Annotated in this window: 56 protein-coding genes (1 of these 56 cut by a window edge); 34 read left to right on the forward strand and 22 right to left on the reverse strand. The window is 70.3% G+C overall.

Annotated elements, in window-relative coordinates; genetic code table 11:
- Positions 1–32: 32 nt before the first annotated feature.
- From ABD366_RS01685 to ABD366_RS01695, 3 genes are all read right to left on the reverse strand, one after another.
- On the reverse strand, positions 33–254 hold the full coding sequence (locus ABD366_RS01685; RefSeq protein ID WP_324770478.1) for a hypothetical protein: 222 nt from the start codon (positions 252–254) through the stop codon (positions 33–35).
- Between the two features lie 16 nt (positions 255–270).
- Positions 271–1545 carry an inorganic phosphate transporter gene (locus ABD366_RS01690; RefSeq protein WP_324770479.1) on the reverse strand — a complete coding sequence of 425 codons (1275 nt, stop codon included), beginning with the start codon at positions 1543–1545 and terminating at the stop codon, positions 271–273.
- 198 nt (positions 1546–1743) lie between these two features.
- On the reverse strand, positions 1744–2490 hold the full coding sequence (locus ABD366_RS01695; RefSeq protein ID WP_324770480.1) for a lysozyme: 747 nt from the start codon (positions 2488–2490) through the stop codon (positions 1744–1746).
- 146 nt (positions 2491–2636) lie between these two features.
- Here ABD366_RS01695 and ABD366_RS01700 point away from each other — a divergent pair, with 146 nt between their 5' ends.
- The 7 genes from ABD366_RS01700 to ABD366_RS01730 all read left to right on the forward strand — a co-directional run bounded on the left by ABD366_RS01700 (position 2637) and on the right by ABD366_RS01730 (position 10195).
- Complete coding sequence (locus tag ABD366_RS01700) at positions 2637–3290, forward strand: class II aldolase/adducin family protein (RefSeq protein ID WP_324770482.1); 654 nt, start codon at positions 2637–2639, stop codon at positions 3288–3290.
- A 121-nt stretch (positions 3291–3411) separates the two neighbouring features.
- Positions 3412–4539 carry an alpha/beta hydrolase gene (locus ABD366_RS01705; RefSeq protein ID WP_344440921.1) on the forward strand — a complete coding sequence of 376 codons (1128 nt, stop codon included), beginning with the start codon at positions 3412–3414 and terminating at the stop codon, positions 4537–4539.
- Between the two features lie 113 nt (positions 4540–4652).
- Positions 4653–6059 (forward strand): hypothetical protein, encoded by a 1407-nt coding sequence (locus tag ABD366_RS01710; RefSeq protein ID WP_344440923.1) that lies wholly within the window; start codon positions 4653–4655, stop codon positions 6057–6059.
- A 104-nt stretch (positions 6060–6163) separates the two neighbouring features.
- Entirely contained in the window at positions 6164–6976 is an 813-nt protein-coding gene (locus ABD366_RS01715; protein ID WP_324772332.1) for a hypothetical protein, read from the forward strand.
- A 96-nt stretch (positions 6977–7072) separates the two neighbouring features.
- Entirely contained in the window at positions 7073–8671 is a 1599-nt protein-coding gene (locus tag ABD366_RS01720; protein WP_324772333.1) for an ABC-F family ATP-binding cassette domain-containing protein, read from the forward strand.
- Between the two features lie 363 nt (positions 8672–9034).
- A complete protein-coding gene (locus ABD366_RS01725; RefSeq protein ID WP_324772334.1) occupies positions 9035–9256 on the forward strand; it encodes a helix-turn-helix domain-containing protein in 222 nt (73 codons plus the stop codon).
- 147 nt (positions 9257–9403) lie between these two features.
- The gene (locus ABD366_RS01730) at positions 9404–10195 is read left to right on the forward strand and encodes an enoyl-CoA hydratase/isomerase family protein (protein ID WP_324772335.1); all 792 of its coding nucleotides are present in this window, start codon (positions 9404–9406) and stop codon (positions 10193–10195) included.
- Between the two features lie 60 nt (positions 10196–10255).
- Here ABD366_RS01730 and ABD366_RS01735 read toward each other — a convergent pair whose 3' ends face one another.
- Positions 10256–11014, reverse strand: coding sequence for a nucleopolyhedrovirus P10 family protein (locus tag ABD366_RS01735; protein WP_324772336.1), 759 nt, complete (start codon positions 11012–11014; stop codon positions 10256–10258).
- Positions 11015–11119: 105 nt separating this feature from the next.
- On the opposite strand from ABD366_RS01735, the gene ABD366_RS01740 reads away from it, so the two are divergent.
- From ABD366_RS01740 to amaP, 5 genes are read left to right on the forward strand one after another with little or no spacing between them, the layout of a single operon-like run.
- Complete coding sequence (locus ABD366_RS01740; RefSeq protein ID WP_324772337.1) at positions 11120–11590, forward strand: Asp23/Gls24 family envelope stress response protein; 471 nt, start codon at positions 11120–11122, stop codon at positions 11588–11590.
- A gap of 40 nt (positions 11591–11630) precedes the next feature.
- Positions 11631–11816: a hypothetical protein gene (locus tag ABD366_RS01745; RefSeq protein WP_324772339.1), complete on the forward strand. Its 186-nt coding sequence runs from the start codon at positions 11631–11633 to the stop codon at positions 11814–11816.
- A 3-nt stretch (positions 11817–11819) separates the two neighbouring features.
- On the forward strand, positions 11820–12164 hold the full coding sequence (locus ABD366_RS01750; protein WP_324772340.1) for an Asp23/Gls24 family envelope stress response protein: 345 nt from the start codon (positions 11820–11822) through the stop codon (positions 12162–12164).
- Entirely contained in the window at positions 12161–12808 is a 648-nt protein-coding gene (locus tag ABD366_RS01755) for a DUF6286 domain-containing protein (protein WP_324772341.1), read from the forward strand. The genes ABD366_RS01750 and ABD366_RS01755 overlap by 4 nt, the downstream gene beginning before the upstream one ends.
- On the forward strand, positions 12805–13392 hold the full coding sequence (amaP, locus tag ABD366_RS01760) for an alkaline shock response membrane anchor protein AmaP (protein WP_324772342.1): 588 nt from the start codon (positions 12805–12807) through the stop codon (positions 13390–13392). Before ABD366_RS01755 ends, amaP begins: the two co-directional genes overlap by 4 nt.
- Before the next feature lie 44 nt (positions 13393–13436).
- Here amaP and ABD366_RS01765 read toward each other — a convergent pair whose 3' ends face one another.
- From ABD366_RS01765 to ABD366_RS01790, 6 genes are all read right to left on the reverse strand, one after another.
- The gene (locus ABD366_RS01765) at positions 13437–14192 is read right to left on the reverse strand and encodes an SDR family oxidoreductase (RefSeq protein WP_324772343.1); all 756 of its coding nucleotides are present in this window, start codon (positions 14190–14192) and stop codon (positions 13437–13439) included.
- Between the two features lie 5 nt (positions 14193–14197).
- A complete protein-coding gene (locus ABD366_RS01770; RefSeq protein ID WP_324772344.1) occupies positions 14198–15988 on the reverse strand; it encodes a glycoside hydrolase family 15 protein in 1791 nt (596 codons plus the stop codon).
- Between the two features lie 84 nt (positions 15989–16072).
- Positions 16073–16870 (reverse strand): SURF1 family cytochrome oxidase biogenesis protein, encoded by a 798-nt coding sequence (locus ABD366_RS01775; protein WP_324772386.1) that lies wholly within the window; start codon positions 16868–16870, stop codon positions 16073–16075.
- Between the two features lie 77 nt (positions 16871–16947).
- Entirely contained in the window at positions 16948–17181 is a 234-nt protein-coding gene (locus ABD366_RS01780; protein WP_324772345.1) for a hypothetical protein, read from the reverse strand.
- 63 nt (positions 17182–17244) lie between these two features.
- The gene (locus tag ABD366_RS01785) at positions 17245–18228 is read right to left on the reverse strand and encodes a DEDDh family exonuclease (protein ID WP_324772346.1); all 984 of its coding nucleotides are present in this window, start codon (positions 18226–18228) and stop codon (positions 17245–17247) included.
- 67 nt (positions 18229–18295) lie between these two features.
- Entirely contained in the window at positions 18296–18925 is a 630-nt protein-coding gene (locus ABD366_RS01790) for a TetR/AcrR family transcriptional regulator (RefSeq protein WP_324772347.1), read from the reverse strand.
- A gap of 138 nt (positions 18926–19063) precedes the next feature.
- Between ABD366_RS01790 and ABD366_RS01795 the strand changes: the two genes are divergently transcribed.
- From ABD366_RS01795 to ABD366_RS01825, 7 genes are all read left to right on the forward strand, one after another.
- Entirely contained in the window at positions 19064–19861 is a 798-nt protein-coding gene (locus ABD366_RS01795; protein ID WP_324772348.1) for an acetoacetate decarboxylase family protein, read from the forward strand.
- On the forward strand, positions 19861–20745 hold the full coding sequence (locus tag ABD366_RS01800; protein ID WP_324772349.1) for an SDR family NAD(P)-dependent oxidoreductase: 885 nt from the start codon (positions 19861–19863) through the stop codon (positions 20743–20745). Before ABD366_RS01795 ends, ABD366_RS01800 begins: the two co-directional genes overlap by 1 nt.
- A gap of 28 nt (positions 20746–20773) precedes the next feature.
- Positions 20774–22066, forward strand: a complete 1293-nt coding sequence (locus ABD366_RS01805; protein ID WP_324772350.1) for an amidohydrolase family protein — start codon at positions 20774–20776, stop codon at positions 22064–22066.
- Positions 22063–23298 (forward strand): amidohydrolase family protein, encoded by a 1236-nt coding sequence (locus tag ABD366_RS01810; protein ID WP_324772351.1) that lies wholly within the window; start codon positions 22063–22065, stop codon positions 23296–23298. Before ABD366_RS01805 ends, ABD366_RS01810 begins: the two co-directional genes overlap by 4 nt.
- A gap of 148 nt (positions 23299–23446) precedes the next feature.
- The gene (locus ABD366_RS01815) at positions 23447–24331 is read left to right on the forward strand and encodes a sterol desaturase family protein (protein WP_324772352.1); all 885 of its coding nucleotides are present in this window, start codon (positions 23447–23449) and stop codon (positions 24329–24331) included.
- The gene (locus ABD366_RS01820; protein ID WP_324772353.1) at positions 24328–25002 is read left to right on the forward strand and encodes a lysoplasmalogenase; all 675 of its coding nucleotides are present in this window, start codon (positions 24328–24330) and stop codon (positions 25000–25002) included. The genes ABD366_RS01815 and ABD366_RS01820 overlap by 4 nt, the downstream gene beginning before the upstream one ends.
- A gap of 21 nt (positions 25003–25023) precedes the next feature.
- Positions 25024–26067 carry a zinc-dependent alcohol dehydrogenase family protein gene (locus ABD366_RS01825; protein WP_324772354.1) on the forward strand — a complete coding sequence of 348 codons (1044 nt, stop codon included), beginning with the start codon at positions 25024–25026 and terminating at the stop codon, positions 26065–26067.
- A 20-nt stretch (positions 26068–26087) separates the two neighbouring features.
- Here the strand turns inward: ABD366_RS01825 and ABD366_RS01830 are convergent, their stop codons facing one another.
- From ABD366_RS01830 to ABD366_RS01845, 4 genes are all read right to left on the reverse strand, one after another.
- Positions 26088–27107 carry a CopD family protein gene (locus ABD366_RS01830; protein WP_324772355.1) on the reverse strand — a complete coding sequence of 340 codons (1020 nt, stop codon included), beginning with the start codon at positions 27105–27107 and terminating at the stop codon, positions 26088–26090.
- Between the two features lie 82 nt (positions 27108–27189).
- Positions 27190–28599 carry a CoA transferase gene (locus ABD366_RS01835; protein WP_324772356.1) on the reverse strand — a complete coding sequence of 470 codons (1410 nt, stop codon included), beginning with the start codon at positions 28597–28599 and terminating at the stop codon, positions 27190–27192.
- Between the two features lie 81 nt (positions 28600–28680).
- Positions 28681–30186, reverse strand: coding sequence for a S8 family serine peptidase (locus ABD366_RS01840; protein ID WP_324772357.1), 1506 nt, complete (start codon positions 30184–30186; stop codon positions 28681–28683).
- A gap of 11 nt (positions 30187–30197) precedes the next feature.
- Positions 30198–31730 carry a S8 family serine peptidase gene (locus ABD366_RS01845; RefSeq protein ID WP_324772358.1) on the reverse strand — a complete coding sequence of 511 codons (1533 nt, stop codon included), beginning with the start codon at positions 31728–31730 and terminating at the stop codon, positions 30198–30200.
- 317 nt (positions 31731–32047) lie between these two features.
- Here ABD366_RS01845 and ABD366_RS01850 point away from each other — a divergent pair, with 317 nt between their 5' ends.
- The 3 genes from ABD366_RS01850 to moaA all read left to right on the forward strand — a co-directional run bounded on the left by ABD366_RS01850 (position 32048) and on the right by moaA (position 35180).
- Positions 32048–32404: a DUF485 domain-containing protein gene (locus ABD366_RS01850; RefSeq protein WP_324772359.1), complete on the forward strand. Its 357-nt coding sequence runs from the start codon at positions 32048–32050 to the stop codon at positions 32402–32404.
- Positions 32401–34026, forward strand: coding sequence for a solute symporter family protein (locus ABD366_RS01855; protein ID WP_324772360.1), 1626 nt, complete (start codon positions 32401–32403; stop codon positions 34024–34026). The genes ABD366_RS01850 and ABD366_RS01855 overlap by 4 nt, the downstream gene beginning before the upstream one ends.
- A gap of 155 nt (positions 34027–34181) precedes the next feature.
- Positions 34182–35180 carry a GTP 3',8-cyclase MoaA gene (gene moaA, locus ABD366_RS01860; protein ID WP_324772361.1) on the forward strand — a complete coding sequence of 333 codons (999 nt, stop codon included), beginning with the start codon at positions 34182–34184 and terminating at the stop codon, positions 35178–35180.
- Between the two features lie 33 nt (positions 35181–35213).
- Here the strand turns inward: moaA and ABD366_RS01865 are convergent, their stop codons facing one another.
- A complete protein-coding gene (locus tag ABD366_RS01865) occupies positions 35214–35462 on the reverse strand; it encodes a hypothetical protein (RefSeq protein WP_324772362.1) in 249 nt (82 codons plus the stop codon).
- A gap of 243 nt (positions 35463–35705) precedes the next feature.
- Positions 35706–36056, reverse strand: coding sequence for a DUF3099 domain-containing protein (locus ABD366_RS01870; RefSeq protein ID WP_411293813.1), 351 nt, complete (start codon positions 36054–36056; stop codon positions 35706–35708).
- A gap of 225 nt (positions 36057–36281) precedes the next feature.
- Between ABD366_RS01870 and ABD366_RS01875 the strand changes: the two genes are divergently transcribed.
- Positions 36282–36557 (forward strand): GlsB/YeaQ/YmgE family stress response membrane protein, encoded by a 276-nt coding sequence (locus ABD366_RS01875; protein WP_324772364.1) that lies wholly within the window; start codon positions 36282–36284, stop codon positions 36555–36557.
- Positions 36558–36644: 87 nt separating this feature from the next.
- Here the strand turns inward: ABD366_RS01875 and tyrS are convergent, their stop codons facing one another.
- From tyrS to ABD366_RS01890, 3 genes are all read right to left on the reverse strand, one after another.
- Positions 36645–37916: a tyrosine--tRNA ligase gene (tyrS, locus tag ABD366_RS01880; protein WP_324772365.1), complete on the reverse strand. Its 1272-nt coding sequence runs from the start codon at positions 37914–37916 to the stop codon at positions 36645–36647.
- A 65-nt stretch (positions 37917–37981) separates the two neighbouring features.
- Positions 37982–39388: a metallopeptidase TldD-related protein gene (locus ABD366_RS01885; RefSeq protein WP_324772366.1), complete on the reverse strand. Its 1407-nt coding sequence runs from the start codon at positions 39386–39388 to the stop codon at positions 37982–37984.
- Positions 39385–40908, reverse strand: coding sequence for a TldD/PmbA family protein (locus ABD366_RS01890; RefSeq protein WP_324772367.1), 1524 nt, complete (start codon positions 40906–40908; stop codon positions 39385–39387). The genes ABD366_RS01885 and ABD366_RS01890 overlap by 4 nt, the downstream gene beginning before the upstream one ends.
- A 222-nt stretch (positions 40909–41130) precedes the next feature.
- On the opposite strand from ABD366_RS01890, the gene ABD366_RS01895 reads away from it, so the two are divergent.
- Genes ABD366_RS01895 through ABD366_RS01905 form a run of 3 tightly spaced genes read left to right on the forward strand, consistent with a single transcriptional unit; the run spans position 41131 to position 47932 of the window.
- On the forward strand, positions 41131–44820 hold the full coding sequence (locus ABD366_RS01895) for a type I restriction endonuclease subunit R (protein WP_324772368.1): 3690 nt from the start codon (positions 41131–41133) through the stop codon (positions 44818–44820).
- Positions 44817–46343 (forward strand): restriction endonuclease subunit S, encoded by a 1527-nt coding sequence (locus ABD366_RS01900; RefSeq protein WP_324772369.1) that lies wholly within the window; start codon positions 44817–44819, stop codon positions 46341–46343. The genes ABD366_RS01895 and ABD366_RS01900 overlap by 4 nt, the downstream gene beginning before the upstream one ends.
- Positions 46340–47932 (forward strand): type I restriction-modification system subunit M, encoded by a 1593-nt coding sequence (locus tag ABD366_RS01905; protein ID WP_344440935.1) that lies wholly within the window; start codon positions 46340–46342, stop codon positions 47930–47932. Before ABD366_RS01900 ends, ABD366_RS01905 begins: the two co-directional genes overlap by 4 nt.
- Before the next feature lie 65 nt (positions 47933–47997).
- Here the strand turns inward: ABD366_RS01905 and ABD366_RS01910 are convergent, their stop codons facing one another.
- The gene (locus ABD366_RS01910; RefSeq protein WP_324772371.1) at positions 47998–48219 is read right to left on the reverse strand and encodes a DUF397 domain-containing protein; all 222 of its coding nucleotides are present in this window, start codon (positions 48217–48219) and stop codon (positions 47998–48000) included.
- The gene (locus ABD366_RS01915) at positions 48216–49085 is read right to left on the reverse strand and encodes a helix-turn-helix domain-containing protein (RefSeq protein ID WP_324772372.1); all 870 of its coding nucleotides are present in this window, start codon (positions 49083–49085) and stop codon (positions 48216–48218) included. Before ABD366_RS01915 ends, ABD366_RS01910 begins: the two co-directional genes overlap by 4 nt.
- Before the next feature lie 158 nt (positions 49086–49243).
- Here ABD366_RS01915 and ABD366_RS01920 point away from each other — a divergent pair, with 158 nt between their 5' ends.
- The 8 genes from ABD366_RS01920 to ABD366_RS01955 all read left to right on the forward strand — a co-directional run bounded on the left by ABD366_RS01920 (position 49244) and on the right by ABD366_RS01955 (position 56477).
- The gene (locus tag ABD366_RS01920; RefSeq protein ID WP_324772373.1) at positions 49244–49699 is read left to right on the forward strand and encodes an ATP-binding protein; all 456 of its coding nucleotides are present in this window, start codon (positions 49244–49246) and stop codon (positions 49697–49699) included.
- 170 nt (positions 49700–49869) lie between these two features.
- A complete protein-coding gene (locus tag ABD366_RS01925; protein WP_324772374.1) occupies positions 49870–51375 on the forward strand; it encodes an HsdM family class I SAM-dependent methyltransferase in 1506 nt (501 codons plus the stop codon).
- A gap of 79 nt (positions 51376–51454) precedes the next feature.
- Positions 51455–53611 (forward strand): AIPR family protein, encoded by a 2157-nt coding sequence (locus ABD366_RS01930; protein ID WP_324772375.1) that lies wholly within the window; start codon positions 51455–51457, stop codon positions 53609–53611.
- A 78-nt stretch (positions 53612–53689) separates the two neighbouring features.
- Entirely contained in the window at positions 53690–53974 is a 285-nt protein-coding gene (locus ABD366_RS01935) for a type II toxin-antitoxin system Phd/YefM family antitoxin (RefSeq protein ID WP_324772376.1), read from the forward strand.
- A gap of 5 nt (positions 53975–53979) precedes the next feature.
- On the forward strand, positions 53980–54369 hold the full coding sequence (locus tag ABD366_RS01940; protein ID WP_324772387.1) for a PIN domain-containing protein: 390 nt from the start codon (positions 53980–53982) through the stop codon (positions 54367–54369).
- A 154-nt stretch (positions 54370–54523) separates the two neighbouring features.
- The gene (gene fabG / locus ABD366_RS01945; RefSeq protein WP_324772377.1) at positions 54524–55240 is read left to right on the forward strand and encodes a 3-oxoacyl-[acyl-carrier-protein] reductase; all 717 of its coding nucleotides are present in this window, start codon (positions 54524–54526) and stop codon (positions 55238–55240) included.
- Between the two features lie 5 nt (positions 55241–55245).
- Entirely contained in the window at positions 55246–56031 is a 786-nt protein-coding gene (gene fabI, locus ABD366_RS01950; RefSeq protein ID WP_324772378.1) for an enoyl-ACP reductase FabI, read from the forward strand.
- Positions 56032–56186: 155 nt separating this feature from the next.
- Positions 56187–56477 (forward strand): hypothetical protein, encoded by a 291-nt coding sequence (locus ABD366_RS01955; RefSeq protein WP_411293814.1) that lies wholly within the window; start codon positions 56187–56189, stop codon positions 56475–56477.
- Here ABD366_RS01955 and ABD366_RS01960 read toward each other — a convergent pair.
- Positions 56455–56545: the 3' portion of a FadR/GntR family transcriptional regulator gene (locus ABD366_RS01960; RefSeq protein ID WP_324772380.1), read on the reverse strand. 602 nt of this gene lie beyond the right edge of the window; 91 of the gene's 693 nt are visible here — the last part of the coding sequence; its start codon lies beyond the right edge, outside the window — the gene reads right to left on this strand; its stop codon occupies positions 56455–56457. The genes ABD366_RS01955 and ABD366_RS01960 overlap by 23 nt on opposite strands.

A 56545-nucleotide genomic window follows, 5' to 3' on the forward strand; every position in this document is an offset into this window, starting at 1 on the left:
CCCGCCCCCGCTCTGTCGGTCAGGCCGGTCGGTCAGGCCACGATCAGAAAGATCCCGTACGCCACGGCTGCCGCGCACAGCGCGAAGCAGAGGTACGCGCCGGAGGTGACGGCCGTCGCCGAGTTGCCCTGCTGCGCCGCGGACTCCCGCTTGGAGAGGCCGACGACGCCGAGGGTGAAGAGTCCCACCAGGGCCACGGTGGCCACGAGGCTGACCCCGAAGACGGAGCCGAGAGCCGCCCAGTCGATCTTCATAGCTGGTCCTGCTTCCTTACAGCGTGGCGCCGGCGGGGCGCGGGGGGTCGGCCACGGCCTGGGCCGGAGCGGGGATCGTGGACTTCATCTCGACGGCGGCCCCGGACTCCACGGCAGCGGCGACCGGCGGCGGGCTGACCGCGGCGATGGCGGTCGTGATGACGCCGGCCGGCTCCTCGGCGGAGCCCGGCGCGTCGGCGGTGACGTTCGTGTGGTCGACGGAGTCGCGCCGGGACAGCTTCCAGATGATTCCGGAGCCGGCGAGCAGCAGGAAGGCCGTCAGGCCGACGCCCCACGGGCCCTGCTTGGTGAGGAACTCGGCGCCCGCGCCGACCAGACCGGCGGCGGGGAGGGTCAGACCCCACGCGACGAACATCCGGGTGGCGGTCGACCAGCGGACGACACCGCCCTTGCGGCCGAGGCCCGCACCCATCACGGCGCCGGAGCAGACCTGGGTGGTGGAGAGGGAGAAGCCGATGTGCGACGAGGCGAGGATCGCGGTCGCGGCGCTGGTCTGCGCCGTGAAGCCCTGCTGCGGCGCGAGGTCGGTGAGGCCCTTGCCCATGGTGCGGATGATCCGCCAGCCGCCCAGGTAGGTGCCGAGGGCGATGGCCAGACCGGCCGAGACGATGACCCACAGCGGCGGGTTGGCGCCGGGCGCGAGGACACCGCCGGTGATCAGGGCGAGGGTGATGATGCCCATCGTCTTCTGCGCGTCGTTCGTGCCGTGCGCGAGGGAGACGAGGCCGGCGGAGGCGATCTGCCCGGCGCGGTAGCCCTTGGCGGTCGCCTTCTGGTCGGTCTTCCTGCTGATGCGGTAGGTGAGCCGCGTGGCCAGCATCGCGGCGACACCCGCCACGAGGGGCGCGGCGACCGCGGGCAGCAGCACCTTGGTGACGACGGTGCCGCCGTTCACCGACGACCAGCCCATCGACATGACCGCGGCGCCGATGAGCCCGCCGAACAGCGCGTGCGACGAACTGGACGGCAGCCCGACCAGCCAGGTCAGCAGATTCCAGAGGATGGCGCCGACGAGCGCCGCGAAGATGACCTCTGTCTTGAGACCGTCCTCGTTGATGATGCCGCCGGAGATGGTCTTGGCGACCTCGACGGAGAGAAACGCTCCGACCAGGTTGAGCACGGCGGACATGGCCACCGCCGTCTTCGGCTTGAGGGCGCCTGTCGAGATGGTCGTCGCCATCGCGTTGGCGGTGTCGTGGAAACCGTTGGTGAAATCAAAGACCAGCGCGGTAACGATCACGATCGCTAGGAGCAGCGTGATGTGTTCCATTTACCCAGGCTTCGGTTGGACGTCAGTGGCTCGTCGAACGTAAGTAAGCCGGATGAACGGAAGATGAACTGGGCCGGACCATGCGGTGACTCGAAGCGGAGGACCGCCTCTTTCCTCGGCGCGGGGCGGCGGCGCGGGTTCCGGATCGGCCCCGCGGTCCCCCGGAATGTGGGGTTCCGCGAGGCTCGGTGCGGGTGGCTAGCCGCGGGCGAACTCCCTCAGCTGGTTCATCGAACCGTTGAAGAGATTCTGGTCACCCGGCAGACCGCCGCCGCCGTTGTCGTACTGCCAGAACGTCCAGAAGGACCACCCGGCGGGCAGAGCGCCCGCGCTCACGTTGTACCGGGCGAGCCACAGGGCGTGATTGGTGGCGAAGGCCCGGCTGTTGCCGGTGCACGTCTTCCACCAGTGGTAGTTCGTGTAGATCACCGGGTGCCGCCCGGTCCTGCGCTTGACCTCGCCGCTGAAGGACTTGATCCACGAGACCATCCGGCCTTTGCTCAGGCCGTAGCACTTCTTCTTGCTGTACGGGTTGTACTCGATGTCGAGCGCGGGCGGCAGCGTCCACCCGTCCGGCGACCAGCCCCCGCCGTTGCGCACGAAGTACGAGGCCTGCGCCCTGCCCGAGGACTTGTTGGGCAGAGCGAAGTGGTACGCGCCCCGGATCATGCCGACACGACGGGAGCCGTTGTACTGCTGCGTGAAATAGGGGTTCTTGTAGGTCGTCGACTCGGTGGCCTTCACGTAGACGAACCGGGCCCCTTTGCTCTTTGCCTTCTTCCAGTTGACGTTCTTCTGGTGTGACGAGACGTCGTGCCCCTTCGGCCTGGCCACGGCCTGTGCGGGCAGCTCCGCGAGTACGGTCCCCCCCAGTGTCAGAGCGGCCACGGAAGTCGCCGCGACAAGGCGGGCGCGGCGACGGGACGGTTTGTTATCACGAGCCATATTTCCCCCCGGATGGCGACGTGCATGACAAATCTCCCAGAGGCTACTGGAAGATCCCGTCTTGCCCGTCGAAGCCAAGCCAGTCGTCGTGGGTGGGCGAAATGTGCCCCTTTGTGCCCCTTACGATGCCTGACAAGATGCCCGGTATGACGGAACTCGAGCTGGCGTGGCAAAAATTGGTGGCTACTGCACGCAGGACCGTGAGCGACGGGCTGGTCGTCGGCACGTCGGGCAATGTCTCCGTACGCGTGCGGGACACCGTCCTCGTCACCCCGAGCGGCGTCCCCTACGACCGGCTCGGCCCGCACGACCTCGTCGCCGTCGATCTCGACGGCGAGCAGCACACCGGCGCGCTCGCGCCCACCAGTGAACTCCCGATGCACCTCGCCATCTACCGGCACACCGACGCCCTTGCGGTCGTGCACACCCACGCGGTGCACGCCACCGCCGTCTCGACGCTCGTCACCGAACTCCCAGCCGTCCACTACATGACGGCGGCCCTGGGAGGTCTGGTGCGTGTCGCCCCTTATGCGACGTACGGCACGGAGGGGTTGGCCGAGAACATGCTCGCCGCCCTGGCGGGACGCACCGGATGCCTGCTGCAGAACCACGGGACCATCACGTACGGAGCGACTCTCGACGCCGCCTACGACCTGACCGCGCAGCTGGAGTGGATGTGCCACCTCTGGCTCACCGCCCACTCCGTCCCCGGCCGCACCCCTTCCCTGCTCACCGGGGAGCAACTGCGCGAGGTGGGGGAGCGCCTGAGCGGGTACGGACAGCAGCCGGGCCGGGGGTAGACGGCGGGCGACCCCGGCCCGCCGCCCAAAATCTCGTCCCACCCGGCACGGAAGCGGCCGGGCGTCACCCCCACCCGCCGCCCCACTGGCCCGGGCGGGCCGGTCCGTCGACACTGGACGGGTGCGTACCGCCAAAGCGACGGCAGCTGCCGTCACCGCCGTGCTCGGAGCTTCCGCCGCCGCGATCGCCGTCGGCCGTCTGGCCAGTGACGCCGCGCTCAAGGCGCCCGCGGGGCGCCCCCTGCCCACCGAGCCCAGACTCACCGTCCACACCACCGCCGCGGGTCAGATCACCCTGACCCGCGATCTGTCCTCGCTGCGCCCGGGCACGTACGGGCTGGCTGGCGACGGCTGGCACGCGGTCGTCGGACCGGTGATCGAGTCGGCGCCGCATGCCGCCGACACCGTCGTGCGCCGCCTCGAGCGGGTCACCCACGGCGTCCTCGAACCCGGCGCGCGGGCCTGGCTCACGCCGCAGGTGCACATCGGGGACCCCAAGTCGGCGCTCGGCCTCGACCACGCCGACATCGACGTGCCGGGTGAACTCGGAGCGCTGCCCGCCTGGTTCGTGCCCAACGTGCGCGACACCTGGGTCATCACGGTGCACGGCCTCGGCACCACCCGCGAACACCCCATGAACCTCATGGGATTCCTGCACCACCACGCGTTCCCGGTGCTCGACCTCGCCTACCGCGGAGACCTCGGCGCACCCCGCTCCCCGGACGGCCTCGGCCACCTCGGGGCGACGGAGTGGCGCGACCTGGACGCCGCGATCCGCTACGCCGTTCGGTACGGCGCCCGGCAGGTCGTCCTGCACGGCTGGTCGACCGGGGCCGCGATGGCCCTGCACGCCGCCGCGCACTCGGCGCTGCGCGACCGCATCAGCGGCCTGGTCCTCGACTCCCCGGTGCTCAGCTGGGAGGCGACCCTGCGCGCCCTGGCCGGGGCCCGGCGCACGCCGTCCGCGCTGCTCCCGCTGGCGGTCCGGGCCGCGCAGGGGCGTACGGGCCTCAGCGGAGCCCGGTTCGCCGAAGCGGCCGACCCGGGCGCCCTGCGGGTCCCCACGCTCGTCGTGCACGGACCCGACGACGAGGTCGCGCCCTGGGCCCCGTCCCGCCGGCTGGCGGCCCGGCGCCCGGACCTGGTCACCCTCCACACGGTCGACGACGCCCCGCACAACGCGATGTGGAACGCGGACCCGAAGGGCTACGAGGAGACGCTGCGGCGCTTTCTGACCCCGCTGATGTGAGCCCCCTGCGACCCTGAGGCGTGCCGTCTCCCGGCGCCCGGCGAACCACGGCGCGAACCCCGAACTGGCACTCCCGTTTGGGAATTAGCGGGGTCACCCTGGAGACTGCTCCAGTGACGTCCCGTACCCCGCGCGACTCCAGGCTCCGACTCGTCAGCCCGCGCCGCCAGCCCCTGGCCGCCGCCGCTCCGCGCGCAGCGGTCCGGCGGCCCGCGCCGCGCCCACCGGAGGGCACCCCGCCACCCGCGGAGCTGGCCCGTGCCGCCCGGCAGGGCCTGGCCGCCGCGGTCCGCGTGGCGCGCTGGGCGGACACCACGCTGAGCCCGGGCAACGGCAACGGCAAGGGCCACGGCACCGGCGCGCGCGACGGTCAGGGCACCCTCTCGGACGCCACCGCGCACCGCGCCGCCGCCGATCTGGACCTGTCCGTCGGCCAGGTCCGCGCCGACTGGGACACCGCCCGGCTCGCGGGCCTCGTCGAGGTGCACGGCGACATCGCGCGGCCCGGCTGGCGGCTGCGGGTCTGGGACCGCGACGACACCGCCGTGCTGCGCGGCTGGGTCGCCCTGTTCGACGCCTGGTCGCTCGTCCACCCGGCGCCGGAGTCCCTGGAGCCCGCCGCGGTGGCCGAAGTCGTCGAGGCCGTACCGCAGTTGCTCTCGTTCTGCCAGCTGATGGCGGGCCCGGTGCCGGCCGCCCAGCTCCTGGACCTCCTCGACCAGCGCGTCGCCGAACTACGCGCGGAGCACTGCGAGATCCCCTACGGGCCGCAGCCCGAGCCGGTGCCGCCGCAGGACACCCCGCTCCTCCCGCTGCTCGACTGGGCCCTCGCGGGCCTCGCCGCGGTCGGCGCGCTGACATACGCCGACGAGCACGCCACGCTGACTCCGCTGGGCAGTTGGGCGGTCTGGGTCAAGCTGGAGCAGATCTGTGTCGCCGCCCAGTCCCCGGCCGGGAACATCGAGGTGGCCGCCGAGGACATGCTGCGCGGCTGTGCCCGCCTGCGTCCGAACGCGGCCCGCGCCGAGTACCGCGCCTGGCTCGCCGCCCGTGACGTCGGCAACGCCGTCACCGAACTCCTCGACGCCGCCCGCGGTGAGGACGCCCTCTTGCGCGGCCTCGCCTTCGAGGCGCTGCGCGTCGTCGGGGCGCCCGCCGAGCCCGAGGTGCGCCGCGCCGCGGGCGACCCGCACCTGCGGGCCTACGCCCTGCTGTGGCTGGCCGAGTACGAGGGCGCCGACCCCGAGGACGTACACACCGTGCTGACCCGTGAGGAGGCCACCTGGCTGTGGGTCGACACGGCCGCGGCCGTCGCCGACCACGGTGAAGCGCCCCTGCTCGTACGGCACTTGGAGTCCGCGGTGCAGCCGACCGTGCCGGCGCTGATCGAGGAGGTCCGCGCCGTCGGTCACCCCCGCACCGTCCAGGTCCTGGTCGCCCTGGCCGCCGCGCACCCCGACCCGGCCCTCGCGAAGGCGGTGCGCCGCGCGGCGTTCCAGGTCCACACGGGCGGGGCATAGCCGCTCCCGCTCCACCCGCCGTGTCACCCGAACCCGCCACCCCGCTCCGCCGCTACACTCTGCGCCTGGTTGCTGACGGACGGTGAGAGCGGCGGGGGCGTGGGATGGCGGTCGAACCGCTCGATGCGGCGACGGAGGCGGGCCCGGCGCAGCGAACCGCCCGGCCACCGCTGCCGCCCCCGGGGCACGCGCCCGGCCGCCCTCGCAGGACCCTCCGCCTGGCGCTCGCCGCCGCGCTCCTCGCCGTCCCCCTGCTGATCGCCGCCCATCACGCCCGTCCCGCCCCCTACGGGGACCACCTCACCCGCTACGCGCGCGTGGCCGCGGATTCCGGCGAGGGCGCCGTCCGGCTCCGTACGAGAGGCGCGGCGGTCGAGGCGTACGACACCTCTGTGCGCTGGCGGCACACCCGGGAGGGGAGCCGTCCGCTCGCCGTGCTGGCCGTGTCCGGTCAGGCGTTCGCGCTGTGGAGCGACGGCATGGTCACCGACACCGAGGGCGCCGAAGGGCGCGCCGTGCGCTGGCACCGGGCGATCCCGGACGCCGCGGCCTGGCTGCGCACGCCGGGCGCGCGCGACGGTGCCGGGGTCCTGCAGCCGCTCGACGACTCCGGGACCCGGATGCTCGCCGTGGTCACCCCGCGCCGTATCGCGGCGTACCGCACGGTGGACGGTGATCTGCGCTGGGTGCTGCCCGCGCGCGCGGGCTGTGCTTTCGTACCGGCCGCCTACCTGCGGCGGGGGTCCGCCCTGCTGATCGCTCAGCCCTGTACGGACGCCACCGTGGCCTGGAGCGAGCGGATCGTGGCGGTCGACGGTCTCGGCAGGATCGTTCCCCGCCGCGCGCCGCTGGGCAATGAGCTGTCCGGCAGGGTGCGCCCGGACGCCGTGGGAAAGTCGTTTGCATCCCACCGTTAAACTGGCTCGTATGACGTTTCTTCTCTGGGTGGATTAGCGGCGCCGACCGGCCCTCGCCTTGTCAACCAGCCGTGAACCCTGTCCTGGAGCCCTCCCTTGATCACCGCATCCGGTATCGAACTGCGCGCCGGCGCCCGCATCCTCATCGAGAACGCCTCTTTCCGTGTCGCCAAGGGCGACCGCATCGGCCTGGTCGGCCGTAACGGAGCGGGCAAGACCACCCTGACCAAGTGCCTCGCCGGTGAGGGCATCCCGGCCGGCGGCACCATCTCCCGCTCGGGTGAGGTCGGCTATCTGCCGCAGGACCCGCGCACCGGTGATCTCGAGGTGCTGGCCAGCGACCGCATCCTGTCCGCCCGTGGCCTGGACACGCTGATGCGCAAGATGCGCGAGAACGAGCAGCGCATCGCCAACGGCTCGGGCGCCACGCAGGCCAAGGCGCTCAAGCAGTACGAGCGCCAGGAGACGGAGTTCCTCACCAAGGGCGGGTACGCCGCCGAGGCCGAGGCCGCCACCATCGCCGCCGCGCTGAACCTGCCCGACCGGGTCCTCGGCCAGCCGCTGCACACGCTCTCCGGTGGTCAGCGGCGTCGAGTCGAGCTGGCCCGCATCCTCTTCTCGGACGCGGACACCCTGCTCCTCGACGAGCCGACCAACCACCTCGACGCCGACTCGATCGTCTGGCTGCGCGACTACCTGAAGACGTACAGCGGCGGTTTCATCGTGATCTCCCACGATGTCGAGCTGGTCGAGACGGTCGTCAACAAGGTCTTCTATCTGGACGCCAACCGCTCCCAGATCGACGTCTACAACATGGGCTGGAAGCTCTACCAGCAGCAGCGCGAGGCCGACGAGAAGCGCCGCAAGCGCGAGCGCCAGAACGCCGAGAAGAAGGCCGCCACGCTGAACGCGCAGGCCGACAAGATGCGCGCCAAGGCCACCAAGACGGTGGCCGCGCAGAACATGGCCAAGCGCGCCGACAAGCTCCTCGCCGGTCTGGAGGAGGTGCGCCAGTCCGACAAGGTCGCCAAGCTGCGCTTCCCCGACCCCTCGCCGTGCGGCAAGACGCCGCTGATGGCCGAGGGCCTGTCGAAGTCGTACGGCTCGCTGGAGATCTTCACCGACGTCGACCTGGCCATCGACAAGGGGTCCAGGGTCGTCATCCTCGGCCTCAACGGTGCGGGCAAGACGACCCTGCTCAAGCTCCTCGGCGGCGCCGAGAAGCCCGACACGGGTCAGGTCATCGAGGGGCACGGCCTCAAGCTCGGCTACTACGCGCAGGAGCACGAGACCCTCGACCCGGAGCGCACGGTCCTGGAGAACATGCGCTCCGCAGCTCCCGACCTCGACCTGATCCAGGTGCGCAAGACGCTCGGCTCGTTCCTGTTCTCGGGTGACGACGTCGACAAGCCGGCCGGGGTCCTCTCCGGCGGTGAGAAGACCCGCCTTGCCCTGGCGACCCTGGTGGTCTCGTCGGCGAACGTGCTGCTCCTGGATGAGCCCACGAACAACCTCGACCCCGCCAGCCGCGAGGAGATCCTCGGCGCGCTGCGCACCTACAAGGGCGCGGTCGTCCTCGTCACGCACGACGAGGGCGCCGTGGACGCGCTCCAGCCGGAGCGCATCATCCTGCTGCCGGACGGTGTCGAGGACCTGTGGGGCCAGGGTTACGCGGATCTCGTCGCGCTCGCCTGACGCGCTTCGCAGGCGTCAGCACAGCTTGATCGAATAGCTGATCCACTGCGTATGGATCATTCGGCCGATCCGTGATCCTTCATCTGAGTGAGATCGCCTCGTACCGAGGTGTGTCCTACACGGATTTTGCCGCCGCCGGGGCCGCCCGGCCCTTGCGCCGCCTGGGCGGCGCTGACCTGCCGGTTTATCGGTACGAGTGGTTCCGGACGTCGTAAAAGGCGTCCGGAATTTCTTGTTCCACTCGTGGGGAGAGCCTTCCCGTCGGGAATTGAGCGCCTACCGACCTTGCCGAATGGGTGGCCAGGAACGCCGCAAGGGGTGATCATGGGAATTCCAGAGCGCACTTCCCATGAGGAGGCACGGGTGGCCGAGACTCTGAAGAAGGGCAGCCGGGTAACCGGCGCCGCGCGCGACAAGCTCGCGGCAGACCTGAAGAAGAAGTACGACTCCGGTGCGAGCATTCGGGCACTGGCCGAGGAGACCGGCCGCTCGTATGGCTTCGTGCACCGGATGCTGAGCGAATCCGGGGTCACGCTGCGAGGTCGCGGCGGAGCCACGCGAGGCAAGAAGGCCGCGGCGAACTGACGCGACCGGCCTGCTCTCCGCAGGTCAGCAAGGTCGTAGACGTTGGTCGGGGCTCATCGGTACCTTCGGTGACCACCCGGTCGGTCGGCTGACCGGCCGGGTGGTTACTGTGCAGTCACTTAAGACCGCGCAGACTCGGAGGCTCTCATGTCCCTGCCCGCACCGCTGCTCGACAAGGATGGCGTCCGGCTCACCGTCGACGACGCGATCGCCACGGTGACCCTGAGCAACCCGGAGAAGCGCAACGCCCAAAGTCCCGCTCTGTGGCGGGCGTTGGCCGAAGCCGGGAGCTCGCTGCCGGGATCCGTGCGGGTCGTCGTGGTGCGCGGCGAGGGCAAGTCCTTCTCCGCGGGCCTGGACCGTCAGGCGTTCACGCCCGAGGGTTTCGACGGGGAGCCGTCCTTCATCGACCTGGCACGCGGCGACGAGGAGTCTCTCGACTCCACGATCGCCGAGTACCAGTCCGCTTTCACCTGGCTGCGGCGCAGCGACCTGCTGTCGGTCGCCGCGGTCCAGGGCCATGCGATCGGTGCCGGCTTCCAGCTGGCCCTCTCCTGTGACCTGCGCGTCGTCGCCGACGACGTGCAGTTCTCCATGCGCGAGACCAGCCTCGGGCTCGTCCCGGATCTCACCGGCACGCACCCGCTCGTCTCGCTGGTCGGGTACGCGCGGGCGCTGGAGATCTGTGTCACCGGGCGCTATGTGCACGCCGACGAGGCCGTGGCCAGTGGCCTGGCCAATGTCGCCGTGCCCGCCGACCAGATCACCGCCGCGACGCAGGACCTGGTCGCCGCGCTGCTCGCCGCTCCGCGGGACGCCGTCATCGAGACCAAGGCGCTGCTGCAGGGCGTGGGCGGCCGCACGCTCGACGAACAGCGCGCGGCCGAACGAGCCGCGCAGGGCCGCCGCCTGCGCGACCTCGCGGGCCTCGGCGACTGACGCCGCCCCGCACCACGTGAACTGGACACCGCCCCGAACCACGTGAACCGATGGGCAGGGTCAGCCGTTCGGCGCGGTCCGCGCCGCTTCGGCGGTGGCCCCCGTGACCAGTACCGCCACGCTCGGACCGTCCGGCAGCGCCGTGCTCACCGCCTGCCGTACGGCCCGCGCCGTGTCGAGGGCACGGGCCCCGGCGGACACCGCCAGCTCCACCCGCACATGACGCCGCGGCAGCGACGCCTCGCCCGGCCGCTCCTCGATGTGGACCGCGCGGCCGAGTCCGGCCGGCTTGCCCGTCAGCCGGGCCACACCGGGCACGGCAAGCGCCGCCTGCGCCGCGCGCGCCTCGTCACCGGAGAGGGACGGGGCCTCTGCCGGTTCCTCCGGAGCCGCGTCCCGGTCCGGCCCCGCCTCCCCGGGCGGACCGTCCAGCAGCGCCGTGACCTGGAGATCCACCTCCGTCACCACCAGGCCGAGACCCTCGTCCGCCGCCCGCGAAAGCGCCGCGCGCAGCCGCGCGGTGGCCGCCGGCAGCGGCTCGTCGACCGTCGCCTCGCACTCCGCGACGATCCGCAACGGACCGGGCGGCAGAGCACTCGGCGGGGCGGGCACCCCCGCCTCGTACACCCCGTCGGGATCGGCCTGCGACAGCCGTACCGAACCGAGACGCACGCCGCGCACCTCCGTCACCGACCGTCGCAGCACCTCCCGCGCCGCGGCCTCCGAGATCCACGCCCCGTCACCCGGCCCACCCAACGGCAGCAGCCTGCCGATGCCGAGCTGTTGCCGTACCGCCTGTGCCCATCGGTCTACCGTCATTGCCCCAGGCTGCCCCATCCCGGGCGCGGGACGGCGTAACCGCACTTAATGTGGTCAAAAGAAAGCACACCCCACCGAGATCACGCCCATAGAGGGGACGGTCCGATGAGCGACATCGCGCAGAAGCCCGGCGACACGCAGGCGGCCTCCGCCGGAAAGACCAACGTCACCAAGCGAGGTGGAGGCGACCCGGCGAGCCGGGGGCGGACCACCATCGCCGACGGCGTCGTCGAGAAGATCGCCGGTCTCGCGGCGCGCGACGTGGACGGCGTCCACGCGATGGGCAGCGGCCTGTCCCGGACCTTCGGGGCCGTGCGCGACCGGGTGCCCGGCGGCGGCAAGTCCGTGACGCGCGGCGTGAAGGCCGAGGTCGGAGAGGTCCAGACGGCGCTCGACCTGGAGATCGTCGTCGAGTACGGCGTGTCGATCGCCGACACCGCGCGCGCCGTCAGGGAGAACGTCATCGTGGCGGTCGAGCGCATGACCGGACTCGAGGTCGTCGAGGTGAACATCGCCGTCAGCGACGTGAAGCTGCCGGACGAGGAGGACGACGAGCCGGAGTCGAAGCTCCAGTGAGATCCGGACCCGCCCGCAGCCCACGTAGGAGGAACGCACGATGAACCTGGCCGTGATCGGCATGATCGCCGGCATGGCCCTCGGATTCGCCGGATACTTCGGCGGATTCGGGGCCTTCCTGCTGGTGGCGGCGCTCGGCGCCATCGGCTTCGTCGCCGGCCGGTTCCTCGAAGGGGACCTGCAGCCCGGCGAGTTCTTCCGCACGCGCGGCGACCGGCGGCGGTGACCTGTGGCGACACAGGTCGCGCCCGCCGAACGAGGCGCGACCCGGATCGCCGACCGGGTCGTCGCCAAGATCGCCGCCTACGCGGCACGTGAGGCACTGGACGCCGTCCCGGCCGACGGCGCGCCGCCGCACGCCACGGTCACCGTGCACCACGACACCGCCCGCGTCCGGATCAGCCTGGAGCTGGACTATCCCGCGGACATCGGCGCCCAGTGCGGTGCCGTACGCCGTCAAGTGGCATCGCGTGTAACGGAGTTGGCGGGCATGGAGGTACCGGAAGTGGCCGTCCAGGTGGAGCGGCTGCACCCGGCCCATACGCGCGGAACGGACCGGGGGAGGATCCGGTGAGCGAACCCACCCAGCGGCTGCCCGTCGCCGAGCGTGGCGAAGAGGACCCCGGCCGCGAGCCGGCGCCCGACGCCTCGCACGCCACTCAGGGGAGCGGAGCGAAGTCCGGCCGCTTCTGGTCGGCCCGCCGCATCCCCGCGGCGCTGTGCGCACTGGTGCTCCTCGGCGGCGTGGGCATCCTGCTCTACGACATCGCGGCCGTACGGTCGGGCCGCCCTGCCATGCAGTGGCGGCGCAGCCTCGGCCAAGAGCTCGCCGAGCGGCCCCTGGACGACACCGCCGTCCTGATCGGCGCCGGCGTCGCCGCCGCGATCGGCCTCTGGCTGCTCCTGCTCGCGCTGACCCCCGGGCTGCGCCCGCTCCTGCCGATGCGCCGCGCCCACCCCGAGGTGCGGGCCGGACTGCACCGGGACGCCGCCGCGATGGTGCTGCGCGACCGCGCCATGGAGGTGGCGGGCGTGCAGTCCGTACGCGTCCGGGTCAAGCGCTCCAGGGCGAAGGTGCGGGCGGTCTCGCACTTCCGTGAACTCGACGACGTACGCGCCGAGTTGGACACCACGCTGGGCGACGGCATCAAGGGGCTCGGGCTCAGCAGGAACCCCAGGCTCTCCGTGCGCGTGGCGCGCCCCGGCAAGAAGGGATGAGTGGCGTGCTGAGAACCGTGAACCGGATCGTGCTCGGACTGCTCGGCCTCGTCCTGCTGCTCGGCGGCGGCTCGGTGCTCGCCGTCGGCCTTGGTGCGAAGCCCCCGTCCTGGTGGATCCACGACGGCCGCAAAGACGTCCTGCTCAGCGTCGCCGACCGGCAGCGCTGGCGTGACGAGGGCTGGTGGTGGCCGGTGGTGATCGCCGTGCTCGGCGTCGTCGTGCTGCTCGCGCTGTGGTGGCTGGTGGCCCAGTTCCGGCGCCGCCGCCTCGCCGAGGTGCTCGTCGACACCGGGGACGGCGAGGGCGCGCGGCTGCGCGGCCGGGCCCTGGAGAGCGTGCTGGTGAGCGGGGCCGAGGCGGTGGACGGCGTCGAGCACGCCGGCCTCGTCCTGACCGGCCGCCGCTCGTCGCCCACGGCCCGCGGAAAGCTCAGCCTGGCACCGCACGCGGTACCCGGCGAGGCCCTGTGGGAGTTCGGCGAGGAAGCACTGGCCCAGGCGAGGAACTCGGCGGGGCTTGCGTCCCTGCCGGCGGAGGTCCGGCTGCGGGCGGTCAAGCACCGCGCGGAGCGGGTGAGTTGAGCGACGCCCCTCGGCCCGCGTGGCCGAGGGGCCGTCCGAGGCGGTCAGAAGCCGTGCCGGTTCCCGCCGTCGACGGGCAGCATGACACCGGTCAGGTACGAGGCGGCCGGCGACAGGAAGAACGCGGCGGTCCGGCCGAACTCGGCCGGCGTCCCGTAGCGCCGCAGCGGGATCCGCGACTCGTTGGCCACCCGGGTCGCCTGCGGATCGGCCGACAGCTCGTCCAGCTCGCGGACGCGGTCCGTGTCGATACGGGCCGGCAGCAGCCCGATGACGCGGATCCCGCGCGGCCCCAGCTCGTCGGCGAGGGACTTGGCGAACCCGGCGAGACCCGGCCGCAGCCCGTTGGAGATGGTCAGACCCGGGATCGGCTCGTGCACGGAACCGGAGAGCACGAACCCGATGACACCGCCCTCGCCGAGCTCGGCCGCCGCGGCCCGCGCGAGCCGTACCGCGCCGAGGAACACCGACTCGAACGCCGACTGCCACTGCTCGTCCGTGTTGTCCGCGACGAAGCCGGCGGCGGGCCCGCCCACGCTGACGAGAATGCCGTCGAAGCGGCCGAACTGCTCCCGCGCGACGGCGATCACCCGCTCCGCGACCTGCGGATCGGCGTTGTCGACGGCGATGCCGAGGGCGTTCGGACCGAGCTCGGCCGCCGCGTCCTTGGCCCGCTGCTCGTCGCGCCCGGTGATGACGACCTTCGCGCCGTCGGCGACGAGCTCGCGCGCGGTGGCGTTGCCGAGGCCGCGGGTGGCGCCGGTGACTACGTAGACACGGTCCTTCAGTCCAAGATCCATGGTCCCTATCCTGCCTCTCCGGAGTCGCAGGTGCCGAACAGGGTCAGCGCCGTGGTCACCAGGCCGATGTGGCTGAACGCCTGCGGGAAGTTGCCGAGCTGGTGCCCCGCCCGCGGGTCGAACTCCTCGGCGAGCAGCCCCACGTCGTTGCGGAGCGTCACGAGGTGCTCGAACAGCTCGCGTGCCTCCTTCGTACGCCCCGTCATGTGCAGCGCGTCCGCCAGCCAGAACGAGCAGACGAGGAAGGCCCCCTCGTCGCCCGGCAGGCCGTCGACGGTGAGGTCCGTGCTGTAGCGGCGCACGAGACCGTCCCGCGCCAGCTCCTCGCGCACCGCGTCGACCGTGCCGATCACCCGCGGGTCGTCCGGCGGCAGGAAGCCCACGCGCGGGATGAGTAGCGTCGCCGCGTCGAGTTCCCTGGAGCCGTAGTGCTGCGTGAACGTGCCCCGCTCGGTGTCGTAGCCGCGCTCGCACACGTCCTGGTGGATGGTGTCGCGCAGCTTGCGCAGCCGGTCGAGGTCGCCGGGCAGGGACGGGTCCTCCTCCATGGCGCGTACGGTGCGGTCGGCGGCGACCCAGGTCATGACCTTGGAGTGCACGAAGTGGCGGCGCGGCCCGCGCACCTCCCACAGCCCCTCGTCGGGCTCGCGCCACGCCTCGTGCAGGAAGTCCAGAAGCGCCAGCTGCAACTGCCAGACGTGCGGCTTGTCGTGCAGGCCCGCGCGCCTGGCCAGCGCGAGCGAGTCGACGACCTCGCCGTACACATCGAGCTGCAACTGGTGCACGGCGTCGTTCCCGCTGCGTACGGGACGGGAGCCACGGAAGCCCTCCAGCCAGGTCAGCTCCTGCTCGGGCAGCCGCCGCTCGCCCGCCAGGCCGTACATGATCTGCAGCTTCGCGGGGTCACCGGCGGCGGCGCGCACCAGCCAGTCGCGCCAGGCCTCGGCCTCGTCCAGGTAACCGGCCGAGACGAGCGCGTTCAGGGTGAGCGTGGAGTCCCGCAGCCAGCAGTAGCGGTAGTCCCAGTTCCGTACGCCGCCGATCTCCTCCGGCAGTGAGGTGGTGGGCGCCGCGACCATGCCGCCGGTCGGCGCGTAGGTGAGCGCCTTCAGGGTGAGCAGCGAGCGGAGTACGGCGTCCCGGTGCGGGCCGTCGTAGCGGCACCGGTCCGCCCAGGCCTGCCAGTCCGCCACGCTGTGTTGCAGCGACTCGTGCGGGTCGATGAGCTCGGGGCGCGGGTGGTGCGAGGGGTGCCAGGTCAGCACGAAGGCGACGCTCTCGCCCGCCTCGACGGTGAACTCGGAGTGCGTGCCGAAGGACTCGCCCCACGTGTGCACCTCGGGCTCGCTGCGCAGCCAGGCCGCGTCCGGGCCGGCGACCGCCACCCGGTGGCCGTCGCTGCGCCGCACCCACGGCACGACGTTGCCGTAGTCGAACCGCAGTCGCAGGGTGCCGCGCACGGTGACGCGGCCGCTGATCCCCTCGACGATCCGGACGACGTCGGGCGCCTTGTCGCGCTGCGGCATGAAGTCCGTGACCCTGATGTGCCCCTCGTCGGTCTCCCACTCCGTGTCCAGGACCAGGGTGCCGGGGCGGTAGGCGCGGCGTGTACAGGTGCCGGCGCCCTTGGGCGCGAGACGCCAGTGGCCGTTCTCCTCGTCGCCGAGCAGCGCGGCGAAGCATGCGGGGGAGTCGAAGCGGGGCAGACAGAGCCAGTCGACGGAGCCGTCCCTGCTGACCAGGGCCGCGGTCTGTTCGTCGCCGATGAGGGCGTAGTCCTCGATATGTGGGTGCACGCGGTGCGAGTTCCCGGCGCGGCGCCACGGCAATCCAGGTCGCGACCGGCCGGGTGAGCCGGAAGTGGTCCTGGCGGGCGGGAGCTACACCGCGGCCGGCGTGGTGTCCTCGACCGACTGCTCGGACTCCGCCTTCCTGCGGCGCTCACGCAGTTCGCGCCGGAGCAGGACGACCCAGCCGACCGGCACGGCCGCGGCGAACAGCCACCACTGGTACGCGTACGCGAAGTTCAGGGCGGAGTCCTCCTTACCGGGCTTGCCGAGCAGCTCGGGGGTGTCACCCTTCGGCGTGGGGTCGGTCTGCGCGACGTAGCCGCCGAGGACCTCGGCGTCGAGGCGCTTGGCCTGCTGCGCGCTGTTGACCAGCATGATCTGCCTCTCGGGCAGCCCTTCGAGGTTCTTGATGCCGCTCGCCTCGGTCGTCTCGTCGGGCATCAGGCGCCCGGTGACGGTGATCTCGCCGCGGGGCGGTGCGGGGATCTTGGGGAAGACGGTCTGGCTCGGCCCGTCCGCGGGGATCCAGCCGCGGTTGACGAGCATCACCTTGCCGTCGGCCAGGACGAACGGGGTCAGGACGTGGTAGCCGACCTCGTCGTCGGAGTTGACCCGGCGGCGTACGACGACCTCGTGCTCGGTGTCGAAGCGGCCCTTCGCCCGCACCGCGTGGTACCGCTCGCGGCTGGTGACGGTGTGCCCGGGCGAGGTCAGCTCCTCCACGGGTACGGGCTTCGCGGAGAGCGCGTCCGTGACCAGCTGGTTGCGCGCGGCACGCTCGTCGTAGCGGTGCATCTGCCAGATGCCCAGCCGGATCATCGTGGGGATGAGGACGAGGGCGACCAGGGTGAGGATCACCCACTGCCGGGTCAACAGGAAGCGGTACACCCCATGACCGTACAGCTCGGGCATGGGGTGTTTTCAGGGGGGTGCGCCCGATTGGGACGGGCGCACCGGCCGGCGGGTCAGACGTTGTCGACGATGCCCACCATCCCCTCCGCGCGGGAGCAGTGCGCCCCGCAGAACCAGTGGCCCTCGACCTCGACGCCCTGCCCGATGATGCGGCACCGGCAGTGCTCGCAGATCGGCGCCATGCGGTGGATGGCGCAGGAGAAGCAGTCGAAGACGTGCACCGCTCCCTGGGCGTGGACCTCGAAGGACATGCCGTAGTCGTTTCCGCAGACTTCGCAACGTGCCATGCGCCACAGGGTGGGTGCCCCGGCGGCGCCGGGCGAGCGGGCGCGGGGCGAGTCGCCCCGTAATCACCCGTCTGTCGCGTCCACCACATCCTGGAGCAGCTGTCCGAACGCCGCCTCGTCCATGACCGGCGTCCCGAACTGCTTGGCCTTCACGACCTTCGAGGTGTACGAGTCCGGGTCATTGGTCACCAGCAGGCTCGTCAGCCGGGACAGGCTCGTCGCCACGTGCAGCCCCGCGTCGACCGCCCGGTCCTCGAGCAGCTCCCGGTCGACCGAGGTGTCCCCGGAGAACGCGACACGCATGCCCTGCTTGAGCGGTTTGCCCGGTTCGTAACGGCCCGGGTTCGGGTACGGGCACGCCGGCCGCTTCCGGGAGGGACGCCAACTGCCCGCGCCGCCGCCCCGGTACGAGGAGGCCGGCTGACGCGGCACCGAGGACTCCGACCACTCGGTGAGCGGGCGGCACTCCAGAAGCGGCAGCCGCACGTTCCCCGCGGCGGCCGCCCGCAGGCTCGGCAGAAACGCCTCGGCCAGCACACGCGCGTCGTCGAGCGCGTGGTGCGCGCGCTCCTGGATGACTCCGAAGTGCGCGGCGAGCGACTCCAGCTTGTGGTTGGGCAGCGGCAGGCCCAGCTCCTTGGAGAGCGCGATCGTGCACAGCCGCTGGCGGACCGGAGCGGTGAGCCGGGCGCGCGCGTACTCGCGGGCGATCATCGACCAGTCGAACACCGCGTTGTGCGCGACCAGGACACGGCCGTCGAGACGCGCGGCGAACTCCTCGGCGATGTCCGGGAAGAGCGGCGCGCCGGCCAGGACGTCGGTCGTCAGACCGTGGATCCACACCGGGCCCGGATCACGCTCCGGGTTGACCAGCGTGTACCAGTGGTCCTCGACGGCGCCCTGCGCGTCGAGCCGGTAGACGGCGGCCGAGATTATCCGGTCGTCCCTGGAGAGACCGGTGGTCTCCACGTCGACGACCGCGTATCCCTTTGGGTACGCGGTCGGCCAGGGGGCTGCGGACGCAACGGTCGGGCGGTCTTCGAGCATGGTCCCTGAGGATACGGGCCGTCACTGACACTCCGGTCGCCGCCCGTCCGGAAAAACCGGCCCCGGTTCAAGTGCCGGATGCAAGGAGCGAGTTCACCAGCGCCCGGACCGACGTGGTGAACAGCCGCTCCGGATCCACCGGCGCGGCGAGCGCCCGGGCGAGGGCCCGGTCGTCCTCCGCGGCCGTGTCCGGCGCGCCCCACAGGTCCTCCTCGCCGGGCCGCTGCACGGGGGCCCGCTCCCGGTTCCGCTCGACCAGGACGTGCCCGACGACCTGGAACTGCACCGCCCGTACGGCCTCGGCGGCGCGGGTGCCGCGCAGCCCCGCCGCGTGCACCTCGTGCACCAGGGCCTGTTGCGCGGGCAGGAACATACGCTCGGTCAGACCGCGTTCGTGGACCATCGCGACCAGGTGCGGACGGTCGCGCAGCTGCCGGCGCAGCGTCCGCGCGACGGAGACGACGCGCTCCTGCGGGGTGGCGCCGCGGGGCCGGATCTCGCCGAGGTCGGCGACCGTGCGCTCCACGAGGGCGTCGAGCAGCGACTCGCGGTTGCCGACGTGCCAGTAGATGGACGTGACGGCCGTGCCCAGTTCGGCCGCGAGCCCGCGCATGGTCAGCGCCTGCGGACCGTGCTCCTTGACGAGGGCAGCCGCGGCGGCGAGCACCTCGTCGCGGGTGAGCGGTGGGCGTGCCATCGGACCGCCCCCTTCGCGTGCGTCCGTGCACCGGCCGGCCGGTGCACGTGTCTTTACCCTTCATCACCGCCGGTGTAACTGTGTTACAGGCGCCACGCGAACGACCCCCGACACGTCACGGACGAAGGGCGGTACGAGATGGCACGCGTACGGTACGGAGCGCGCACCGAGGCGGAGATCGCCGCCGCGCGCACCGCGAGCAGCAAGCTTCCCGACATCTGGTCCACCGGCGTCGTCGCCGTGTGGGAGTCCGATCCGGACACGGTGGCGGCGGTGCTGCCGCCGCCGCTGAAGCCGGCCGCGCGGCCTCTGGTGCGGGTCAACATCAGCAAGGTCGAGCTGCCGGGTTATCCGCTGGGCGCGGGTTCCGTCGCGGTCGCCGCCGAGCACGGCGGCGTCCGGGGCTGGTATCCGCTGGTCATGCCGATGACGCACGAGCGGGCCCTGATCGGCGGCCGTGAGGTGTTCGGCGAGCCGAAGAAGCTCGGCGACGTCACGGTGGAGCGCGACGGGCTCGTGGTGCGGGCGGCGCTCGGCCGGCACGGCATCGAGTTCGTGGAGGTGCGGGGCGCCGTCAGTGGCAGCCTGCCCGTGCCGGAGCCGACGCGGAAGACGGACTTCTACTTCAAGTTCCTGCCCGCCGTGGACGGTTCGGGGTTCGACGCGGACCCCGTCCTCGTGCACTGCGTACGCAACGAGAGGGTCAGGAAGCTGGAGCGGATCACCGGCGACGTGGTGCTGCGGGAGTCCATGTACGACCCGGTCGCCGACCTGCCCGTGCGCACCCTGGTGGAGATCACCATCGGGGAGAAGACCACCGACCAGCGGGGCAGGGTCGTCGAGCGCGTCAGCGGCCAGGCCCTCCTGCCGTACATCCACCAGCGCTACGACGACCCGCAGCAGATCCTCGACGGCCCGCCCGAGGGAAGCACCTGATGCGCCTGGAAGCGGGGCAGGTCGCCGTCGTCACGGGCGCGGCGAGCGGCATCGGTCTGGCGATGGCGCGGCGGTTCGCGGCCGACGGCCTGAAGGTCGTGCTCGCCGACGTGGAGAAGGGCGCCCTGGAGAGCGCGGCCGAGGGGCTGCGGGCGGACGGGGCGACGGTGCACGCGCGCGTGGTCGACGTCGGGGAGCGCGAGCAGGTCATGGCGCTGGCCGAGTCCACGTACGAGACGTTCGGCGGCTGCCATGTGCTGTGCAACAACGCGGGGGTCGGCTCCGGCGCCGAAGGCCGCATGTGGCAACACGAACCCAACGACTGGAAATGGGCTTTCGCCGTCAACGTGTGGGGTGTCTTCCACGGCATCCAGGCGTTCGTGCCGCGCATGATCGCGAGCGGTGAGCCCGGGCACATCGTCAACACGTCCTCGGGGGACGGCGGCATCGCACCGCTGCCGACGGCGTCCGTGTACGCGGTCACGAAGGCGGCCGTCGTGACGATGACGGAGTCGCTGTACGCGCATCTGCGGGCGGAGCACGCGCGCGTGGGCGCCTCGGTTCTCTTCCCCGGCCCCCACATGCTCCGTACCGGCCTGTGGGAGTCGCACCGCAACCGGCCCGACCGGTACGCCAAGGAGCGGCCCCGCAAGACGCCGTACCGCAGCCTCGGCCAGTGGGAGGCCGCCATGAAGGAGGCCGGTCACGAGGTGGCGTTCACACCGGTGGAGGAGGTGGCGGACCTTGTCGTGGAGGGCGTCGCGGCGGACCGGTTCTGGCTGCTTCCCGAGAGCGAGCACAGCGACCGGCAGATCCGGGCCAGGTCGCAGTCGATGCTGGACCGGGCCAACCCGGCGTACCTGGAGAGCTTCATCCTCGACTGAGGGACGGAAGGAAAAGGGGCGACAACCGATGACCGCTCAGCGGAACGACGACCCGTACCTGATCATCTCCTCCGACTGCCACGCCGGACTGCCCACCGAGGAGTACCGGCCCTACCTGGACAGCCGTTTCCACCGTGCCTTCGACGACTTCCTCGGCGAGCGGGACGCCCGCCGCGAGGAGGCCACCCGGCTCGGCATCCGCAACGACGCCTTCGCGGCGAAGTGGTTCACCGACAACGAGGAGGGCCTGCGCGGCGGCTGGGACGCGGCGCAGCGCCTGAAAGAGCTCGACGGTGACGGGGTGGCCGCCGAGGTGGTCTTCCCCGACGCGGACGCCGTGGACAGCCGGACGGCGGCTCCCTTCGGCGTCGGGCTCGGGCTCTCCGGCGACCAGGACCCCGAACTCGGCATGGCCGGCGCGCAGGCGCACAACCGCTGGCTCGCCGAGTTCGTCGGACAGCACCCCGAGCGGCACTGCGGCGTCGCCCTGCTGCCCATCACGGCCGAACCGGACAAGGTCGTCGCCGAGGTGCACCGCGCCAAGGAGTCGGGGCTCGGCGCCCTGATGATCCCCTCCATGTGGGTCGACAAGGACCCCTACCACGCGCGCCGTTACGACCCCGTGTGGGCGGCGGCGGCCGAATGCGCCATGCCCGTCGTGACCCACTCGGGGGCGGCGCCGCGCCACGAGTACGGGGACCACCTCGGCATCTACGTGAGCGAGGTGACCTGGTGGCCCGCGCGCCCGCTCTGGTTCCTGCTCTGGTCGGGCGTCTTCGAGCGGCACCCGGGGCTGAAGTTCGGGGTCGCCGAGTCGGGCTGCTGGTGGCTGCCCAACCTGCTGTGGTTCATGGACCGCCTCTACCTGGGCGCCCACGGAGGCAAGAAACTCTCCCCGTTCGCCGAGCTGAAGCGCCCGCCGCACGAGTACCTGGACCGGCAGGTCTTCATCTGCGCCACCAACACCAAACGCCGCGAACTGGCGCAGCGCTACGAGATCGGCGTCGACAACATCCTGTGGGGCAGCGACTTCCCGCACCCCGAGGGGACCTGGCCCGACACGCGCGCGTGGCTGCGGAGAACCTTCCACGACATCCCGGTCACGGAGACACGGCGCATGCTCGGCCTCGCCGCCGCCGAGGTGTTCGGCTTCGACACCGGCACGCTGGCTCCGCTGGCGGCCCGCATCGGCCCGACCCCGGCCGACCTCGGGCAGGACGCCGACCAGAGCGCCGTCGAGGCGTCCTGGGCCCGCTCGCGCGACGTGGGCCGGCACTGGCTGACCGACCACGACTTCCCGGCCCTGGGGGTGACCTCGTGAACCGAACACCGGACAGGTACACGGTGATCTCGGCGGACTGCCACGCGGGCGCCGATCTCCTCGACTACAGGCCGTACTTGGAGGCCTCACACCACGACGCCTTCGACGCGTGGGCCGCCACCTATGTGAACCCCTACGCGGACCTGCTCGCCGACACCGCCGACCGGAACTGGAACTCCGAGCGCCGGATCGAGGAGCTGGAACGCGACGGCATCGTCGCCGAGGTCGTCTTCCCCAACACCATCCCGCCGTTCTTCCCGTCCGCGTCGCTCATGGCGCCCGCGCCCACGCGCGCGGAGTTCGAGCAGCGCTGGGCGGGACTGCGCGCCCACAACCGGTGGCTCGCGGACTTCTGCGCCGCCGCCCCGGGCCGCAGGGCGGGCGTCTTCCAGATCCTCCTCAACGACGTGGACGAGGCGGTACGGGAAATCCGCTGGGCCGCCGAAGCAGGCCTCAAAGGCGGCCTGATGCTGCCCGGCACACCCCCCGGCTCGGGCCTCCCCGAGCTGTACTCGGCGACGTACGACCCGATCTGGCGGACCTGCGCCGAACTCGGTGTGCCGGTCAACCACCATGCGGGCTCGGCGTCCCCGCCGCTCGGCGAGGAGCCGGCCGCGCGCGCCGTCTTCATGGTGGAGACGACCTGGTTCTCGCACCGCGCCCTGTGGCACCTGGTCTTCGGCGGCGCGTTCCGCAAGCACCCCGACCTGAGACTCGTCCTCACCGAGCAGGGCTCCGGATGGATCCCCGGTGTGCTCGACATGCTGGACTACTACCACGGGCGGCTCGTCGCGGCGGCCTCCAGGGCGAGCACGGCGGAGTCCAAGTTCGGTGCCGGGCTCGCCGGTTCGATGGGCAAGGGCCCCTCTACTGTGTGGCGGGAGAACTGCTACGTGGGCGCCAGTTTCATGCGCCCCCACGAAGTGCCGCTACGGGACCGCATCGGCCTCGACAAGATCATGTGGGGCAGCGACTACCCGCACGACGAGGGCACGTACCCGTACACCCGCGAAGGTCTGCGCATCGCCTACGCGGGCCTGCCCCGCGAGGAGATCGCCGCGATGGTCGGCGGCAACACCGCCCGCGTCTACGGCTTCGACCTCGCCCTCCTGGACCCCATCGCCGCGCGCGTGGGCCCCACGGTCGCCGAGATCGACGAGCCCCTCAAGGAGCCGCCGGCCGACGCGACGAGCCCGGTGTTCGCGAAGGGAGGATCGGTCCGGGTGTGGTGAGCGGTACCGAGCCCCGGCGGACTCCGGGTCCGCGTACCGGCGCAGTCCTGTACCGCGTACCGGCGGAGTCCGGCACCGCGTACCGGCGGTAATACTTGTCGGTAACAACCCCTAGCCGGGGCCCGTCACCTGCCCTTACGGTGCACGCATGTCGTCGCCGAACCTGCCCGATGTCGTGCTGTGGTCGATACCCGCCTTCGTGCTGCTCACGATCGTCGAGATCGTGAGCGTGCGCATCCATCCCGATGAGGACGCCGCCGGGTACGAGACCAAGGACGCGGCGACCAGCATCACCATGGGCCTGGGCAGCCTCGTCTTCGACTTCCTGTGGAAGATCCCCATCGTCGCCCTCTACACGGCGGTCTACGAACTGACGCCGCTGCGCGTGCCCGTCCTCTGGTGGACGATCCCGCTGATGCTGCTCGCGCAGGACTTCTTCTACTACTGGTCGCACCGCGGGCACCACGTCATCCGCATCCTGTGGGCGTGCCACGTGGTGCACCACTCCAGCCGCAAGTTCAACCTGTCGACGGCGCTGCGCCAGCCCTGGACGAGCGTCACCTCGTGGCCGTTCTACCTGCCGCTCATCGCGTGCGGGGTGCACCCGGCGGCGCTCGCGTTCTGCTCCTCGGCCAACCTCGTCTACCAGTTCTGGATCCACACCGAACGCATCGACAAGATGTGGCGCCCCTTCGAGTACGTCTTCAACACGCCCTCCCACCACCGCGTCCACCACGCCTCGCAAGGCGGCTACCTGGACCGGAACTTCGGCGGCATCCTCATCGTCTGGGACCGGCTCTTCGGCTCGTGGGTCGGGGAGGGCGAGCGTCCGGTGTTCGGGCTCACCAAGAACATCAGCACCTTCAACCCGCTGCGCGTCGCCACCCACGAGTACGCGGCGATCGCCAGGGACCTGAAGGCGGCGACCAGTTGGCGCGAGCGGGCCGGACGGGTCTTCGGGGGCCCCGGATGGCAGCCCGCTCCCGCCGCCGCGCCGAACGCCCCGCAGAAGGTCACCGAGGGCGCCGCGTGACCCTGCCCCGGGCCCTGCGCACCGGCTTTCTCGTCGTGTGCGCCGTCGACCTCGGCGCGCTCCTCGCCGGATGGGACGCGGCGCACACCGTCGCCAAACCGCTCCTCATGCCCCTCCTCGCGGCCTACGTCGTCGCGTGCCACGGGCCCCGACTGCTCTGCGCCGCCCTGCTGTCGGGCTGGGGCGGCGACGTCCTGCTGCTGTTCGACCGGGACGCCGCGTTCCTCGCCGGGATGGGCTGCTTCGCCGCCGGGCACGTCTGCTATCTCGTGCTCTTCAAGCGGTACGGGAGACCACGCGCGCGGGGCGGCCTGCTCGGCGCCGGGTACGCCGTCGCGCTCGTCGCCATGATCGCCGCCCTGTGGCCGGACCTGCCCGCAGGCATGCGCGGGCCCGTCGCCGCGTACAGCGTGCTGCTCACCGCCATGGCGTACGGCGCCTCCCGGCTCGGCCCGGTGGCCGGCGTCGGCGGCGCGCTGTTCCTGCTGTCCGACTCGCTCATCGCCCTGGGGGTCGCCGACTGGCCGCGTCTGCCGCCCGCCGACTTCTGGATCATGCTGACGTACGTGGCGGCGCAGTACCTGCTGGCGCGGGGGGTGCTCGGTGAGCGCGCCGAGCCTGCGGCGGCGTACCGTGAAAAGCGTGCCGAGACCCGGCGCACCCCGCACTGACCTGCACAAAGGAAACACCTCATGCGCGCCACCACCATCCACGCCCCGTTCGACATGCGCGTGGAGGACGTCCCCGATCCTGTCGTGACGCTGCCCACCGACGCCGTCGTGCGCGTGCTGCGCGCCTGCATCTGCGGCAGCGACCTGTGGGCCTACCGGGGTGAGGCCGCACGGCAGCCGGGCCAGCGCATCGGGCACGAGTTCCTCGGCATCGTCGAGGAGACCGGTACCGAGGTGTCCACGATCGGCCGCGGCGACCTGGTGGTCGCGCCCTTCATGTGGTCGGACGGCACGTGCGACTACTGCCGCGAGGGCCTGACCACGTCCTGCGAGCACGGCGGCTTCTGGGGCGCGGTCGGCTACGACGGCGGACAGGGCGAGGCCGTGCGCGTTCCGTACGCCGACGGCACCCTCGTCCGGCTGCCCGCCGACGCGGCCTCCGACGACCACCTGCTCTCCGCCCTCCTCACGCTCTCCGACGTGATGGGAACCGGCCACCACGCGGCCCTCGGCGCGGGCGTCCGCGAGGGCGCCACGGTCGCCGTCGTCGGGGACGGCGCGGTGGGTCTGTGCGGTGTTCTCGCGGCCAAGCGGCTCGGCGCCGAGCGGATCATCGCGCTCGGCCGCCACGCGGTGCGTACGGACATCGCGCGCCGCTTCGGCGCCACCGACGTCGTCGCCGAGCGCGGTGACGCGGCCGTCGCGGCCGTCCTCGAACTGACCGGCGGTCAGGGCGCGCACTCCGTGATCGAGGCCGTCGGCACCGAGCAGTCCATGCAGACCGCCGTGCACATCACCCGCGCGGGCGGCGCCGTCGGCTTCGTCGGCGTCCCGCACGGCAGCGGCACCGGCCTCGACCTCGGCGTCATGTTCAACCGGAACATCGCGCTGCGCGGCGGCGTCGCCCCCGTGCGCACCTACATCCCGGAACTGCTCCCCGACGTCCTCGACGGCACGATCGACCCGTCGCCCGTCTTCGACATGACGGTCGGCGTCGAAGCCGTGCCCGACGGCTACAAGGCGATGGACGAGCGCACCGCCCTGAAGGTCATGGTCACGAACTAGAGCAACGGGTCTTCAGGCGGTCACCAGCGGATCGGGAGCGGCAGCGCCGTCAGCACTGCCGACACCGCCACGACGACGGCCAGCACCACGACCTCCGCGCGCGCGGGAACGTACGCGCTCGTACGGTCCCGCGCCCGCCGCAGCCGTAGCCGCGCGACCAGGGCCAGCGCCGCGACGACGGCCACGAGCAGCACCTTCGCCAGCAGGGTGCGCCCGTAGGCCGTCGTCGTCAGCTGGTCGAGGACCGTGCCCGGCGGCATCCGGCGCAGCGTGCTGCACAGCCCCGTGGCCGTGAGCGCGGCGAGCAGCAGCGCGGCCACGCGCGCGTAGCGGCCGAGCAGCGCCGTGCCGGGCCCCGGGGCGGTCGTCCGCCAGGCGCGCAGCGTGCGCAGTACGTACAGCAGGCCGCCCGCCCACAGAGCGCCGCACGTCAGATGGACGAGGGTGAGGCCCGATCCGACGAGCGGGGTGTCCTCGGTGCCCGGGTGGGCGCGCAGCGCCTCCGCGACGACCACCGCGGCCAGCGGCAGGAGCGCGTACGCGGGGCGGCGGGAGCGTGCGCACAACGCCGCCACCAGGAAGGCGTTGACCTCCACCAGGGCGAGCGTGCCGTCCCGCGTCCCGTACAGGCCGCCGATGTCCAGGTCGGCGAGGCTGTGCGGGACCAGGTTCCCGGAGGCCACCACGGAGGCGAGGCCGAGCGCGGCCACGAACCCCGCCCACGCCGCGGGCACCGACCACGTACGAGGCGCCTCCTGCGAGGGAGCCACCTTGCGCGCGAGGCGGCCCGCGAAGACCTCGCCCGCCTGTATGCACAGCGCGGCGAACAGCACCGCCCGCAGCAGCGCGATGCCGCCGACGCCGGGCGCCGCCGCCTCGCCCGTGCCGTCGAGCGCCGCCCGCGGCCCGAACATCGGGATCAGCGCGGCGGCGGCGACGAGCACGAGCACGGCGGCGGCCCGCCCGCCGCCGGGTCTGCGGGCGGGCACGTCGGTCCCCGCGGCGGCGGGTATCCCGGAGGTCGGCGGTGGGGAAGTCACGTGCGGATCCTCACCAGTCGGCACAGACCGGGGCAAGTGCGCAGGGAGAAGTGGGGCGGAGGGATCCGGACACGCGTGACTCTCAGCCACGCGGGAGCCACACCGGTGCGTCCGTGCCCCACCGGCCCGGCGGCCGGGCCCAGTCGGCGGGCCCGCCGGCGAACGACACCGGGGGCAGCGCGTACCGGAGGCGGCCCAGCGCGCTGTCGGTCTCGGCCAGCCAGGGAGCGGGGCTCGCCGAGGCCGCGTCCTCAGAAGCCCGCTTTTCGGGGCTCACCGAGGCCGCGTCTTCAGAAGCCTGCCCTCCGGGGCCCGGTTCGTTGACCAACCACCCGGCCGTCCGCGCCAGCGAGTACCGCAGGATGTGCGAACCGCCGTCCCGGGCCCGGTCGGTGAGCGCCCGCAGGACGCCCGCCGCGAGGAGATAGCCCGTGCCGTGGTCGAGTGCCTGCGCGGGCAGCGCGCCCGGCTGCTCCGTCGAGCCCTGGGTCGCCGCGATGCCGGTCGCCACCTGGACGAGGCTGTCGAAGCCGCGCCGTCCGCCCCAGGGCCCGTACGCGCCCCAGGCCGACACCGACGCGACGACAAGCCCTGGGTGCCGCTCGGCGAGCGCCTCCGGAGCCAGCCCGAACCGGTCGAGCGCGCCCGGCCGGTACCCCGTGACGATGACGTCGGCGGTGGTCAGCAGCTCCTCGAAGGTCCGCCGGTCCGTGCCGTCCGTCAGGTCGAGCCGCGTGGAGCGCTTCCCGAAACCGGTGTCGGCGTGCGTGTCCGGGTCCTCGGGCAACTGCGGCGCGTCCACCCGCAGCACATCCGCGCCGAGCAGGGCCAGGGTGCGGGTGGCGACCGGGCCCGCGAGGACCCGGGTGAGGTCGAGGACCCGCGGCGCGCCACCCCGCACGGCACGCGGCGCGGCGGCGTCGAGGCGTTCCCGGATCACCAGCGGGTGGGCGGCCACCGCGGCGCCCTGCGGATGCGCCGCCCACTCTTCGGGCGTGCGCAGCGCGACGGCCAGGCCACCGGCCGCGTAGACCGTCTCCTCGACCTCGTAGGCGGACCGCCCGGCGAGCAGGCCCGCGACCTCGTCCACGGACGCGTCCGCGCCGACGCCGAGGGCCGCGCACAGTCGCGCCCGGTGGTGCGGGTAGTTGGCGTGGGTTCGCAGCCAGCCGTCCTGGGTGCGCCAGAAACGCGACAGGGGGGCGAAGTTGACCGGTGCGCGTCCGTCGATGAGCAGGTGCCGCTCGCTGGTGAAGGCGGTCGCGAGCGCGCCGTCGTCGACCTGTACGTCGGCCACGGGCCGCCCCGCGCGCGTGGCGGCGAATTCCGCGCCCGCGAGGGAGCACGCGCCCACACAGGCACGGGCCAGTTCGATCACGGGCAGGCGCGCGGGCAGCGAACCCGCGCGCGTGCGGTACGAGATGCGGGACAGCAGGGCGGGGTCTCCGCCGAGCGCTTCCCAGACAGCTGCGATGCCGGGTGTGTGCGTCATGCAGGCACTATGCCGGAAAGCCGTCACGAGAGAGCGGGGAGGGGCCGCCGGCCCCTCCCCGCAATGCCGAGCCTCAGCCCGCTACTTGGTCACGGCGTCCAGTGCGTCCGCCGCCCCCGCTCCGTAGAAGCTGTTCTTGTTCTTGCCGCCCACGCACACCGCGTCGACCGTGCCGTCACCGTCGATGTCGTACGGGTCGGTGCACGGCGTCGCGTCGGCCCCCTTGTAGAGGAGCGCTTTCACCTGCGCTGCCGAGGCCTTCGGATGCGTCGACTTGATCAGCGCGGCGACACCCGCGACGTGCGGCGACGCCATCGACGTACCCGCCTTGTAGCCGTACTTGCCGCCCGGCAGCGTCGACAGGATCAGGCCGCTGGTCGCCGGGGGAGCGGGCGTCTGGTAGGCGGTGCTGTCGCCACCGGGCGCCGCGATGTCGACGACGTTCTTGCCCCAGTTCGAGTACGACGCCTTGATGCCCTTGGCGCCCGTCGCCGAGACGGTGACCACGCCGGGCAGCTGCGACGGGATGTCGAGGCAGTCCTTCGTCTTCACCGTGCGCGGCACCGGAGTCGTGTCGTCCGGCGAGGAGTCGTCGACGATCTCGTCCTGCGCGAGGTCGGTCGAGGCGTTGCCGGCCGCCGCGACGTTCACGGCGCCCTTGCGCTCCGCGTACTGGGAGGCCCGGGTGACCGCGGTGACGAGCGCCTTCTGGTCGGCGTCCGTCTTGCAGTTGAACAGCCACGGGTCCGTGTAGTAGCTGGAGTTGGTGACGTCGACGCCGTGATCGGCCGCCCACACGAAGCCGCAGACCACGGCCTCCGTGTAGTACATGCCGGTGGCCGGCTCGGCCACCTTCAGGCTCGCCACCTTCACGCCGGGCGCGACACCGGTGACGCCGACGCCGTTCTTCGCGGCGGCGATGGTGCCCGCCACGTGCATGCCGTGGTCGGACTCACCGGCCACGGGACGCCACGCGTCGTCCTTCTGCACGGGCACGCCGCCCAGGCAGCTGGCCGACGCCTTCCGGTCGAAGTTCGGCGCGATGTCCGGGTGGGTGTCGTCCACGCCCGAGTCGAGCACGCCGACCGTCACCCGGGAGCTGCCCAGCGACTTCTCGTGGGCCCGGTCCGCCTTCATGGCGGGCAGGTCCCACTGCAACGGCTCCAGTGGGTCCTGGGCCGAGGTCGCCTGCCCGGCCGCCTTCTTCGCCTCGGCGGCGGTCAGCACCTTCTCGGTCGCGATGTCGTCACTGGACTGCGCGGCCAGCGGCGCGGTGCGCGTGGCCCCGGCCGACTCGACGCCGCGCACCGAGCGGACCGCCTCGGCGAAGTCCGGGTTCTGCGAGTGGACGACGAGGACGCCGATCCTGTCGTACGCGATGACGACGCTGCCGCCGGCCTTGCCGATCGCCCGCTCCACCCGGTCCGAAGTGCCGTGCCCCGGGCGGACGTTGACGACGTAGCTGAGCAGGGGCCCGTCCGTGGCGACGGGCGCGTCGGAGGCCACCGCGTTCGGCACGACGGCGAGCGCGGACGCCACGGCGAGTCCCGCGGGCGCGGCCAGGGTGCGGATGAGACGCGTTCTCATGTGTGCCGCCCTCACTTCTTGACGGCCTTGAGGGCGTCGACGATGCCGTAGCCGTAGAAGCCGTTGCGCTGCTTGCCGCCCTCGCAGGTCGCGTCGACGACGCCGTCGCCGTCACCGTCGTACGAGGCGGGGCAGACCTCCTCGTCGGCCTGGGCCTTCATCAGCGCCTGCAACATCGCCGGGGACGCCTTCGGGTGCGTCGACTTCAGGAGCGCGGCGACACCGGCCGCGTGCGGCGACGCCATCGACGTGCCCTGGAGCCAGCCGTACTCGCCGCCCGGCATCGTGGAGAGGATGCGGCCGTTCTGCGACGGGGTGTCCGGGATCTGGTACTTGTCGCCGCCGGGCGCCGCGATGTCGATGACGCCGTTGCCGTAACTGGAGTAGTACGACTTCGCCTTGTTCACGCCCGTCGCGCTGACCGTGACGACCCCCGGCAGCTGCGTCGGGATGTCGAAGCAGGTGTGCGGGTCGATCGTGCGGTTCACCGGCGTCGAGTCGTCCGGGCTGGTGTCGTCGACGATCGCGTCGGCGTCGAGGTCGTGGTTGGAGTTGCCCGCCGACGCGAGGTTCAGGGTGCCCTTCTTCTGGGCGTACAGCTGGGCCCGGTTCACCGCGTCGACGATCGCCCGCTGGTCGGGGTCGTCCATGCAGTTGTACAGCCACGGGTCCACGTAGTAGCTGTTGTTGGTGACCTCGATGCCGTGGTCGGCGGCGAACACGAAGGCGCACACGACGCTCTCCGGGTAGAACAGCTCGCTGACCGGGTCGGCCACCTTGATGCCCGCGACCTTCACGCCGGGCGCGACGCCCGCGACGCCGATCCCGTTGCGCGCGGCGGCGATCTCACCGGCGACGTGTGTGCCGTGGTAGTGGTCCGGGGTCGCGGGCCGCCAGGCGCCCGGCGAGGTGTCCGCCTTGCCGCCGACGCAGCTCGCCGACTGGGAGGCGGAGAAGTTCGGGGCGAGATCGGGGTGGGTGTCGTCGACGCCGGTGTCGATGACACCGACGGTGACCTTCCGGCTGCCCGGGTTGATCTTCGCGGCCTTGTCCGCGCCCATCGCCCGCAGGTCCCACTGGTCGGCCTCGAGCGGCTCCTGGGCGGTGCCGGCCTTGGCGGCGGCGGCCTTGGCGTCGGCTTTCGAAAGCTTCTGTACGGCGCCCTCGTCGGTGGTGCCGGCGAGGCTGAGCGGGGCGGTGCGGGTCGCGCCCGCCGAGGCCACGCCCCGCGCCTTGCGTATCTGCTTGCCGAAGTCCGGGTTCGACGACTGGACGACGAAGACGCCGATCTTCCCGTACGTCTCGACTATGGAACCGCCGGCCGCGGATATCGCCTTGCCGACGGAGGCGAGGGTACGGCCGTCGGTGCTGCGCGTATTCACCACATACGCGAGCGAAGCCGCCGAATCCGCTGAACCGGCCGTCGCCGCCGGGGAATCCGCGGGCACGGCGGCCGCGGACGGCATGAAGCCGAAGGAGGCCGTCAGTGCCATGCCGATCGGCAGAGCGAGGGCCAAGCGGCGTCTGGCAGGCAGATGAGCCATGGGATCTCCACATCATCCGGCGTATTCGCTGAATACGGAAAAGCCCGAACACAAGTGGTGCCCGGGCAGGTACATGACGCGTGGTGCGGTGTGAACGTATCTCTGGTCGGCGCAGGTCAGCAACGACTTCCGAAAGAAATCAGGGGAGTTGAACCACGGCGCGCGCGCCTCCGTGTCGTTGTGCAGAGGGCACTGGCTGAAACCAGCCCTCTGTTGGATCACGCCGCAGAGCCCTACGATCGCGACCCGGCTGACGTGATCCACGTCACTGCGCAACACCCCCGTCCCCGACAGCACCCGCCGCACAAGGAGACTCCGTGGCCACCGACGCACCACCACCCCAGAAGGGCAGCCCGGCCCTGCCCTCCACCGAGGAGTTCGTCGCGGCGCAAGAGAGTGCGGAGTTCGCCGAACTGCGCAAGGCGCACCGTTCGTTCGCGTTCCCGCTCACCATCGCCTTCATCGCCTGGTACCTGCTCTACGTCCTGCTCTCCAGCTACGCGGGCGACTTCATGGGCACCAAGCTCTTCGGCAACATCAACGTCGCCCTGGTGCTCGGCCTCGCCCAGTTCCTCACCACGTTCCTCATCGCCTGGTGGTACTCGCGGTACTCCGCCGCGAAGCTCGACCCCAAGGCCGAAGCCATCAAGTCCCGTATGGAGGGCGGCGCATGAGCCCCGCAGTGCACGTACTCGCCGCCGCAGAGGCCAGCGAGCACCGGCCCCTGATCATCAGCCTGTTCGCGGTGTTCGTCGCCGCGACCCTCGTGATCACCGTCTGGGCGGGCCGCCAGACCAAGAGCGCCTCCGACTTCTACGCGGGCGGCCGCCAGTTCACCGCCTTCCAGAACGGCCTCGCGGTCTCCGGCGACTACATGTCCGCCGCGTCGTTCCTCGGCATCGCCGGCGCCATCGCCCTCTTCGGCTACGACGGCTTCCTCTACTCCATCGGCTTCCTGGTCGCCTGGCTGGTCGCGCTCCTCCTGGTCGCCGAACCGCTGCGCAACTCCGGCCGCTACACGATGGGCGACGTCCTCGCCTACCGCATGCGCCAGCGCCCCGTCCGCACGGCCGCGGGCACCTCCACGATCGTCGTCTCGATCTTCTACCTGCTCGCGCAGATGGCGGGCGCGGGCGTCCTCGTCTCGCTGCTGCTCGGCATCACCTCGGACGCGGGCAAGATCGGCATCGTCGCCCTTGTCGGCGTCCTGATGATCGTGTACGTCACCATCGGCGGTATGAAGGGCACCACCTGGGTGCAGATGGTCAAGGCCGTGCTCCTCATCGCGGGCACGATCCTGCTGACCTTCCTGGTGCTGCTGAAGTTCGACTTCAACATCTCGGACCTGCTGGGCACCGCCGCCGAGAACAGCGGCAAGGGCTCACCGTTCCTGGAGCCGGGCCTCAAGTACGGCGTCACGGCCACCTCGAAGATCGACTTCATCTCGCTCGGCATCGCCCTCGTGCTCGGCACCGCGGGACTGCCGCACATCCTGATCCGCTTCTACACGGTGCCGACCGCCAAGGCCGCCCGTAAGTCCGTCAACTGGGCCATCGGCATCATCGGCGCCTTCTACCTGATGACGATCGCGCTCGGCTTCGGCGCCGCCGCCCTCATCAAGCCCGCCGAGATCATCGCCTCGAACCCGGCCGGAAACACGGCGGCCCCTCTGCTCGCACTCCATCTGGGCGGCGTCGACTCCAACTGGGGCGCGATCCTGCTGGCGTCCATCTCCGCCGTCGCCTTCGCCACGATCCTCGCGGTCGTCGCGGGCCTCACCCTCGCCTCGTCCTCCTCGTTCGCGCACGACATCTACGCGAACGTCATCAAGAAGGGCAAGGCGAGCGAGAAGCAGGAGATGCGGGCCGCCCGCTGGGCCACCGTCTTCATCGGCATCGTCTCGATCGCCCTGGGCGCCCTCGCCCGCGACCTCAACGTGGCGGGCCTCGTCGCCCTCGCGTTCGCCGTCGCCGCGTCCGCGAACCTGCCGACCATCCTCTACAGCCTCTTCTGGAAGCGGTTCAACACCAACGGGGCGCTCTGGTCGATCTACGGCGGCCTCTTCACGGCGGTCTTCCTGGTCCTCTTCTCGCCCGTCGTCTCGGGCAACCCGAAGACGTCCATGTTCAAGGGCGTCGACTTCCACTGGTTCCCGCTGGAGAACCCGGGCATCATCTCGATCCCGGTCGGCTTCCTGCTCGGCGTCATCGGCACCTACATGGCCAAGGAGAAGGCCGACAAGGGCAAGTACGCCGAACTCGAGGTCCGCTCCCTCACCGGCACCGGAGCCCACTGATCCGCACTGTCTCCCCGTGCCCCCGTCGTGGACCGCTAGTAGCTCTCTACGACGGGGGCGCGGCATGCTCGTGGGATCACCGGCCTGTCTCTGTCGGACCTGTCACGTAGGCTCGGGTGGTACAAGGCAGGACACGTCACCGGGAGGGGGCCCACGTGCTCATCGACACCTATGGCCGAGTCGCGACCGACCTGCGGGTCTCACTGACCGACCGGTGCAATCTGCGGTGCACGTACTGCATGCCCGAAGAGGGCCTCCAGTGGCTGGCCAAGCCGGACCTGCTCACGGACGACGAGATCGTCCGCCTCGTCCGCATCGCCGTCACGCACCTCGGCATCACCGAGGTCCGCTTCACCGGCGGCGAGCCCCTGCTGCGCCCGGGCCTGGTGGGCATCGTCGAGCGGGTCGCCGCCCTGACCCCCCGCCCCAAGATGTCCCTGACGACGAACGGGATCGGCCTCAAGCGCACCGCGGCCGCCCTCAGGCAGGCGGGCCTGGACCGGGTCAATGTCTCCCTGGACACGCTGCGCCCCGACGTCTTCAAGACCCTGACCCGCCGCGACCGCCACAAGGACGTCATCGAGGGCCTGGCCGCCGCCCATGACGCGGGCCTGACCCCCGTGAAGATCAACTCGGTCCTGATGCCGGGGCTGAACGAGGACGAGGCGCCCGAGCTCCTCGCCTGGGCGGTCGAGCACAGTTACGAGCTGCGCTTCATCGAGCAGATGCCGCTGGACGCCCAGCACGGCTGGAAGCGCGACGGCATGATCACGGCGGGCGACATCCTCGCCTCGCTGCGTACGCGCTTCGAGCTCACCGAGGAGGGCTCCGAGGAGCGCGGCTCCGCCCCGGCCGAGCGCTGGGTCGTGGACGGCGGCCCGCACCGCGTCGGCGTCATCGCCTCGGTGACCCGACCGTTCTGCTCGGCCTGCGACCGCACCCGGCTCACCGCCGACGGCCAGGTCCGCACCTGCCTGTTCGCCTCCGAGGAGACGGACCTGCGCGCGGCGCTCAGGGCAGAGGGCCCGGAGAACAGTGACGAGAACATCGCCCGCATATGGAAGCTCGCGATGTGGGGCAAGAAGGCGGGCTCAGGTCTCGACGACCCGTCGTTCCTCCAGCCCGACCGCCCGATGTCGGCGATCGGCGGCTGACCCGGGCGGCCGGATCCCGCCGGTCGCTTCGCCTCACTCCACGCGGGAGTCCCACTCCTCCAGCGTCACGACGTCCTTCAGGAAGCCGCGTACGCCGAGGAACTGGGCGAGATGCTCCCGGTGCTCCTCGCACGCGAGCCACGTCTTGCGCCGCTCCGGCGTGTGCAGTTTCGGGTTGTTCCACGCGAGCACCCACACGGCGTCCGCACGGCAGCCCTTGGCTGAGCACTGGGGATTCGTGGGGTCCGGTGAGGACGCTCCGGAGAGGTTCGCGAGGTTCACGCGGACCACCTTAGAGCCTGTCTTCGAACCCCTGTATGCGCCCCGGAAATGGCGACGCCGAGCAGCCACGGGGGGAGCTGCCCGGCGTCGGTCCGTCGCTCCGACGGGGGATGCGGAGCGCGTACGCAGTATGTCACGCGCGACCCGCCACCCGGCACCTGAACTACATGATTGATCTGAGCTTTTCTTGAGCTTTGAGTACAGGCCGCCCGGACCTGCCGAGAGCGCCGGCCGCGGCAGCGGTCAGCCGCGGTCCTCCGGGCCGAATTCCGCCACCCCACCGGCCGCGGTGGGCGCGATCATGGGCCGTGTCGGGGCGGGCACGAAGGTCGACGGCAGCGACGGCGCGTTCTCCCGGCCCGCGTTGGCGAAGACCACGGCGACATAGGGGAGCAGGGCTCCGAGCACCAGCGTCACGATGGCGACGGGCCGCTGTACGTCCCACAGAACCGCGGTGAGAATCACCGAGAGCGTGCGGATCGACATCGAGATGACGTACTTGCGCTGCCGGCCGCGCACATCGTCCGCGAGCCCCTGCCGGGCCCCGGTGATCCGGAAAACCTGTGCTCCGCCGTTGCTGCTGCGCTTCCGCATCACATTCCACCACCCGACCATTCGCCGGACTCTCCCCGGACCGGACTGCCTCCACGGTACGCCCGGGGTGCGTCGGCTACGAGACCGGGGGCGGCCCGGGCCGGGCGTGTGGCCTGCGCCGTACCGCGTATGGAGCCGCCCGACATGCGCCGTACGGAGTACGGACAGAAACTGATCGCACGGTGCGCGTGCGCGCACCCTCACGCCGCATGAGGAGGCGACGGCATGAGCTGGTTGTGGGCAATCATCGTGGGACTCGTGCTCGGTCTGATCGCGAAGGCGATCCTGCCGGGCAAGCAGCAGATCCCGCTGTGGCTGACGGCGGTCTTCGGAATCCTCGGCAGCGTCCTGGGCAACTGGGCGGCCACGGGCCTCGGAGTCAACGACACCAAGGGCATCGACTGGATCCGGCATCTGCTGCAGCTGATCGGCGCGGTGGTGGTGGTCGGCGTCGGCGACATGGCCTGGGCGGCCCTGCGCGGCAACAAGCGAAGGGCGTAGCCGACGCGAGAGGGGCCGGTTGCCCGGTGACGCNNNCGGTGACGCCGTCACGGCGTCACCGGGCAACCGGCCCCTCCGAGCTGCGGGTCAGGCCTTGACCTCGACCGCGGCCAGGTTCTTCTTGCCGCGGCGCAGCACCAGCCACCGCCCGTGCAGCAGCTGGTCGGCGCCCGGGACGAAGTCCTCGGCGGGGACCTTCACGTTGTTCACGTACGCGCCGCCCTCCTTCACGGTCCGGCGCGCGGCCGACTTGCTCGCGACCAGGCCGACCTCGGCGAACAGATCGACGACCGGGCCCACCTCGGCGACCTCGACCTTCGGCAGCTCGGAGAGCGCGGCGGCCAGCGTCGCCTCGTCCAGGTCCGCCAGGTTCCCGTCGCCCTGCCCGAACAGCGCCTTCGACGCGGAGATCACCGCGGCCGTCTGGTCGGCGCCGTGCACCAGCGTCGTCAGCTCCTCGGCGAGCGCCCGCTGCGCGGCCCGCGCCTGCGGCCGCTCCTGCGTCTGCCGCTCGAGCTCCGCCAGCTCCTCCTGCGACCTGAACGACAGGATGCGCAGGTACGTCGAGACGTCCCGGTCGTCCACGTTCAGCCAGAACTGGTAGAACGCGTACGGCGTCGTCATCTGCGGGTCCAGCCAGATGGCGCCGCCCTCGGTCTTGCCGAACTTGGTGCCGTCCGCCTTCACCATCAGCGGCGTCGCGATGCAGTGCGCCGACGCCTCCGGCTCCAGGCGGTGGATCAGGTCCAGGCCCGCCGTGAGGTTGCCCCACTGGTCGGAGCCGCCGAGCTGCAGCGTGCAGTCGTGGCGCCGGTACAGCTCCAGGAAGTCCATGCCCTGGAGCAGCTGGTAACTGAACTCCGTGTAGCTGATGCCCTCCTGCGACTCCAGACGCCGGGCGACCGAGTCCTTCGTGAGCATCTTGTTGACCCGGAAGTGCTTGCCGATGTCGCGCAGGAACTCGATGGCCGACATACCGGCCGTCCAGTCCAGGTTGTTCACCATGACCGCCGCGTTCTCGCCCTCGAAGGACAGGAACGGCTCGATCTGTGAGCGCAGCCGGGACACCCAGTTCGCGATCGTCTCCGGATCGTTCAGCGTGCGCTCCGCCGTCGGGCGAGGGTCACCGATCTGACCCGTGGCGCCGCCGACCAGCGCCAGCGGGCGCAGGCCCGCCTGCTGGAGGCGGCGCATGGTCAGCACCTGCACCAGGTGCCCGACGTGCAGCGAGGCCGCCGTCGGGTCGAACCCGATATAGAACGTGACGGGACCGTCCGCGAGAGCCTTGCGCAAAGCGTCCTCATCGGTGGACTGGGCGAACAGCCCGCGCCACTTCAGCTCGTCGACGATGTCCGTCACGGTTCTGTGTCTCCTTGAACAGTTCTGCTGGGTCCCGCCCAGTCTATGGGCGAAAAACGTACGGCTCAGACGCCCTGGCTGACGGAGCTCATATTGAAGTCCGGCACCCGCAGCGCGGGCATCGCAGCCCTAGTGAACCAGTCGCCCCACTCCCTGGGCAGCGTCTTTTCCGTGCGCCCTGCCTCCGTGGCGCGGCTCAGCAGGTCGACCGGCGACTCGTTGAACCGGAAGTTGTTCACCTCGCCCACGACCTCGCCGTTCTCCACGAGATACACGCCGTCGCGGGTCAGCCCGGTCAGCAGCAGCGTCGCCGGATCGACCTCCCGGATGTACCAGAGACAGGTCAGCAGCAGCCCGCGCTCCGTGGCCGCGACCATCTCCTCCAGCGACTTCCCGGAGCCGCCGTCCAGGATGAGATTGTCGATGGCCGGCGCGACCGGCAGCCCGGTGAGTCCGGCGCTGTGCCGGGTCGTCGACAGATGCTTCAGCTCGCCCCGCGCCATCCACTCCGTGGCGGACAGCGGCAGCCCGTTGTCGAACACGGACGCGTCGTCGCCGGAGGAGTGCGCCAGCACGAACGGCGCGGACTCCAGACCGGGCTCGTGCGGGTCGCTGCGCAGCGTCAGCGGCAGCTCGCTCAGCCGCTCGCCCACCCGCGTGCCGCCCCCGGGCCTGGAGAACACGGTCCTGCCCTCGGCCGCGTCCCGCGCCCCCGCCGACCACAGCAGATAGATCAGCAGGTCCGCGACGGCCGTCGGCGGCAGCAGCGTCTCGTAGCGGCCCGCGGGCAGGTCGAGGCGGCGCTCGGCCCAGCCGAGCCGCGTCGCGAGCTCCGCGTCGAGCGCCGCCGGGTCGACGTCCTTGAAGTCCCGCGTCGCGCGGCCCGCCCAGGCCGAACGCCTGCGGTCCGGCGATTTGGCGTTCAGCTCGAGCGTCCCGTTCGGCTGGTCGTGACGCAGCCGCACACCCGTCGACGTACCGAGATAGCTGGACGTCAGCTCGTGGTTGGCGAAGCCGTACAGCTCGCGGCCACCGGACCGGGCCCGCGCGAAGGCCTCGCCGAGCGCCGGCGCGAACCGCGCGAACACGTCCGACGAGGTCTCGGCGGGCGCGTCCGTGAAGCCGGGGGAGTGCGGTACGCCGTCGACGAGCGGCTGCGCGTCCTCGGCGGGGCCTGCCTTCGCGGCGGCCTCCTCGGCGGCCCGCACCAGCGGTTCGAGGTCGGCGGCGGTCACGGCGGACCGGGACACGACCCCGGACGCCGTGCCCTCCTTGCCGTCGACGGTCGCGATGACGGTCAGGGTGCGCCCGCGCGTGACGCCGTTCGTCGTCAGCGCGTTCCCCGCCCAGCGCAGATTGGCGGTCGACGTCTCGTCGGCGACGACGACACAGCCGTCGGCCCGCGACAGCTCCAGGGCGCGCTCGACGATCTCGTGCGGCTTGTTCGTACGGGGGTTGGTCCGAGGGCTCATCGACCCGCCTCCTGCGTCGTGTTCAGAATGCTGACGCCCTTGAAGAGGGCCGCGGGGCAGCCGTGGGAGACGGCCGCGACCTGGCCCGGCTGGGCCTTGCCGCAGTTGAAGGCGCCGCCGAGGACATAGGTCTGCGGCCCGCCGACCGCGGCCATGGAGCCCCAGAAGTCGGTCGTCGTCGCCTGGTAGGCGAAGTCCCGCACCTGCCCGGCGAGCCGCCCGCCCCGGATCTCGTACGCCCGCTGCGCCGTGAACTGGAAGTTGTACCGCTGCATGTCGATGGACCACGACCGGTCGCCCACGAGGTACAGACCGTGGTCGACCCCCGCGATCAGATCGTCCGTCGAGAGCCCGCCCGGATCGGGTTGCAGCGAGACGTTGGCCATCCGCTGCACGGGCACGTGCCCGGGGGAGTCGGCGTACGCGCACCCGTTGGACCGCTCGAACCCGGTCAACTTCGCGATGCGGCGGTCGAGTTGATAGCCGACCAGCGTCCCGTCCCGCACCAGGTCCCAGGACTGCCCGGCCACGCCCTCGTCGTCGTACCCGATGGTGGCGAGCCCGTGCTCGGCGGTGCGGTCGCCCGTCACGTTCATGATCTCGGAGCCGTACTTGAGCTTGCCGAGCTGGTCGAACGTGGCGAAGGACGTGCCCGCGTACGCAGCCTCGTAGCCGAGCGCACGGTCCAGCTCGGTGGCGTGCCCGATGGACTCGTGAATGGTCAGCCAGAGGTTCGACGGGTCGACGACCAGATCGTACGAGCCCGCCCGGACGCTCGGCGCCCGCATCTTCTCGGCCAGCAGCCCCGGAATCTCGGCCAGCTCCCGGTCCCAGTCCCACCCCGTGCCCGTCAGGTACTCCCAGCCGCGGCCGGCCGGCGGCGCGATCGTGCGCATCGAGTCGAACTCGCCGCTCGAATCGTCCACGGCGACGGCCGTGAGCTGCGGATGCAGCCGCACCCGCTGCTGCGTCGTCGCCGTCCCCGCCGTGTCCGCGTAGAACTTGTTCTCATGGACGCACAGCAGCGAGGCGTCCACATGCGAGACCCCGTCGGCCGCGAGCAGCCGCGCGCTCCAGTCGGCGAGCAGCCCGGCCCGCTCCTCCTCGGGGACCGTGAAGGGATCGATCTCGTAGGAGGAGACCCAGGTCCGGTCGGCGTGCACCGGCTCGTCCGCCAGCTCGACGCGCTCGTCGGACCCGGCGGCCTTGATCACCTGGGCGCTGAGCTTGGCCATCGCCACGGCCTGCGACGCCACCTTCGCCGCCGCGTCCATCGTCAGATCGACGCCGGACGCGAACCCCCACGTCCCGCCGTGCACCACACGCACCGCATAGCCGAGATCCGTGGTGTCCGACGACCCGGCGGGCCTGGCGTCCCGCAGCCGCACCGCCCCATTGCGTACGCGTTCCAGGCGGAAGTCCGCATGGTCCGCGCCGAGCGCCCGCGCGCGGGCGAGCGCCGCGTCGGCGAGGGCCCGCAAAGGCAGTGCGGTGAATGACGGATCGATGTCATGGGCCATGGGCGGCCTCCCCTTCTGTCACGGCGTAATGCGAGTGAGTGAACCATGACGCGGAGGGGTGCGATGCGGCCACCGGATTGTGATGGCGGCCATGCCTGAGGTGAACGCAGCTGCAGTGCCGGAAGACCGGCGCAAAAGGCGGGGACCCGGATAGGCTCGATGGGCGATCACACCCCATGCACAGCGTCGGCCCCTAAACTCCCTGAGAGGCGGTACCACCCCATGAGCAGCGCAGGCGGAGCGTCCCGGACACCGGACCCGCGACTCGTACGCCTCGCCCGGCAGTCTCGCAACTTCGGGTTTCTGCTGCCGCACCTGCCGTTGCTCGTGGCATACGGATCGTCGGCCGAGAGCCACGTCTTCACCGACCCGAACACTTCGCTGATCAAGTCCCGCCAGTTCGGTGAAGCCCTTGCCGCGGATCTGGTGAGCCGGGGCCGTGTCCGGACAGAGGGCAGTACGCAGTTCGACCGGCTGCGTGCCCTGGACCGGGAGGGCTACCTCCACGGCGATGTGAGCACCGCCTTTCATGACGTACGCACACTCGGCAACGACGCGAACCACTCGGGCCTCGACAGCGCCGACGACGCCTTCCGTGCCCTGCGCACCTGCTTCCGCCTCGGCGTCTGGTACCACCGCCTCCTCACCGGATCGCGTGAGCAGCTGGCCTTCGTACCTCCCAGCCCGGACAGCACTCCCGCTGCCGAGAGCGAGCGACTGCTCCAGGACGTCGAGCGGGCCCGCAAGGAGCTCGAAGAAGCGCGCCTCAGTTACCGCGACCAGGCTTCCCAGGCAGAGGCCGAGCAGGCCGCCCGTGCCGCCGCTGAACGTGAGTTGGCCCGGGCGCAGGCTGAGCGCGAGGAGCTGGCCCGCGCGGTCGCGGCCATGCAGGACCAGCTCGCCCAGTTCCAGGCCTCCGCCGAGGCTGAGCAGGCAGGGCGCAGCCGCGCCGACGCAACCGACCGGGATGCCTCCTCGGCAGCGGTCGCTGAGCGCGCCCGCCTCCTCGACAACGCCGAACAGGCATCCCGCGAACCGCTCACCGAGGTGCAGGTCCGCGACCGGCTCGACGCGATGCTGGGGGCCGCGGGCTGGGACGTGCAGAACGCCGGAGCGGACCAGAATCTGCATGTACAGGGCGACTGGCGCGGCAATGGTGTCGCTGTCCGCGAGGTCACCACGGCCAAGGGGCGCGCCGACTATGCCCTCTACGTCGACCGCAAGCTCGTCGGTGTCATCGAGGCCAAGCGCGAAGGCGCCGACCTGTCTGCCGCCGAGGGGCAGGCCGACCGCTACGCTGACCACCTCACCAGCGCACAGGAGCGCCTGAACGCCTGGCGCACCCCGCTCCCGTTCCGCTACGTCAGCGACGGAGGCGAGACCCGTTTCCGCTCCACCCTCGACCCGGACTCCCGGACTCGCCGCATCTTCTCCTTCCACCAGCCGCGCACCCTGGCCCGCTGGATGCGGCAGGCCGACGAGGACGCGCAGGCGCCCAGCTACCGTGCCCGTCTGCGTGACCGCATGCCCGAGCTGGACGAACGGCCGTTGCGCCCGGCGCAGATCAAGGCGGTACGCGGCGTCGAGGACTCGGTGGCGCACGGCAAGGGCCAGCAGGGCATGGGCCAGTCCCGCGCTCTCGTGCAGATGGCGACCGGCGCGGGCAAGACATTCACGGCGGTGACGTTCTCGTACAGGATGATCAAGCACGCGCGCGCGGAGCGCGTCCTGTTCCTGGTCGACCGCAATAACCTCGGGGCGCAGGCTTTCGCGGAGTTCGAGAACTTCAAGACCCCCGACACCGACCGTAAGTTCGCGGACCTCTATAATGTCCAGCGGCTTGGCGCTGAGGGCATGCTCCCCTCCTCCAAGGTCGTCATCTCTACCGTCCAGCGCCTCTACATGGAACTGACGGGTGTGAGCCTGCCGAACGCGGACCGGAACGCCGACGGGGAGGATGTCTCGTACGACGTCCACGTGCCCGGCGGTATCGAGGTCGGCTACAACGCGACCATCCCGCCCGAGGCCTTCGACCTGATCGTCGTCGACGAGTGCCACCGCTCCATCTACGGCAAGTGGCGCTCGGTCCTGGAGTATTTCGACGCCCCGATCGTCGGCCTCACCGCCACCCCCGTCGCCCAGACCTTCGGTTACTTCAACGGCAACCTCGTTAGCGAATACTCGTACCAGGAGGCGGTCGCCGACCGCGTCAACGTCGACTTCTCCGTCTACGAGATCGAGACGCGGATAACGGCAGAGGGCGGCGTCATCGCACACGGCACCATCCCGGTCCGCGACCGCCGCACACGCCGCCAGCGCTACGAGGACATCGCCGAGGACATCGAGTACGGCGCGAAGCAGGTCGGCGTCGGCGTCATCAGCAAGGACCAGTTGCGTACGGTCGTGCAGACCTTCCGCGACCGCCTGTTCACGGAGATCTTCCCGGAGCGTGCGAAGCGCGACGCGGCGACAGGCGCGCTGCGGTGGGACAAGATGTACGTCCCGAAGACGCTGGTCTTCGCCAAGAACGACAACCACGCCGAGGAGATCGTCGAGGTCATCCGCGATGTCTTCGGCAAGGGCAACGACTTTTGCGCGAAGATCACGAGCGCGGCGAGCAACGCGGCCGAGCGACTGGCCAACTTCCGCAACCTCCCGCAGATGCGGATCGCGGTGACCGTCGACATGATCGCGACGGGTACGGACGTCAAGCCGCTCGAATGCCTGTTGTTCCTGCGGGACGTGAAGAGCTGGGCCTACTTCGAACAGATGAAGGGCCGCGGTGCACGCACCCTGACGCTGACGGAGTTCGAGAAGGTGACCCCGGGCGTCGGCCCCAAGGCCCGCTTCGTGATCGTCGACGCGGTCGGCGTGACGAAGAAGCCGAAGATCGACGCGGCACCGCTGGAACGCCACACGGACAAACAGATCAGCCTGGAGAAGCTGCTGCGCAAGACAGCGGCCAACACCATCGAGGAGGAAGAGGTCTCCACCCTTGCCGCACGTCTCGCCAAGCTCGACATCCAGATGACGGGCGAGGAGCGCGCGGAGGTGGCACGTCTGAGCGGTGGCCTGGAGCTGAAGGACATCGTCCAGAAGATGGTCAAGGCCGTTTCGGCGGACGAACAGCTGGACGTACGCGAGGCCGCCGAGCGCGCGGGCCGCAATCCTGAGCGTGCGGTACGCGACCTCATCGAAGAGGCGATCAAGCCTCTGGCCGCTCAACCGGCGCTGCGCTCACGTCTGTTGGAGATGCGCCGGGCGAAGGACATCCTCTACGACGAGAACGGCGTGGACGAGCTGCTGCGCGCGGGTGGGGTCGTTGACGACAAGGAGGCGGCGGCGGAGACGGTCCGCAGTTGGCGCGAGTACATCGACGACAACCGGGACAAGATCGCGGCGATGTCCCTGGCCTTCAGCGCAGGCTCCGACGTACGGCCCGGCGAGGCGATGCGTCAGCTGAAGGATGTGGCCCGCAGCATCGCCCGCCCGCCGCGCGCGTGGACCCCGGACCGGCTGTGGAGGTCGTACGAGCAGCTCGGCGAGGCGATGCTGGACGAGGTCCGCCGCCAGCACACCGCCGCCGACCTGCTGGCCCTGCTCCGCTACGAACTCGCTGGCGGCGCGGAAAGGGGCGCCCCGGCCCCACGCCCTTACGCGGAGCTCGTGGAGGAGCGTTACGCGGCGTGGATCGCCCGCCAGGAACAGATGGGCACCCGTTTCACTGAACGTCAGCGCTGGTGGCTCGACCGTATCGCTGTGGCGACCGCGGGGAGTGTACGCTTCGACACCGCTGACCTCGATTACGATCCTTTCGCGAAGCGAAACGGAACGGATGGATTCCTCGCCGAATTCGGTGAGACGCGGGCAGAACAAATTATTGAGGAACTGGACAGGGAGCTGAGCGCGTGACGGCCGAGTGGGGCGCGGGGCCGGGGGATTCGGCGGACTTTTCGGGGGACGGGCTGCCGGAGGGGTGGGCGCTGGTCAGCATCGGTGAACTGTGTGAGGTAAATCCCCGCGGATTTGACGAAGAGCCCGATGACGATGACCTGATTTCTCAAGTTCCCATGGCCGCTGTCGAAGCCGAGACAGGGCGTATGGATGCCTCCGCGCAGGTGCGGTACGGCGACCTCAAGAAGAAGTCGCTGACTCGGTTCCAGGAGAATGACGTACTCTTCGCGAAGATCACTCCTTGCATGGAGAACGGGAAGATTGTGGTTGCGCGAGGGCTGACGGATGGCCGGGCGCTGGGAAGCACCGAATTTCACGTGCTGCGCAGCCGTGGATCGGTCCTGCCCAAGTACCTGATGCATTACCTGCTGCAACGAAACGTGCGCTGTGTGGCAGAGCAACACATGTCAGGTGCTGTGGGTCAGCGTCGGGTCCCGCGACCGTACTTGGCGGACCTTGAGATCCCCGTCCCGCCCCTTGCCGAACAGCACCGCATCGTCGCCAAGCTGGATGAACAACTGGCGCACATCGAGGCGGGCGAGGCGTCTATCGGCGTTGCCGATAGGCGAAAGGATGAGTTTCTTCAGGTCGTCTTGGCGCAAGTGTTGCGCGGAAAACTCGTCACGGAGGATATCTCTGAGGGCGAAGCAGGCGCCTTGGTTCCCGATCCCGCCGCCTTGGCTGATGGTCCTTGGGATGTTCCGAAATCGTGGCGATGGGCGAGTATCGGTTCGCTTTTCAAAGTGGCTGTAGGGGCAACTCCGGCGCGAGATAATTCGGAACACTGGACTGGCGATATTCCCTGGGTGAGTAGCGGCGAGGTAGCATTCGGGCGAATCTCGGGCACCCGGGAGTCGATTTCTGTCGGCTCGATGGCAAACCCGGCAGCTCGAATCCATCCTCCTGGGACCGTGATGATCGCCATGATCGGCGAGGGGCGAACTCGAGGGCAGGCTGCAATTCTCGATATCGCTGCCGCCCACAATCAGAACTGTGCCTCAATTCGAGTGTCCGAGACACAGATTCTTCCCGAGTTTGTTTACTATTTCCTCAAGGCTAGATATGAAGAGACGCGTCTTGAGGCGTCTGGCGGGAATCAGCCGGCGTTGAATAAAAGTAAAATTCAGGCGCTCGCTATCCCGATTCCACCCCTAGGGACTCAGCGGAATATCGTTGCCCGGGTGCAGGAATTGGAATCCGATTTGCTCGATCTGCAAGAAGCGGTCACAGGTAGTCGGGCGCAGGCGTCGAAACTCCGCTCCGCCCTCCTCCACGCCGCCTTCAACGGCACCCTCGTCCCCCAAGACCCCACCGACGAGCCTGCCTCCATGCTGCTCGACCGGATCCGCGCCCAGCGAGCAGCCGCTGAAGCCAAGCCGACCCCGCGCAAGCGCACCCCCCGTAAGCCAACCCAGGCCGCCGCCCCCGCCACCTCCGGCCGGCCGGTTCCCTCCGGCACCCAGGAAGCACTTCCCCTGTGAGCACCACTATGAGCGACAGCACCGAGAAGTCGACCCCCGCGGACGCCCCCAACACCGCCGCCGCGACACCCCCTGCCCCCCGCACACCGGTACCCGCATCGGCTTCGACCTCCACCCTGGTCAACCGCCTCTGGTCGTACTGCGAACTGCTGCGCCACTCCGGCGTCTCGACCCTCGACTACGTCGAGCAGCTCACATACCTCCTCTTCCTCAAGATGGCTGACGAGCGTGCCAACCGCTCGCACGTCTTCCGGCGCAACCTCCCCGAGGAGCCCCTCGTCCCCGAAGGGTGTGACTGGGCGAGCCTGATGACCAAGTCCGCCGAAGCACTGCTCGACCACTACGAGTTCATCCTCAAGGACCTCGGTCAGCGCGGCGGCACGATGCTCGGTGAGGTCTTCCTCAAGGCGCAGAACAAGATCCATGAACCGGCCGTCCTGGAACGCCTCATCAAGGATCTGATCGACCCTTACACCTGGACCACCGAGAACCAGGACCTCAAGGGTGATGCGTACGAAGGCCTCCTCCAGCGCGGCGCCGAGGACCGTAAGACGGGCGCCGGGCAGTACTTCACTCCCCGCCCGCTGATCGACGCAATGGTCGACTGCGTCCAGCCGAAGCCCGGTGAGTGGATCACCGACCCGGCCTGCGGTACCGGCGGCTTCCTCATCGCCGCGCACGCTCATCTCGTTCAGAACTACGAGGACGAGCTCTACGGCGACAAGGGCCGCGCCCTCCAGACCGGCGCTATCACCGGCTACGAACTCGTCCGCGAGACCGGCCGCCTGGCCCTGATGAACATGCTGTTGCACGGCATCGGCCACTCCGAGGCCAAGCCGCTCATCACCATCCAGGACTCCCTGGCCCGGTCCCCGATCAAGCACTACGACATCGTGCTGGCCAACCCGCCCTTCGGCGTCGGCTCAGTGACTGGAGAGTCCTACACCGCCCGTACCGACTTCTGGGCGCCGACCACCAACAAGCAGCTCAACTTCGTCCAGCACATCTACAACCTGCTCAAGACCAACGGCCGAGCAGCCCTCGTCCTGCCCGACAACGTCCTATTCGAAGGAGGCGCCGGCGAGACGATCCGCAAGAATCTGCTCAACCTCTGCGACGTCCACACCCTCTTGCGCCTGCCCACCGGCATCTTCTATGCCAACGGCGTCAAGGCCAACGTCCTCTTCTTCGACAAGACCGGCCAGCGCTCCGGCGGCCGCCCCGGCACCCGTCGGCTCTGGGTCTACGACTTCCGCACGGACCAGCGCTTCACGCTCAAGCAGCGGCAGTTGCGGCGCGAGCATCTCGACGACTTCGTCGCCGCCTACCACTCCGGCGGCAAGGACTTCACCGCGCGTAAGCCGAGCGACCGCTTCCGCGCCTACGACTACGACGAGCTGATCGCCCGCGACAAAGTCAACCTCGACCTCACGGTCCTGAAGTCCGCCTCCGGCGCCACCACTGAGTACGCCTCGCCCGATGTGATCGCACAAGAGATCGTTGACGAACTCGAAGTCGCGCTGGCCCAGTTCACGGCCGTGGCCCGCGCCCTGAAGAAGGACGCGCCGCCGTCGGGCGACGACGAGTAGGGGTATACAGCGGGCCGGTGGTTCATTGGACCCACCGGCCCGGTGCTGTTCCTACGCCTGTGAACTCACAGTTCGTCGGCAAGTACACCTGCCCGGAACGCGGCCCACTCGGACGCGGTGAACCGTAGCGGCTCCCGCTCCAGATTCTTCGAGTCGCGCACGGCCCGCGCGCCGCGCGGCAGTTCGGCGACCTCGACACAGTCGTTCTCGCCTGCGCTTGCGGATGCCTTGCGCCATGTCGCAGCAGAGAGATCCTCTGCGTACAGCTCTGCCTTAGAGTCCGTCACGTGCGGCTTTCCTCCTCGATCCGTGCGATGAGTGCCATCGAGTCGTCCACGGGGAGTGCCGCCGCGACGATGCGCTCGAAGGCGTCGACGAAGACCTGCACTTCGTCGACGCCCTCAACGTAAGTCGCGCCGATGAGGTTTTCCAAGAGAACGACGTCCGGCATCGGCCCGGGGAAGCCCACCAGATTGAAGCCGCCGGCGCCACCGGGATGCGGTGTCGCGGCCAACGGCATGACCTGCAAGGTGACGTTGGGTAGCTCCGCAACGTCCAGAAGCCGACGCAACTGGTCGCGCATCGTGTCGGGGCGCACGGCGAAACGCTGGTGAAGAACCGCCTCATGGATCACTGCCCAGAACTTCAGGGCTCCGTTCGGGCGGGAAAGTACCGCCTGTCGTGCCATACGGACCTCGGCCAGGGCGGCTGTTTCCTCGGGCGTGCGCGTGGTGGCGTTGGCCGCCACGGTCTCACGTGCGTACCCGGCTGTCTGTAGCAGCCCGGGGACGAGCAGTGGACTCCAGATGCGAACGCTCTCCGCGTCAGACTCCAAGGAGATGTAGTCGGCGTACGCGGGGGCTACAACCCCGCTGTACGTCTGCCACCACCCCTGCTTCCGAGCATCCTTGGCCAGACCTTCCAGCGCGCCCACGATCTCGGGATCGGTCACCCCGTACACCCTGAGCAGTGGCGCTACTTCGGCTGGACGGATGTGTCCGTTGGCCGTCTCGATCCGCGACAACTTCGGTCCCAGCCACCCCAGTTCCGCGGAGGCCGCGTCAAGGCTCATGCCGGTCGTGTTGCGGTACCGGCGCAGGGCCTCACCGAGTCGGCGGCGTCGAACAGTGGGTACGGGGCGCACGTTTGGCATGCGGCGAGCTTCTACCACACCAAGCTGAACGTCCAGGGGAACGGAAATTCGATCCACCAATCTAGGTGACAAACTTGCAGTCGATCATGGATGGGCGAGACCCTCAACTCGAGCGCAATCGCGCCGAGTTGCAGTGCGACCTGTAAGGAGCCCATGCCATGCCCCACTCCCTCGGCTGGTACCACACCCCCACCCCCACCGGATTCGTCCTCCATCTCACGGCCACTCCCGACCACCTCCGCGGCACTCGCACCCTCATCGCGAAGTCCCTCGCCGGGGCCGGTGTCGGCGAAGACCTGGCGCATTCCGTGCAATTGGTGATGTCCGAGCTGTGCGGGAACGCCATCCGGGCCTGCGGCGACTTCGTGCCGCTCGTCGCGGAGGTGGAGGTGGAATCGCCGCTGTGGCGCAACACCGGCGGAGAGCAGGCGGTCTGGGTCCGGCTGCACGACCCGTACCAATACGTGCTCCCTGCCCGCGGCGGCGTACAACTCAATGACCCGGAAGCCGAGTCGGGGCGCGGACTGCCTCTCATGGACCTGCTCGCACCGGGGTGGCGGGTCGCTCCCACGCCCGTCGGAAAGCAGGTGCGCTGCCGGATCGCGGGGGATTAGCTCTCTGGCCAACTGCCTGCTCACCCCGATGGAACGACGCCTCGCCCCGTACCATGTAATGGAGTTGATCGCCTGCGACCCGCTCGGTCGTTGTGGCGTGGCGTCATCGCAGGCTGCCGTCGTCGGCGAATCCGCTCATACAGGGACGTGCGACAACGGGTGGGGCCCATATGGCGACGGAACGGGACGACATAGCGGCGAGAGGGTCGGAGCGCCTCTGGACTTCGGATCGGATCTTCAAGCGCTGGCAGCGGTTCCGTGAGCAGAAGATCACCGGCAAGGCGCTGAGGCGGATCGAGTTCACCGAGCACATAGCCTTCCTGCTCTTCCTCAAACTCGATCACGAACGGGCCCAGCGCACTGGGACGTTCGCGCGCCCGGCGGTGGCGCCCGCAGGCGCGTGGCCGCAGCTCGTGGACGCCAGCGGCGACGCGCTGCACAGGGCTCTCGGCCGTCTGATGGCCGACCTCGGCGCGCCCAACCCGACGGACCCGCGGCGCACGACCGCGAGCGTCGTGTTTCAGGACGCCCAGCCCTGGAACGTGGACAGGATGGCGGAGCTCGGGCGGCTGATCACCGAAGAGTTCAACCCGTACCGCTGGTCGAACGTGCCGAGGGACGAACTCGGGGGAGCCTTCGCGCTGTTGCTGGCCGACTGTCGGGACGATCTGCGGACCAAGCGGGACACCGGCCAGTTCCTCACCCCGCCCCCGCTGCTCGCGGTCGTGGCGAAGGCGCTCGGTCTCACCCCCGGCGACAAGGTCGTCGACGCGGCTGTCGGTATCGGCACCAGCCTCATCGCCGCGTATCGCGAGATGGCCGCGCACGGTGAGCGCGTCGACGCCTCGGCCATAGCGGGCGCCGACATCGACGTCCAGATGTGCCGCCTAGCCACGATGAACGTGCTGCTCAACACCGGGCGCCCATTCCACGACGTACCGCCGATCCTGCGTGCCGATTCACTGAAGGCGCGCGAGGACGTGGTGCGGCGTCATGAGCGGAGCGTGGACGCGACCGTCGTCATCTGCAACCCGCCGTTCAAGAGCGACGTTGCCGCAGATACGCAGCAGCGCGACGACTTCTGGGCGCAGAACGCGATCCTCCCGGCCAACTTTCTCCAGCACCTCGCCATCACCCTGCCTCGGGGTGCCAGGGCCGCTGTTTTCGTTCCTGACGGAGTGCTGTCCCATGACAGCCGAGCCGCGGCCGCGATCCGCCGGGCGCTGCTCATGAACTGCAACGTGCACACCCTGCTGCGGCTGCCGACCGGCATGTTCTACGACACCGGCTCCAAGTCGAACATCCTGTTCTTCACGAAGTCCGCCGACCCCCAGCGGCCAGGGGACATCGCGACGCGCGAACTAGGGGTCTTCGACCTTCGGGACCGTCACTACACGGACACCCGGAACCCTCTCGCGGAAGCCGACTTCGAGGAGTTCCTCACCACCTACAGGCTCCGTGCCGAGGGACAGCCGGTGGAGAGCGAGCCGCAGTGCTTCAGGCGTTATGACGTCGGCGAGATACTTCGCACCCCCACTGCCGGCCTTGCCCTGAACGGCCGTGCCGCAACGCTTCTGGACGATCATGGCGACCCCCGCGACATTGCGAAGTCTATTGTGCGGCACCTCGGCGAGGCCCAGAAGAGCTTCCAGGCAGTCGTGGACTCCCTGAACTGATCCCCGTAGACCTCGCCCTCATCCTTCAGTCGCCCGAATCGCTCGCGGCCTGCCGAAACCGAACAGGAACCACACCCGCATGACCATCGTGCCTTCCGCCCTCGATGTTCCCACCCAGGTCCGCCAGGTCGCTCGCGCCTTCGACGAGACGTACACCGGCCTCATCGACATGAGTGACTTCGGCAACCGGCCGCCGGAGCAGACCACGCCCGCCTTCCGGTCCCGCGCCCTAGCGGCGCACGCCGTGCGCATCATGACGGGGTGGGCTCCCGAGCAGGCGGCCGATTGCGTCATCGACGGCGGCCAGGACCAAGGGATCGACGCCATCGCCATCGACGAGGGCAAGGAGCAGATCTACCTCGTCCAGGCCAAATGGAGCCCGTCTGGGACGGCGAAGGCCGATGAGACGGCCGTCCACAAGCTCTTCGCCGGACTCAGGCTCATCGACTCCGGAGAGGCCGCCCAGTTCAACCCCCGCGGACAGATCCTGGCCAAGAAGGCGCACGACCTCATCGGCGCGAAGGCCCCCAAGATCACGCAGGTGATCGTCCTCATGGGGACCGAACCACCCGCCCCGGGCGTACGTCAGGTCATCGCCAACGGCGAACGAGAGTTCAACTCCCACGGCGACTACATCGGCCACCGCTTCCTCCACGCCCCGGAGATCCACGCCCTTGTCAGGCAGGACCAGCGCAGCGAGCCCGTCACCTTGGAAGCGACGCTCCAGCCCTGGTTCAGCGTGCCCTCGCCGTATCTGTCGTACGAGGGCGTCATGCAGGCCGAGGAAGTCGCGCGCTGGGCCGACCACGGCAACGAACTGTTCGTCCGCAACATCCGTAACCCGCTCGGACTGACGCCCATCAACAAGGAGTTGGTGGACACCCTGATCGACGAGCCGTCCCACTTCTGGTACTTCAACAATGGGGTCACCGTGCTGTGCGAGTCCCTGGACGCGGTGCCGGGATCGCAGCGGGTGCCTGAGCGTTCTCCTGTCCGGCTCACCGCGCACGGTGCCAGCGTCGTGAACGGTGCGCAGACCGTACGCTCCGTCATCGATGCCGCCCAGCAGGCGGAAGACGCCGAACTTGCGCAGGTCACCGTCCGGTTCATCGTCACCGGTGGCGACACCGAGTTCGCTGATCGGACCACACAGGCCACCAACCGGCAGAACCACATCACCGAACGCGACCGCATCGCCCTCGACCCCGTTCAGGCGGTCCTCATCGAGGAGTTCCGCGCCGAGCTGGGCCTGGTGTACAGCGTGCGCCGAAGCGAACTCGAACCACAGGACGACGAGGGCTGCTCCGTCGTGGAAGCCGCGTGTGCGCTGGCCTGCGCGCACGCCGGCAGTCGGTTCGCGGCCCGGCTCGTCGCAGCCGAGTCCACCGACGTGCTGTGGGAACGAGGCGGCAGCGGCATCTACGACCCGCTCTTCCGCTCCGTGCCCAACGTCTACGAGACATGGAACGCCGTGAACGTCCTGCGTTCCGTACGTACGGCACTGCGTACGGAACGCGAGCAGTACACGGGGCGGGCGGCGGCCGTGATTGACGACGGCACCTTCCTCATCACCCACCTGGTGTTCCGCCAGCTGCTGGCCCAGGACGCCGGCATGGGCGAGCCGGACCCTTCGCTCGCCTGGGCCAGCACGGCCCGAGACCAGGTGCCCGAACTCGTGAAGCGCACTGTTCCAGTGCTCGTGCAGGCCCTGGACGATGAGGTGGGAACCCGGTCGAGTCTCCAGCGCGTCTGCGTCGACCCCGGGCAGGCCGCCGACCTCGTGGCAGCGGTTCTCACCGCCATCGAAGGCGGTGGCACTGAAGATGCTGCCGCCAAGTACCGGCGCGAGGAGATCAAGCCCCGTAAACGCCGTCGGCCTAACGCGGTGCATGTCATTGTCAACAGCGGAGCCCTGGAAGAAGGGGCGCCCCTGCACCTGGCTTTGTACGTACTGCCGGAGAAGGACGCTCTGGCTGCATGGCTCGACGCGAACCCGCGCCGCGCGTTGGCGAAGTGGACCAATACCAACCGCGCACGGCCGATCGTCTGGGCTGCCGACGGTCTCGCCTACTCGCCCAGTGGCCTCATCGCGCGGATGTGGGAACTCGCCGAATGGGAAGACCGCCCTGTCTCCAATCAGGGAACCGCCCGGTGGGCCACGGAAAACGGAGAGACTCTTGCCGATCTCGCCTGGCGCCTGCTGGGAGACGTGGAGGACGAGAACGAAACAGGCTGATGGGCTGGATGTCCGTAACCCAGATGCCTCGATTGTGGTTACAGTGAATGTTATGTAGGCACAATCGAGGAGGCCGTTATGAGCGCCATCTCCATCCGCGAGTTCTCGCACAACCCCAGCGCCGTCTTCGCCCGGGTCGAGCGAGGCGAGACCTTCCAGGTCACCCGCCACGGCAACGTCATCGCCATACTGACCCCGGCGGACAGCCCCTTGCAGCGGTACGCGCACCTGGTGGCGGAGGGCAAAATCCGACTGGCCGAATTCACCACGGACGACCTCCACGACATGCCTCGCTACGACGTGCCCGACGACATCGACCCGCTCGCCACCCTTCTCGCCGAGCGCGAGGAGGACTACCGGTGATCTACATGGACGCCTCGGCGTTGGTCACATGGATGTCGCAGCGAAACCACTGGTCCGCCCTCGATGCCTTCCTCGGCGACGAGGACAGGGCAGGCCGTCCCATGGCCACCAGCAGTCTTGGCTTTGTCGAGACGACCCGCACGCTCGACCTCATGGGGACGTTCCCGGGTGCCATGGGCGACTTGGAGGGGAGGGTCGGGGAAGTGCTGCTCACTCCCGAAGTACGCCGGTCTGCGGCCGGGCTGACCGGCCGCCTGCGCACTTTGGACGCCATCCATGTGGCAAGCGCGCTCAGCCTGGGGGAGAGCCTCACCGCTCTGGTGACCTACGACAAGCGCATGCTGGATACGGCCCTTGCAGCTGGCCTGCCCGCCTACGCTCCCGGCATGAAGTGACGTCCGAACTGGAGTGAGCTTGGCATAGCGGGGGCGGGAACTGTAGAGACCCGACAGTGAGTCGTGTACGTCACTGTCGGTGCTCGATTCTCCGTAGCCCGGGTCGTACCGATAGGTTTTCGAAGTACCACACCGCTATCGAAAGGGTGATCCGTTGAGCCGCTCGGTTCTCGTCACCGGAGGAAACCGGGGCATTGGCCTCGCCATCGCCCGCGTATTCGCCGAGGCCGGCGACAAGGTCGCGATCACGTACCGCTCGGGCGACCCGGCGGAGCTCGAGAAGCAGGGCTTCCTGGCCGTCAAGTGCGACATCACCGACACGGAGCAGGTGGAGCAGGCCTACAAGGAGATCGAGGAGAAGCACGGTCCCGTCGAGGTCCTGGTCGCCAACGCCGGCGTCACCAAGGACCAGCTCCTCATGCGCATGTCCGAGGAGGACTTCACGTCCGTCCTCGACACCAACCTCACCGGCACCTTCCGGGTCGTGAAGCGTGCCAACCGCGGCATGCTGCGCGCCAAGAAGGGCCGCGTCGTGCTGATCTCCTCCGTCGTCGGTCTGCTCGGCTCCGCGGGGCAGGCGAACTACGCCGCCTCGAAGGCGGGACTGGTCGGCTTCGCGCGCTCCCTCGCCCGTGAACTGGGGTCGCGCAACATCACCTTCAACGTCGTCGCCCCCGGTTTTGTCGACACCGACATGACCCAGGTGCTCACCGACGAGCAGCGCGCGAACATCGTGGCGCAGGTGCCGCTCGGCCGGTACGCGCAGGTCGGGGAGATCGCCTCCGCGGTCAGGTTCCTCGCCTCCGACGACGCTTCGTACATCACTGGTGCCGTCATTCCCGTTGACGGCGGACTGGGAATGGGTCACTGAGCACGATGACGAACACGACTGGCATCCTCGAGGGCAAGAAGATCCTCATCACCGGCGTGCTGATGGAGTCCTCCATCGCCTTCCACGCCGCGAAGCTGGCCCAGGAGCAGGGCGCGGAGATCATCCTGACGGCGTGGCCGCGGCCGACGCTGACGGAGCGCATCGCCAAGAAGCTGCCCCAGCCCGACAAGGTCAAGGTCCTGGAGCTCGACGTCTCGAACGACGAGCACCTCGCCCGCCTGGAGGGCCAGGTCCGTGAGCACCTGGGCGACCGGCTCGACGGCGTCGTGCACTCCATCGGCTTCGCCCCGCAGGACGCGCTCGGCGGCAACTTCCTGAACACGCCGTTCGAGTCCGTGGCCACCGCGATGAACGTCTCGGCCTTCTCCCTGAAGTCGCTGACGATGGCGCTGCTGCCGCTGATGACCGAGGGCGGGTCCGTCGTCGGCCTCACCTTCGACGCGCAGTTCGCCTGGCCGCAGTACGACTGGATGGGCCCGGCCAAGGCCGCCCTGGAGGCCACCAGCCGCTACATGGCGCGTGACCTGGGCAAGCAGAACATCCGCTGCAACCTGATCTCGGCGGGCCCGATCGGCTCGATGGCCGCCAAGTCGATCCCCGGCTTCAGCGAGCTCGCCTCGGTCTGGGACAGCCGCTCCCCGCTGGAGTGGAAGCTCGAGGACCCGGAGCCCGCGGGCAAGGGCATCGTCGCCCTGCTGTCGGACTGGTTCCCGAAGACGACGGGCGAGATCATCCACGTCGACGGCGGCCTGCACGCGATCGGCGCCTGACACGACGTCCCCCGTTCGGCCCACCGGCCGGGCGGGGCGCAGGGACCTCCACGCACCCTGGGTGCGAGGAGGTCCTTCTCGTGCTCCTGCCCCACCACCGGATAGCCCCGGCCCTGGCCGCCCTTGCCCTGCTGGTCGCTCTGCCGTGCGACGCGATGTCCGACACGGCCGAAGACCCCGGCCACGCGCGCGTGGCCGAGCCGAAGAAGGAGCTGTTCGGCGCCGGGTGCCGGATCGTCGTCGACGGGACCCGCGCCACCGCCGCCTGCCACAACCCCTATCCGGTGGTCGACCGGGTCGCCCTGCACATCGAGTGCGACCCGTGGTGGGACATCGACACCGACACGGCCCCGACCGAGGTCGGCCCCGCCGGGACCGTGCGCCTCGACGGGCGGTGCTGGAAGAACGTACGCACGGCCTGGGTCAGTCACCGCAAGGCGCGCTGAGCCGGCCGGGCCGGCACAGGAACGGATAGGACGCCGCCTCGGCCGCGGCCGCCTCCGCGTCACCCTCC

Origin of the sequence: Streptomyces kunmingensis (assembly GCF_039533535.1) — a bacterium.
GTDB lineage: Bacteria > Actinomycetota > Actinomycetes > Streptomycetales > Streptomycetaceae > Streptomyces > Streptomyces kunmingensis.

Bases quoted from the DNA above. Each gene is read 5' to 3' on its own strand.
- ABD366_RS01690 (WP_324770479.1), bottom strand. From the start codon at position 1,545: ATGGAACACATCACGCTGCTCCTAGCGATCGTGATCGTTACCGCGCTG.
- ABD366_RS01835 (WP_324772356.1), bottom strand. From the start codon at position 28,599: ATGACGCACACACCCGGCATCGCAGCTGTCTGGGAAGCGCTCGGCGGA.
- fabI (WP_324772378.1), top strand. From the start codon at position 55,246: ATGACGAACACGACTGGCATCCTCGAGGGCAAGAAGATCCTCATCACC.
- ABD366_RS01765 (WP_324772343.1), bottom strand. From the start codon at position 14,192: ATGGATCTTGGACTGAAGGACCGTGTCTACGTAGTCACCGGCGCCACC.
- ABD366_RS01715 (WP_324772332.1), top strand. From the start codon at position 6,164: ATGGCGGTCGAACCGCTCGATGCGGCGACGGAGGCGGGCCCGGCGCAG.
- ABD366_RS01740 (WP_324772337.1), top strand. From the start codon at position 11,120: ATGAGCGACATCGCGCAGAAGCCCGGCGACACGCAGGCGGCCTCCGCC.
- ABD366_RS01825 (WP_324772354.1), top strand. From the start codon at position 25,024: ATGCGCGCCACCACCATCCACGCCCCGTTCGACATGCGCGTGGAGGAC.
- ABD366_RS01940 (WP_324772387.1), top strand. From the start codon at position 53,980: ATGGACGCCTCGGCGTTGGTCACATGGATGTCGCAGCGAAACCACTGG.
- ABD366_RS01790 (WP_324772347.1), bottom strand. From the start codon at position 18,925: ATGGCACGCCCACCGCTCACCCGCGACGAGGTGCTCGCCGCCGCGGCT.
- ABD366_RS01935 (WP_324772376.1), top strand. From the start codon at position 53,690: ATGAGCGCCATCTCCATCCGCGAGTTCTCGCACAACCCCAGCGCCGTC.
- ABD366_RS01840 (WP_324772357.1), bottom strand. From the start codon at position 30,186: ATGAGAACGCGTCTCATCCGCACCCTGGCCGCGCCCGCGGGACTCGCC.
- ABD366_RS01800 (WP_324772349.1), top strand. From the start codon at position 19,861: ATGCGCCTGGAAGCGGGGCAGGTCGCCGTCGTCACGGGCGCGGCGAGC.
- ABD366_RS01895 (WP_324772368.1), top strand. From the start codon at position 41,131: ATGAGCAGCGCAGGCGGAGCGTCCCGGACACCGGACCCGCGACTCGTA.
- ABD366_RS01815 (WP_324772352.1), top strand. From the start codon at position 23,447: ATGTCGTCGCCGAACCTGCCCGATGTCGTGCTGTGGTCGATACCCGCC.
- ABD366_RS01890 (WP_324772367.1), bottom strand. From the start codon at position 40,908: ATGGCCCATGACATCGATCCGTCATTCACCGCACTGCCTTTGCGGGCC.
- ABD366_RS01695 (WP_324770480.1), bottom strand. From the start codon at position 2,490: ATGGCTCGTGATAACAAACCGTCCCGTCGCCGCGCCCGCCTTGTCGCG.
- ABD366_RS01885 (WP_324772366.1), bottom strand. From the start codon at position 39,388: ATGAGCCCTCGGACCAACCCCCGTACGAACAAGCCGCACGAGATCGTC.
- ABD366_RS01745 (WP_324772339.1), top strand. From the start codon at position 11,631: ATGAACCTGGCCGTGATCGGCATGATCGCCGGCATGGCCCTCGGATTC.
- ABD366_RS01785 (WP_324772346.1), bottom strand. From the start codon at position 18,228: ATGCTCGAAGACCGCCCGACCGTTGCGTCCGCAGCCCCCTGGCCGACC.
- ABD366_RS01685 (WP_324770478.1), bottom strand. From the start codon at position 254: ATGAAGATCGACTGGGCGGCTCTCGGCTCCGTCTTCGGGGTCAGCCTC.
- ABD366_RS01925 (WP_324772374.1), top strand. From the start codon at position 49,870: ATGGCGACGGAACGGGACGACATAGCGGCGAGAGGGTCGGAGCGCCTC.
- ABD366_RS01920 (WP_324772373.1), top strand. From the start codon at position 49,244: ATGCCCCACTCCCTCGGCTGGTACCACACCCCCACCCCCACCGGATTC.
- ABD366_RS01845 (WP_324772358.1), bottom strand. From the start codon at position 31,730: ATGGCTCATCTGCCTGCCAGACGCCGCTTGGCCCTCGCTCTGCCGATC.
- ABD366_RS01780 (WP_324772345.1), bottom strand. From the start codon at position 17,181: ATGGCACGTTGCGAAGTCTGCGGAAACGACTACGGCATGTCCTTCGAG.
- ABD366_RS01700 (WP_324770482.1), top strand. From the start codon at position 2,637: ATGACGGAACTCGAGCTGGCGTGGCAAAAATTGGTGGCTACTGCACGC.
- ABD366_RS01875 (WP_324772364.1), top strand. From the start codon at position 36,282: ATGAGCTGGTTGTGGGCAATCATCGTGGGACTCGTGCTCGGTCTGATC.
- ABD366_RS01930 (WP_324772375.1), top strand. From the start codon at position 51,455: ATGACCATCGTGCCTTCCGCCCTCGATGTTCCCACCCAGGTCCGCCAG.
- ABD366_RS01870 (WP_411293813.1), bottom strand. From the start codon at position 36,056: ATGCGGAAGCGCAGCAGCAACGGCGGAGCACAGGTTTTCCGGATCACC.
- ABD366_RS01915 (WP_324772372.1), bottom strand. From the start codon at position 49,085: ATGCCAAACGTGCGCCCCGTACCCACTGTTCGACGCCGCCGACTCGGT.
- ABD366_RS01805 (WP_324772350.1), top strand. From the start codon at position 20,774: ATGACCGCTCAGCGGAACGACGACCCGTACCTGATCATCTCCTCCGAC.
- ABD366_RS01795 (WP_324772348.1), top strand. From the start codon at position 19,064: ATGGCACGCGTACGGTACGGAGCGCGCACCGAGGCGGAGATCGCCGCC.
- ABD366_RS01735 (WP_324772336.1), bottom strand. From the start codon at position 11,014: ATGACGGTAGACCGATGGGCACAGGCGGTACGGCAACAGCTCGGCATC.
- ABD366_RS01855 (WP_324772360.1), top strand. From the start codon at position 32,401: ATGAGCCCCGCAGTGCACGTACTCGCCGCCGCAGAGGCCAGCGAGCAC.
- ABD366_RS01730 (WP_324772335.1), top strand. From the start codon at position 9,404: ATGTCCCTGCCCGCACCGCTGCTCGACAAGGATGGCGTCCGGCTCACC.
- amaP (WP_324772342.1), top strand. From the start codon at position 12,805: ATGAGTGGCGTGCTGAGAACCGTGAACCGGATCGTGCTCGGACTGCTC.
- ABD366_RS01955 (WP_411293814.1), top strand. From the start codon at position 56,187: ATGTCCGACACGGCCGAAGACCCCGGCCACGCGCGCGTGGCCGAGCCG.